Here is a 57,671-nt window from a genome sequence, read left to right as displayed (position 1 = left end):
GTTTATGTTTAACTGAAAGGTTATTCCAGACCGTAAGTGTCGACATATTAAGGATCCATCCAACTGGTTTTATATAAAAACAGTAGAATAAAAATGCCGATATGGAAACTTTGAAACTGTAAATTTAATGGAAGTGTGGGAGGGGTATAAGTTCTTGTGATTCCACAGCTTATTTTGAAATAGCTTCTCTTGCTAGCAATTTATAGCGTTTGGCGGTCGGTTTGATTTTGATGCTTATTGATGAGTATCTTAAAAAGCGAGTTAATTAGGGTGATTTTTATCGAGACTTAGTTCAAATAGAAGTTGCTCTAACACCGTTTTTGCAGAAGGTTCTAGCGCCCAAACACCGAGCATTCTGTTCAGTGCAGCGCGGTACACTCTGTTTTTGAGTAGGAAAGCGAGCGTACGCGTATCGTTGCTCAGAGCATTTGATTGTACGACGGTTAACTCAGCTTTGTTCTCGATATCGATTTTCTGAAGATTGAAAGCGGGTAGAAAGGCACACTCATACCAAACTTCTATGATCTCTCGAAGTTCGATTTCCTCTTCAGGCACATCGCAGCCCTGAAGTTGATGGTTTTCAGGAATTGCGGATAAGTAAGCGACATCAAGCTTGTCTGCAACGAATGTGTACATTTGCTTCCTTTGTATCGGTGATTTTAGAGCGAATCATCTCTCTCACTTATGTTTTTGTCAATTACATCCATTTATCTAACGAGTAATTTGTGAATAAGCATCGTCGTGTTTAACTCAAGCTGTTTAAGTATTTGTCTGTTAAGCCAAAATATTTCAAGTTGCCATCAGGTTCTAGAACCAAACTCATATTGGAAGTAGCGATCAAACCGGGATCATTGGTCGAAAAAATGACGGTTTTATTCAGCAACTTATCGCTGAACAGGCGGTTAAAATACTGGGCGTTTTCATTTTCAGCCCCGTTGAACGGTTCATCAATGATTATCAGAGATTGCTCACAGTTGCCTAAACCAAGTGCCAAACGCAGCTTTTGTTGAATGCCATTCGGAAGACCTTTGCACTTATCTACACTCAATTGAGTCGCCAAGCCTTCTGGCAGCCATTCGTCTAGCTCGAAGAAGCTGACCATCTCCTGCATTTTCTCTGTCGGAATCAATCCATTGTGTAAAATGAAATTGGTCTCCAAAGAACCTTCGAAAATGTGCAAATTGAAAGGGATGTAGTTAATCGACGTGCGATAGCGATAACTGTTGAATTGCTTAATGTTATAGCCATCGACAGACACCGCGCCCTGATAACGATCTTCTAAACCAGCCATGATTGAAATGAGCGTGGTTTTTCCGCAGCCCGTAGGGCCACAAATGACGACTTTTGCACTGGGAGGTATCTTGAAACCAAGGTTGGTTAACCCTGTTGCTGCCCCTGTGTAACGGTGGCTGACACCACTGCCCACAATATTTCCTTGGAACAGCCGAATAGGCGGGCTTTTTTCTAGCGTTAACTTGTCGTCATTCATCGACATCAAGTTGTTGATCTGTGCCGACGAAGCCTTGATGGATTGAAACTTAGAAATTGAGTTATAGATGCCCATTATCGGGCCTAGTGCTTTCCAAACGAGAATAACGGTTGCGAGCATCGCGCCCGCATCAGAAGTGCCTTCCATGACTCCGATTACTGCGGTCACGATACTTGCAGTACCAATCACCTGAATCAAACTACCGCCAGCAGCCTGAATTTTACTGTTGGTTACAGCTACACTCTCCGCATCACTAGTGCTTTGCATATGGGAGGCACTAAAACGAGATTGAACCACGCGCAGTAAAGGCAAACCTTGAATGGTCTTGATACCACGAAGGATTTCATTCCATTGATAAGAGACCATGGCGTTAGCGCGAGAGCTTTTAGATGTAGCTTGTGAGTAGATGTAACGAGAGTAAACACAGAACACCAACATTAATATTAAGCCACCCATCACCACAAGTGCAGCCGTGCCAGACATCAGAGCAATCGCAATGATGAATACAATAACAAACGGCATATCAAAATAGCTAAGCGTTGATTCTGCAGTCACTAAGCGTCGGAACGTGTCGATATCTTTCAAGCGAGCTAACTGAGAAGAGACCCCAGCAGTGGATGTCATCGCATAAGGTAGCCACAGCAGCTTAGATATAACGGCTTGCGAGATGTGCACGGCGAGGTCTTTACCGGACGTGGCAATGATATTTACCCGCATCTTTTTAAAGAAATACTCCGAGAAGCCAACAATAATGGCGAATAAGGTTAACCAATACAGTGTCGCCTCAGAACTCGAAGTCAGTGCGAAGTTATAGACACTCATGATGAAGAATGGCTGCAATGCACCGAGAATACTGATGACGAAGCTCAGAATGATCAGGCTTTTAAGTTCATTGTTGTAACGATAGAAAGCGTATTTTATCCAATTGCTTCTGTCTTGCGATTCCGGAGGTGGTTCGCGGAACAGACGAGAGTACTCGCTAATAGAAATCAGCAAGCAGGGCTTTTTACACATTGGGTATTCAATGGTGTTGTTGTTCGTGTAATCAAACAGCAGCAACTTCCCATCTTTTGTCCCTAAGAAGATGGCACTGAGGTTTTCTATCTCAATAAAGCACGGGTGAGGATATTTATCGATATTCTCGAGTGTCTTTAGTTTGGTCACATCACAGCGGTATCCAAGGCGCTCTATGGTTGCTGTAAAGCTATCGCCGTCTTTGGGTTTTGGAATAAAAGCATCGCTGAGTATAGCGGGCGTGCCTTCCCATTCGAGCGCTATCAAGGTGTAGGCCAAACCACGAATAAGTGGCGATTGACTGTAACGTTCGTCGTATCCACTAGATTCAAAATCCAAAACACGTTGCGGCACATTATTGAAGTCTACTAGGATACTCATTGGTCACCTCCGGTAAGTTTTACGCGTTTGAGGCGGTGGTTAAGTTTATCCATCTTATTGCTGGCGATGATTAAGATTTTGTCATTGGCACGATAGGCGGTACTGGTCAGCACGACGCGCGCAAATTCCTCATCAAAGACACAATCTATATCGTCGAATATTAATACACGTTTACTGGCGAGCAGGGCTCTGACTAATAACAGAGCATATCCCACTTGGCGAGAGAATGGATTGCGCATATGCCCTTTGAGTTCCGTATAAAAACCAGCAGGAAGTCCGTCAATTTGCGCCTTGATGTTCATGGTTTCACATAAGGCGAAAGCCGTATTGTTCAGGCTTGGACGGAAACAGGTTAGGTTATCAATAATGGTCCCTTCCACGAATGAACTTGTTTTATCGACCATCAGCACGCTGTTACGCCAAACGTTGTAGTTTACGTCACTCAGAGGCGTGTCATTAATCATGATGTCCAGTTTGTTATCATTGTTCTGACGTGTAATACAGTTAGCAAGGTGGGTCTTACCGGAGCCGCTTTTCCCGGTAAGCAAATAGGTTTGTCCGAGTTCGAATTCGATACGCTGCTTTTCAGAATATTTAACAGAAATACGTTCTACTTCGGTTGTCTCATGTTGGTGTTCAACAGAGGCGGCCAATTCAAGGAGGTCAGCGATACGTTGGATATGGAGTTTGTTTAACTCCCAGCGGCTTGCGGTTCTCATTACCTGTTGATATGGCGCAAAGTAACGGTTGGTCAGCATGATGATCGCGGCCATGATGCCTTGGCTTGACTCCATATTGATCACGGCTGTTGCCAATACCACAACAACACAAGCAATCGAGAGTTGTTGGATGAGCGCTAAGATCAAGCCAAAATTCGATTCAATCTGTTCGTATTTGATGTTTTCAACTTCGCGCTCTTCAACCATTTGGGTCATTAGGCTTTCAACGCGGTATTCCATGTTTCGAGCCTTGATATCCAGTGGGCTCGAGATGATCTCAATTATCTTGGATGTGGTTAAGCCCTCTATATCGGACTTGTTCTGTAAGCTGCCAATCTTTTGCTTAGAAAGGCTCCAAGCGAAAATAGCTAAAATGAGCGAGGCAATCAGAAGTGTCACGCCAGCCCATATGTTGATAAGGCCGATGATGAGGATGGTAATCACACTGACAGCTAGGTTGATCAGCGCTCGAACTGATTCGCCACCAAAGAAGGTTTTAAGCTCTGGAATGGTTGAGATTCGTTCTAGGTACTCGCCCGGTTCTAAACGACGGAATTTGGAGATCTCAGCCAAACAGATGGACTGGAACACCTTGTTGGTTAAGTTGGTCTCAAACTGCCTCATGATGACGGAAGATATCTTCTCTTCCTGACTTTTCAGATGGTAGTCGAGGAAGATAGAAATCAGGATAATCGCGAACAATAAGAACAGAGTATCTTGTGCTTGGTTGGGTAATACTCGGTCGAAAATGATCAGAATGGAGAAGGGCAGTACCAAGCCAAATAGAGTGGAAATTATCGTAGAGAAAGTCAGATAACACTTATCTGCCATATTGATCTTTTGAGAAAACTGCTCAGTTTGCATTACGACCTCCTGTTTTCAACGATTCAGTTGAGAGAAGGTGTTTAGGCACTAATTCTTGATTGTTTCGCCCTTCGATATCGCTCATCAATTGCATGATGCTTTCGATAGATTGAATTGAAAGCACGCCCTTAACTTGCTCAAGCTTGATGGTTTCGATGATGTAGTCGTATCGTGCACTTTCATAGTCTCTTAAGGCGCTGAACAGTTTACTTTCAGCGGCCAATAAATCGGTGATGGTACGTGTGCCTAATTGGTAGGCCCTTTGGATTCCTTTGTAAGAGGCGTAGTTGGCGCGAATGATGTTCTCGTAACTGCTTATAGATTGCGAGAAATCATTTATGTTGAGCACAGAGGTGTTTACGCTGTTCCGTATTGTGTAAAGCGAATCTTGATAAAGCAGTTCGGTACGTTCAATCGCTGTCGATGATTTTTGATATCCGTAATAATCAGAACCACCAGACAAGATAGGCAAGGCTAGATTCAAGCCAACACTGGTAGAGTTGCTTTCGCCTGTCGCAGTGATGTCGGTTTTATCGTAGTTATTGGCGTCATCGTGACGATAGCTGGCTGAAAGCGACACGGTAGGTAAGAAGTTCGTACCGCTCTCTTTTAAGCTTCTCCGGCTTCTCTCGACGTTTTTCTTCGCCACTAACAAGTCGTTATTAAGCTTTAACGCCTGATCCATGATTGAGCGTTGTTCGCTTTTGTTTATCTCTTTTAAAGGCACGCTTTCGTATATGTCTTGCGACGGAGTGATAGGGTATTGAATCTGAATTGAGAGCCCGTTGAGAATGACGCGACGATCTTTTTGTAAGGTTCTCAACCGATTCGACACACCTTCTTTTTGAGCGATAACTTCGTACAGTTCACTGGCGGCTGTGTTGCCTAACTCTACGTTTCGTCGCATTTGATGTTCACGCGTCTCAGATGATTTAAGCTCAACCTTGGTCGCTTTTATCTGCGCGTTGTTTTTCAAATACTCAAAGTATTGAGAACCGATTTCCGAAATGGTGCTCTGGATTTTGTTCTCGTGTTTAATTTCTTCAATATTGAAGTCGAGTTTTGCCGTGCCATATTTGAAAATATCACCAAGATTGAATATCGACTGAGAAAGGGAAAGGCTATAGCTGTTTGAGTTATAGCTGGAGGTTTCATCGGGCACGCTCGATAACAAGGTTTCATTCTCATTCCATGTAGTATCAGCTGCACCATTGAGTGAAGGAAGAAACTTAGATCGGCTGATCCCAATGTTGTATTCGTTCTCTTCCACGCCTTTATCACTGGCGCGAAGGGATAGGCTGTTTTGCAGGCCGAGTTCGACCGCCTCAAGCAGGGTCGTCGCCGATGCTGAAGGTATCGTGCTGAATGCAAGCGCAGCCATAATGCTGCTAGTTAAGTTTCTGTACCGCCACATACTTGTTGATCACCTTAATGATTTGGTCGCTTTTGTAAGGTTTGCTGATCACGTAATCCATTCCGGCTTCAATACAAGCCTGGTGTTCGTTACTGCTGGTCAATGCGGTTGCCCCTATGATGGTGCAAGGGTTTTTCTCGTTTTCTTGTTCAAACTGGCGAATGCGTTTGGTCGCTTCAATGCCGCCCATACCTGGCATGATGCAGTCCATGAAAATGATGTCAGAACGTTTATTCATGAAGTGCTCAACTGCGTCGGCACCATCGCCAACCGTATCTGGTTCATACTCTTGTTTGGTGAGTATTCGTTTAAGTAAGATTTGTTGAACTCGGTCATCCTCTACGATAAGGAATGAGCAGTTCTCCATCTGCTCTTCTGATGCTTCTGCTTCCATAATGGTGAGTAAGTTCGGAATAAACTCATAAGGAATCGCAGGGGAGTTGATGATCTTATCGACGAAGCTGTGACACTCTTGTGCATGCTGAGTATTGGTTACTGAAAGCAACAGCTTGGTATTTGGGTGACTCTTAAGTTGAGATTTCACCGTTTTACTGAGTGATGGTAACTTGTTGGGTTCAAAAGTATCGGTCAACATGATGGCATCGTACTCACCAAAGGTCTTCGCCGCTGAAAACAACTCATTTGCAGTGCGGATTTCAGTGATATCAAGCCCCAAGTTATTGAGCATTTTCTTCATTACATCGATACGAACTTGTGTATTGGCGCATAGCAGTAAACGCTTGCCGTCGAAGCGAGTTTTCTCTGTATGGAAATTCTTCGCCTTGAGATCAAGCTCGATCTGAAAACGCTCCTGTGTACCCGATTGGAACCAGTGACTTTCGTAATACCCGTAATCTTTTAATACGCTTTTCGCTAAGTCGTCTGTGTTAGCAGTATGGTGTTTATGATCGCTCCAATGGAGCTTATTGAGTTTGGCAACAGAGACATCTAACGTTGAAAGGAAGTTAAGGTTGATGGTGACACGTGTATTTTCCATATCCGAAGCGGCGCCAGATTCTATTGTCACGAACAACTTCTTGTTTGATTTAAGTTGGATGGCGTTAGAAAGCTGCAGAAACAAGATCCAGAACAAGCTGGTGGATTGGCCTTCAACACGATTCGGCAAATTATCAGAGATAAAGCAGTCGAGTTGACCTTCGTTCCTCTGAACTTTGGCGCTAATATGAATCATCAATTCAGACAACACGCTCAGTAGCGAGAATTCCTTCGACTTACTTTCCGTACCCTGTGAAATCAATCGGTTATAGTTTTCTGCTAACTCAGATAAGGTACTACACGCAGAGGTAATATCCTTCGCCATCAATACGCCGTTTTCATCGGTTTCTTGAACCAGATATTGGACACCGCCGTTGATGGTGTTGGTGATACCGCGAATCTCATACCCGATCAGTGCATACAGCTGTTTGTAGAGATCGTTATTGCGTTTTTGGTCTTCCAATTTACTGAAAATCAGTTTGAGGTGAGAGTAGATCTGGCGTTGTTTCGGATTGATCCTCACTTCATTCAGAAGCTCTTCGAGTCTTTGTAAGTCGAGTTGTTTCAGCTCTTGATAGAGAGCATCGAACTCATAGTCGATTTCTCGTTCATTAGAGCTGGATTTCTTCAGCTTCAACATAGCAACTGAGTTTGATAGGACCGTGATTACTGCCAGTATCACGACCACCATAAACAACCAGATAAAGAACTCATTTTTCTCTGACATCAAGTCGCTCGCATGGTTGTTGAACATGGTGCGGTAGTTGTCGTCCATCTGTAGGTAGTTGTTGGTCAGTGACAGGTATAAGTCGAGTACGTCGTTGCGTGTTTTAGTGCTGTCGGAAAAGCGATTGATAGCTAATTCAAGTTGGGTGTATTCAGTCGCGCCAACCAAGCTGAACTCAGTTTTGTTCAAAGAGGCTAGCGATCTAAATTCATCTATTTCACGCTTCAAGTTAACTAGATTGAATTCGTTAGTACCACAAGTGTCGGTACTTAAGCACTGCTGTAGAGTTTGAATATCTTGTTCGATGGTCTGATTAAGCTTCTGAGCTTGTATGAGCAGTGGGGCACTTTGCACTTGAGCAACCGAATCTACTTTTGACCAAGAAAAGTATAAATAGAAAGCGAGCGCCGCTAGTACTACGCTGAACAATATGCTCAGACGTAGAGCTGGTACGGAAATGTTATAAGAAGGTTTTCCGCTCATTGATTACCTCTCATCGAATGCATCTTCGATGGCTGACATCACAGGTTTTGCAGCGTATTCGATCACGCGACGCGAGCCTGTTTTTACGTCGGCGGTAAATTCCATATAAGGTGATAATTTGTATTGAGTGCCTCCTCGTTCAAGAAAGTTTCGATCAATCTCAATCTCTGCCAAATAGAATTCGGCATCTTCTTCTTCGTATGATGAACGGCTAATTGAGGCGATGGTTCCCTCAACAAATCCATATTTTGCGAAGTTATAAGTATCCATTTTTACTTTTACCGCCTGGCCAATTTCAACAAACCCCATGTCTTTACGCGGAATTTTCGCTTCACCGTGTAGGGAGTTATTGATTGGAGCAATATCAGCGATACTCTCGCCGGGTGGTATTACCGCAGAACGGAAGTTGAAGTGTAATTTGTCGACCACACCATCCACTGGTGAGTAGACTATGAGTCGGTCTACCTTATCGGAGTGCTGTGGTTGTAAGATCCGTTTTAGTTTGAGGTCTTTATTGGCCTGGATGATTTGTGCTTGGTACTCAGAGTTTCGGTTCTCAACCAAGTCTCGATGTTGTTTCTCGAGTTTGTCGAGCTGGAAACGTTCATTCATGACGGACTCATCAAGGTTTTCAATCTCACGAACCATATTGGATTCTTGTACTTTCATATTTAGAACGTCGACATATGATGCCATCTCTTCTTTATAAAGCGTGTTTTTGATGTTGAGTTGTTTGCGAATGAGTGAGAGTTGGTTCTCTGAGCTTTTGCGACGCTTTAGCATTGATCCAATTAGAGAGTTTTTGTGTTTAATATCGTGAGTGATCAGCTCTTCGTTAGAGCGGTTCTTCGAGAACTCTTGCTGCCACGTATTCATGTTGACTTGAACTTGTTCTGGGTACTTTTCGATGTAAGAAGCAAAGTTTGGTTCGACCATGTCACGCAAGCTTTCATAACGGATTTTATCGAGTTCCAGCTGAATGATTTCGGTGTTCACTGTATCGAGTTGGGTGTTACGGTCGAGTGAGCGGATTCGAGCAATAGGTTGGCCTTCATACACAACTTCCCCTTTTCTCACTAACAGCTCTTCTAAAATACCGCCTTCTAGATGTTGAACTTTCTCAACATCAGACTCTAGTAACAGCTCGCCACGCACAGAAACGACAATGTCGATGCGTGCTTGTGACGCTACGGCGATAGCCACCAAAGCAAGTAGAAAAATGATGAGTAACGTCTTGTGAACGCTAGTCATCGCACTTGCAAGCACGATGGTGTCATCTGCTGTGACCTTGGAAGCCTCGTTGTTAGAAACAAGCGCTTTTCTTAGGTGATGCTCTATTTGGTTATTGCTCATGACCTACCTCGATGACTCGTCATCTACAACTTCCTTAATATCCAACAAGTGATGGATTTGTCTATTGACGTTTTGTAGTTCAGTTTTTACATCCTCTAAAAGCGCTTCCGGCGCAGGGAATTCGTGTTTACTCAAATGTTCCAACTTGGCCATTTTGGGCGGCAGGTCTTGGTCGCATAACAAAGTTAAGATGGTTTTCAATTTTTTAGAGTAGTTGTTGAGTTCATCAAAACGATTACCTTTATGAAGCATCTCTATGTTCATCGGTGCGTCCGAAAAGTCCTTATAAAAGTCGCCTAGCAGCAATTGCAGCCCTTTGTGGTTGTTGTCGATTGAACGCAATAAATTCGTCATGTCTATCATCATTCCACTGCCTTAATTGCTTTAATCACAATAACTAAGGATCTTTAAAGGCAGTTTTCAAATTTTTTTTACTTCTTTATGCATAAAAAGAAAAATATGAAAAAAGTTGTATAAAAACTTGGTTTTTCAAAATGGTGTCCTTTAATGCCTCTAAATACGATCAGTTAGCTAGTAGCAACGGAGGCTGTAATGGCAGGCGAAAATAACCAAAACAACCAAAATGAAGATCTCAATGACGCGGTAGAACAGACGGACACGAACGACGCGGGTACGCCCTCCCAACAGCAGAATCAACAAAATCAACAGAACACGATTGCGTCGACGGTAGCGACGGGTGCTGAAAATACCGACGCGGCAGACGAAGTGAACCAAGCGTTGGAAGACAATCCAAGTGGTGCTGGTAATACAGAAGAAGCAGCAGCTTCTGGTGCGGCTGTTCAAGAAGAGACGCCAGAAAGCGATGGAGATTCAGATGCAGCTCAATCTAATGTAGTCGGTGGTGCGGCTTCGGAAGCAGGCTCGGATAATGCTGCTGGCAGTGGTGGCGGAGAAGGTGCTGGCGCTCAAGCCGTAGGTGGCGATAACGCAGAGGCTGCGACAGGTGGAGCCGACGCTGAGGGTAATGAAGAACAAGGCCAAGCAGCACGTACATCTGCAGCGCCGAGTGCTACATCTTCTGAATCGGATGGCCAACAAGTCGATGATGACCTCGATTCACAGACAGTCGAAGAGACATTTGCCGTTGATGTTCAAGCTTCAGATGAAGAGACAATCAGTGAAGTAGAGGATGACTTTGATTCTGAGACAGTAAGCGAAACGTTCAAAATCCAAGTCGAAAGTGAAAATGATGCGCCAGAAGCAGAACAAGATCTGGCTTACATCATGGATGAAGATGGATCCATAACATTTACTCAAGAACAATTACTCGAATACGCAAGTGATGTTGATGGTGATGAGCTTGTTGCTTCAAACGTTCAAGTCGGCGCAGATGCAACGGTTCAAGATAATGGTGACGGTACATTCACAGTTGTACCTTCCGCTGACTTTAATGGCGAGCTAGACCTTACTTTTGATATCAGTGACGGCCAAGAAACCATAAGTAGCGCAATTGATTTAACGGTTCGTCCTATTAATGACGCACCTGTACCAGAAGATAAAACGTTTGAAATAGAAGAAGACGGCACGCTTATCTTCACTGATGCCGACTTGTTAACAGGTGCGACAGACATTGAAGGTGACAACCTGTCTGTTGAAGGCGTTACCTACGATGGCAGCGATGGCATTCTTACTGATAACGGTAATGGCACTTACACCTTTGCGCCAAACGAGAACTTCAATGGTGACGTAAACTTCAGCTTCGATGTGTCTGACGGTACCGATACTGTATCAGCAAATATCGATGTGAGCGTTACCGCGGTTGATGATGCGCCAGTGTCGGGCGACCTTACTTATTCAGTAGATGAAGATGGTTCGATTCGTTTGAGCCAAGAGCAACTGCTGTCTCAAGCATCTGACGTGGAAGGCGATGATCTAACTGCTAGTGGCCTAACGGTTGGTGGTGATGCAACCGTTACTCAGAACGACGATGGAAGTTTTACCATCACGCCAGACGAGAACTTCAATGGCGACATTGATATCAGCTTTGATATCTCAGATGGCACTAACACGGTTCAAGCTTCTGCCGATTTAACCGTTAACCCAATCAATGATCTGCCAGTTCCTCAAGATCAACAGTTCAGCATTGAAGAAGACGGTACGCTGCAGTTTACTGATGCAGACCTGCTTACAGGCGCAACCGATATTGAGGGTGATGATCTCACGGTTGAAGGCATCAGTTATGAAGGGACTGATGGGGTACTGACAGACCATGGTGATGGCTCATACAGCTTTGCGCCAAATGAAAACTTCAATGGCGACGTAAACTTTAGCTTCGATGTTTCAGACGGCACCGATACGGTGTCTGCAAACATTGATGTTAGCGTGACTCCAGAGAACGATCCGCCAGTTGCTGGCTCTACGTCTTACACAGTTAATGAAGACAATTCGATTACCATTTCTGATGCACAACTATTGGCAACATCTTCAGACATCGAAGGTGATGTATCGATAGACAGCGTGACTTACTCGGGTAGTGATGGTGTCCTTGAAATCAACGGTAACGGTACTTACACCTTCTCGCCAAACGAGAACTTCAATGGTGAAATTGCTCTAGATGTAGTGGTTGCCGATGAAGAAGGTGCAACCGATGCGACAACTGCGGGTATCAGCGTACTTGAAGTGAATGATCCGCCAGTCGCAGGCCCAACGTCTTACACCATTGATGAAGACTCAGTACTGACCTTCAGTGAGTCACAAGTGCTACTGAATGCTTCTGATGTAGAAGGGGATGTTGAGCTTGTTGGTATTAACTACAACGGCCCTGAGGGTATCTTCTCAGTAAATGGTGATGGCACTTGTAGCTTCGCTCCGAATGAGAACTTTAATGGCCAAGTTCAGCTTGATGTCACCATTCGTGATGAAGACGGTGCAGAAGTTGAAACCGTCATCAATGTTGACGTGTTACCAATCAATGATGTGCCAGTGTCTGGTGATTTGGCTTACAGCGTTAACGAAGATGGTTCAATCACACTGAGCCAAGATCAGCTGTTGTCTCAAGCGTCCGATGTAGAAGGCGAAGATCTAACCGCGAGCGACCTAACGGTTGATGGAAACGCAACGGTAACCGCTAATGATGATGGCAGTTTCACCATTGTTCCAGATGCGAACTTCAATGGTGACGTTGATATTCAATTCAACATCACGGATGGTACTGACACGGTTCAAGCAACCGCCGATCTTACGGTTAATCCAGTTAATGACTTGCCGGTTCCTCAAGATCAACAATTCAGTATTGCAGAAGACGGTACGCTGCAATTTACAGATGCTGATTTACTTACCGGTGCCACCGATATTGATGGCGATGACCTCACCGTAGAAGGCATCAGCTACACAGGCGGTGACGGTGTATTAACGGACCATGGTGATGGTACTTATACCTTTGCACCAAACGAAAACTTCAATGGTGATGTCAACTTCAATTTCGATGTGTCTGATGGTACAGAAACGGTTAGTGCAAACATTGATGTGAGCGTGACACCTGAAAACGATCCACCCGTTGCGGGCTCTACCTCGTACATGGTCAATGAAGACAACGCCATCACAATTTCTGATGAGCAATTGTTAGCAAACTCTTCTGACGTTGAAGGCGCGGTATCGGTTGATAGCGTGACCTACAGTGGCACCGATGGTGTGTTCCAAGACAATGGTGACGGCAGTTATACCTTCTTTCCTAATGAAAACTTCAGTGGCGATATCAGCCTTGACGTTATTGTTGCTGATGAAGACGGTTCGATTGATGAGACCACCGCGGGCATTACCGTTCTAGAAGTGAATGATCCACCGGTCGCAGGTCCAACGTCATACACCATTGATGAAGATTCGGTACTGACGTTCAGCGAATCTCAGATTCTAGTGAATGCCTCTGATGTTGAAGGTGATGTAGAACTAGTCGGCATCAATTACGATGGGGAAGACGGTATCTTCACTGTAAATGGTGATGGTACATGTAGCTTTGCACCAAACGAAAACTTCAATGGTCAGGTTCAATTGGGTGTGACCATTCAAGATGAAGATGGTGCGACGGTAGAGACACTGATTAATGTTGATGTACTGCCAATTAACGATCCACCAGTATCGGGCGATTTGGCTTACACCATCAACGAAGACAGCTCAATCACACTAAGCCAAGAGCAGCTACTGGCGCGAGCTGGTGATATTGATAGCGAAAACCTAGAAGCTATTAACCTTTCGACCGATGAAAACGCAACCATCCAACAAAACGACGATGGTAGCTACACCATTACACCAGACGCTGATTACAACGGCGAATTAGACCTGAGTTTCGATATCATCGATAACGATGGTGGTGAGGTTCAAGTCGGTCTTGATATCACAGTGAACCCGTTGAATGACTTGCCACAAGCGCAAGATCAACAGTTCACGATTGAAGAAGACGGTACGTTACTATTTACCGATGCTGACCTACTTGCAGGTGCGTCAGATATTGATGGTGATGAGCTGTCGATTGAAAACGTGCTCTACACGGGCGCTGATGGTGTTCTTAGTGATAATGGTGACGGCACTTACAGCTTTGCACCAAACGAGAACTTCAATGGTGATGTTCAATTCTCATTTGATGTTTCTGATGGCACGGGTTCAACAGCCGCCCATATTGATGTAAGTGTAACGCCGGAGAACGATCCTCCTGTAGCGGGCTCGACAGCTTATACAGTTCAGGAAGATGGCCAAATCACGATCAGTGATGAGCAATTATTAGCGAACTCTTCAGATGTAGAGGGTGATGTTGCTCTATCGAGCGTTACTTACGCTGGTGACGATGGTTCGTTCGTTGATAACGGTAATGGCACCTACACCTTCACGCCAAATGAAAACTTCGACGGAGACATCTCACTAGATGTTGTCGTCGTTGACGAAGACGGTGCAACGGCGACAACGACAGCGGGCATTGATGTCATTGCTGTCAATGACGGCCCTGAAACGTCCGGTATTGAAGCAGAAGTCGACGAAGATAATTCAATCACTATTACTCAAGAGCAGCTGCTTGCAAATGCTACTGACGTTGAGGGTGATGAGTTAACGGCGTCTAACCTGCAAACCAACGACCCTGACGCGACAATTGTTGCTAATGACGATGGTTCATTCACCATCACGCACACAGAAAACTTCAATGGCGAGTTGGACTTCACATACAGCATCAATGATGGTGACAATGAAGTTCTGACCACTCTCGATCTAACGGTTAATCCAGTTAATGATGCGCCAGAAGCGGGCGAAGAGATCTTCATCCAAGCGCAAGAAGATCAAACGGTTGGTGTGACGCTTCGTGAAGAACCTGCACTACGTTTAGACCAAGCGCCAGAAAACGGCATCATTGAAGCGAATGTTAATGATGAGTGGGTGGTGCTGGAAGTAGGGCAAGAAGTACCGGCTGATACAGAAGTACGCTTTGTTCCAAGTGAGGGGGCTCTTGCTGAAGGCACACATACTACGCAAATTGGTACCTTCGACGATAACGCTAGCGTAGACGATTGGGGTACAGAAGTTGACCCTTACACTCGTGAGTTCTCGGATGGTGATTTAACGGTTACGGTTCAAAGTAACGATGAGCCGCTTGGTGCTTGGAATGGTAACACCCACATAGGTCACGGCCTTGGTGATACCGATCGCCAAGGGTTGAGTGGTGATGAAAAACTGACTATTTCAGTTGAAGGTCAAGACATCAATGAAATCAGTTTCCACCTAGATGGTTTAGGTGGTTGGTTCATGGAAGAATCGCGTCACTTTACGGAAGTAGAAATCAAAGCGTTCAATGAGGACGGTGACCTAATTGACTCGATGACTTACCACAAAGAAGACCGTGGTACTTTCGAGACAGACTACACGTTAACGGTTGACCAACCAGTGTCTTACTTTGAACTCGGTACAGTTCAAGGGAATGGTACTTATGTTGTTCAAAATATGACCGTGTCACAAACTTGTCATGATGAAGCCGTGTTCACATCGATTGGTGTAGACGGTTCAGAAATTACCGAAACGGTTGAGTTGAACATCCACGCGGGTGACAACGAAATTGAGCTAACGGCTGATCTTCCTAATATCACTATCGATACTGAAGGTTCTGCCCAGTTTGCTTCGGTTGTGATTACCGAAGAACAACTACTGGCACAAGCATCAGATATCGATGGCGATGATCTTGATATTCAAAATCTTGAGCTGGTGGGTGAAAACTCAGAGCATGCAACACTGACTGACAACGGTGATGGTACTTGGACGGTGACACCAGATGAAAACTTCTACGGTGAAATTGAGCTAGGTTACCAAGTTTCTGATGGTGAACTGACTGATGACAACATCATTAACATCAACTTTGAGTCGGTGAATGATGCGCCAATCGTTTCTGGTCCAATGGTTTTATCGACAGACGAAGACCAAGGTATTACGTTCAGTGCTGATGATTTACTGGCGAACACCACAGATGTAGAGGGTGATGCGCTGTCTATTTCTGACATCACTTACGGTGGTGATGACGGTGATTTAGTCGACAATGGTGATGGTACATTTACCTTCATGCCGAATGAAAACTTCAATGGTGAAATCGACATCGACTACAAGGTGTTTGATGGTACTGATGAAGTTGCAACGCACCTAGACCTAACGGTTGTACCGGTCAATGATGTGCCAGTTCCTGGTGAGCCATTGCACACCCAAATGCTTGAAAACGGCTCCATGATCATCGAAGCGAAAGACCTATTGTCTGGTGCGACCGATGTTGATGGCGACATTCTTCATGTTGAAAACCTATTACTCGCAGACCAAACGCAAGGTACATTAACGGATAATGGCGATAACACGTTCACCTTCGAGCCTGCAGAGAACTTCTCTGGTGAAGTGAATCTGACCTTCGATATCAGTGATGGTCAAGCAAGCGCGCCGAGCACTGCAAGAGTAGACGTTGAAATTGTCAACGAAGGCCCTGAAGTGAGCGGCCCAATTGAAGCCGCTGTTGATGAAGATGGTTCAATCACTATCACTCAAGAGGATCTGTTAGCGAATGCAACCGATGTAGATGGCGATAACCTTGAAGCGGTTAACTTTGCCACCAACGATCCAAATGCGGTTATCGTAGAAAACTCAGACGGTAGTTTCACTATCACACCAAGCGCAGACTTCTTTGGTGAGATTGAGTTTACTTACGATGTCACAGATGCGATTGAGACAGTTGCAGCCGACCTTAACCTAACCGTAAATCCTATCAACGATGCTCCAGATGTGCCGGACATGTCTTTCACTACGGAAGACGGTCAAGCGATCACCATTACAGAAGCTGAACTATTAGCACAAGCGACAGATATTGAAGGTGATGAGCTTTCCGTACTGAACGTGACAAGTGCGAGTGATACGGTAGATGTGACAGACAATGGTGATGGCACATACACATTAACGCCAGATCAGGGCTTCTTCGGCAATGTTGACTTAACGTTTGATGTAAGTGACGGCACCGATGTGGTGGCTGCAAACATCGACCTAAAAGTTGAGTTCGTTAATGATGCACCAGAAGCAACACCAATGGTTGCGGATGTCGACGAAGACGGTTCAATTCTCGTTACACAAGCGATGTTGTTGGAGAACGCGAGTGACCAAGATGGTGATGAACTGTTTGCGAGCGCGCTAGAAACCAACGATCCGAATGCAAGTATCGTAGATAATGGCGATGGTACTTACACAGTAACACCTTCGGAAAACTTCAATGGTGATATCGCATTCACCTATGAAGTGAGTGATGGTGAACTCAGTACCGCCAATGACATGACATTGACCGTGAATCCGGTGAATGACATTCCAATTGTTGCCCCAGGCATGTACCACATCGAAGAGGATGGCAGCATCCTCTTCACTCAAGAAGATCTATTGAGCGGTGCGATTGATATTGATGGCGATGACCTTAGCGTTACCAGCATCAATTACTCTGGTGATGAAGGAACAGTAACCGATAATGGTGACGGCACGTTTAGCTTCGTTCCTGAAGAGCATTTCAGTGGTGATCTGCAGTTCAGCTTTACTGTGACAGACGGTACGGATGAGGTTGAACAAGACCTTAACGTTCATATTGAAGCAGTCGCGGATGCACCGGATCTTGTGATAACCGATGGCGACGGAGTTAACGTTGATGACCAAGCTATTTTGGTTGAGCCTGGCGGCATTGTTGAACTGAACATTGCAGCGGCGCTTGTCGACCAAGACTTGTCTGAAACACTTACCGTAACGGTAGATGGTGTGCCAGAAGGTTCGGTTATTCAATACGATAACGAAGGCGTTCTGAATGACCAAGAGAACGGCATCACCAGTTACAACGACACTGAAATTACAGTAACGTTTGAAGGTGAAACTGCGGGATACCAAAACGCAGCGGGTTACTACAAAGTTGACGAAGACGGCAACATCACAGGTGTTGAAGTTGTTTACGAAAACGCGTCACAAGTTGGCGGTGGCGGTGACCTTGTTCCAGGACAAGACCAGTTCAGCTTCCAAGTTGAAGAAGGTGAAAGTTTCAATCTGTTCTTGATTCCAAACGGACATCAACACAATGACTTTGACGCGATGCAGGAAGGTCAGTACGAGTTCCGTGCAGCGGATGGTTCACCAGCGAATATGGATACGGTTGATCCTCAACTTGTATTTGTTGCTGCCGATGGCACTGAAACTGTCGTTCAAGGGCAGAATGGTGATGCGATCTTCCATGGTGGTTCAAGCTCTCAGCTAAACCAAGATGGTATCGAGCATACTCGCACCACGGTTAATGAAGACGGCGAGCTAGTTTACGGCTTTGAAGATCTGTATGGAGGCGGTGACGCTGACTACACAGATTTCAACTTCACAATCGATGTGGGTGAAGTGAACAGCCAAATCTACAGCGGTGAAGTGACGGTTGGCCCTGATGGTACAGTGAACTTACCAACAACGGCTATCGAAAATTCACTACAAATCCAGTTACCAGAAGACTTCAACGAACAGCTTGAAGTTCATGTAACTGCAACCGCAACAGAGCTATCGAATGATGATTCTGAAACGGTCTCTCAAACTATCTACATTAACGCGACAGGGGCGCACATTGAGCACGCGCCTGAAGCTCTGCCTGTTGCAGCAACAGTAGAAGAAGATGGTTCTATCACCATTACGCAAGAAGACTTGTTAGCTAATGCTCGTGATTTAGATGGCGACCAACTAACAGCGCTTAACTTAGCGACTGATGACGACAGCGTAACAATCACAGATAACGGGGATGGTACTTACACATTAACGCCAGATGCTGACTTCAATGGCGATGTTAGCTTTACGTTTGATGTGTCTGATGGCGATGATGTTGTCTCTACCAATCTAGAGCTAACGGTTTCACCAGTGAACGATGGTCCAGAAGCACAAGACCAAGCATTCACAGTCGGTGAAGATGGCGTGTTAACGTTCAATGACCAAGACCTATTAACAGGTGCGACGGACATTGAAGGTGACGACCTAAGCGTTGAAGGTGTGACTTACACTGGCGTAGATGGTGTTCTAACCGATAATGGCGATGGTACATACAGCTTCGCGCCAAACGAAAACTTCAATGGCGATGTAAACTTCTCGTTCAATGTATCAGATGGTACCGATACGGTAACCGCAAACATTGATGTCAGCGTGACGCCAGAGAATGATCCTCCAGTGGCGGGTAGCACGTCTTACACGGTTCATGAAGACAACTCCATTACGATCAGTAACGAACAATTGTTAGCGAACTCTTCAGATATTGAAGGGGAAGTAGCGATTGATAGCGTGACTTACAGTGGTAGTGATGGTGTGCTTGAAATCAACGGCAACGGCACATACACCTTCTCTCCAAACGAGAACTTTAATGGCGAAGTTAGCCTAGATGTGGTTGTTGTAGATGAAGACGATGCAGCCGTATCGACGACTGCGGGCATTACGGTTCTAGAAGTCAACGATCCGCCAGTTGCTGGCCCAACGTCTTATACTATCGATGAAGACTCGGTATTGACCTTTAATGAGTCTCAAGTTCTGCTGAACGCCTCTGATATTGAAGGTGACGTACAACTTTTTGAGATCAACTACGACGGCCCAGACGGAATCTTCTCAATCAATGGTGACGGCACATGTAGCTTTGCACCGAATGAAAACTTCAACGGTCAAGTCCAGTTGGATGTGACCATTCAAGATGAAGACGGCGCTCAAGTTGATACTCATATTACGGTTGATGTCCTACCAATCAATGATGTTCCAGTATCAGGAGACTTGGCATACAGCGTAGAGGAAGACGGTTCGATTACCTTGAGCCAAGAGCAACTTCTTTCTCAAGCTAGCGATGTAGACGGAGACGACCTTACTGCTTCTAACTTAGTGGTTGATGGAGACGCGACAGTTGTTGTTAACGATGATGGTAGCTTTACCATTACGCCAGATGCGAACTTCAATGGCGACATTGATCTCACGTTCGACATTAGCGACGGTACCGATACGCTGGTTGCGACGGCTGACCTCACCGTTAATCCAGTTAATGACCTTCCACAACCGCAAGACCAAACGTTCAGCATTGGCGAAGACGGCGTCTTGAACTTCACTGACGAAGACTTGCTGACAGGGGCGACCGACATTGATGGGGATGACCTATCGGTTGAAGGCGTTACTTACACAGGTGCGGACGGTGTTCTTACTGATAATGGCGACGGAAGCTACAGCTTTGCGCCAAACGAGAACTTCAATGGTGATGTGAACTTCAGTTTTGATGTGTCAGATGGCACGGACACGGTTCAAGCCAATATCGATGTGAGTGTGACACCAGAGAACGATTCACCTGTTGCGGGTAGCACGTCTTACACCGTTCATGAAGACAACTCAATTACCATCAGCGACGAACAGTTACTTGCTAACTCTTCGGACATTGAAGGTGATGTGGCAGTCGATAGCGTGACTTACACTGGCGCTAATGGTGTCTTTGAAGACAATGGTGACGGTACTTACACCTTCTCGCCAAACGAAAACTTCAACGGCGAAGTTAGCCTTGATGTTGTCGTTACCGATGAAGAGGGCGCAACTGAAGCGACCACCGCGGGTATTACTGTACTTGAGGTGAACGATCCACCAATCGCAGGCTCAACGAGCTACTCAGTCAACGAGGACGAAGTTATCACCATCAGTTCAGAGCAACTGTTGGCGAACGCTTCTGATATCGAAGGTGAAGTGGCGATTGATAGCGTTAACTACACAGGCTCAGACGGTATATTTACTGACAATGGTGACGGAACATTCAGCTTCGCACCAAACGCTAACTTCGATGGCGATGTAAGCCTTGATATTGTCGTTACTGATGAAGAAGGCGCAACCGTAGCAACCAACGCAAGCATTGATGTTCTGCCTGTTAACGATGCTCCGGTATCGGGTGACTTGGCGTACAGCGTGGACGAAGATGGTTCTATTACCTTGAGCCAAGAGCAATTACTTGCTCAAGCGAGTGATGTTGACGGCGATGACTTAACAGCGGCTAACCTAACCGTTGGTGGTGATGCGATAGTTACAGCAAACGATGATGGTAGTTTCACTATCACGCCAGATGCTAACTTCAATGGCGACATTGATTTGAACTTCGACATTACCGATGGCGATGCGACGCTTCAAGCAACGGCTGATCTAACGGTCAACCCAGTTAATGACTTGCCAACAGTCGGTGAGCCACAATTTGTGACTCAAGAAGACACCAGCTTTACCTTCACAGAAGAGCAACTGCTGCAAAATGCGGGCGACATTGATGGCGATAACCTATCGGTTGAAAATGTGGCTTCAGATAGCGGTACTTTGGCTGATAACGGCGACGGTACTTACACATTCGCACCGAATGAAAACTTCGACGGCAATGTAAATGTGACGTTCGACGTGAATGACGGTACAGCGACAGTACCAGCAGAAGCGACGATTGATGTTCAATCTGTTGTTGATATGCCAGAGCTGTCGATTGCGTCTGACCTAGTGATTGCGTCAGACAACTTCGAGTCTGGCTCAAACGGTTGGAATACCGGTACTGAAAGCTCACAAGGCTTCGAATCAGGTGACATGCTAGGTCGTATTGGTGGCACTGGTGGCGATGAAGCTGTCAGCAAAACTTACGACATTCCAAGTGATGTGAGCGAAGTTAATATCTCGTTCAGTTTCTACGAAATTGATTCTTGGGATGGTGAGTCATTCCAAATCTTTGTCGGCGGCGAAGAGCTTACCTCGTTAGATAACTCAGCCTTCCGTACCGAAGATGGCACGACAACGTTGTACGACTCAGCGGGTAATGAAGTCGGTGAAGTCGTTCATGGCGTATCGCAAGGTGAAGGTTTCAGTGGTTGGAACGACCAAGCGCACCAAATCAACCTAACGGTACCCGTTGAAGACGGCCAACTTGAGTTAGGCTTCGGTTCAACCTTGAACCAAGGTGTGAGTGATGAGTCGTTTGGCATCGATAACATTGAAATCACAGTGTCTGACGCGGATTACCAAATCATTGGTACCGAAGACACACCTGTACCACTTGATATTGATGCGGCGCTTACTGATACCGATGGTTCAGAAAACCTTGCTATCTTGATTGAAGACGTGCCAGAAGGCAGCTCGCTTTCTGCAGGTGCTGATAACGGTGATGGCACTTGGTCATTGCAACCTAGCGAGCTAGAAGGGCTAGAGTTTATCCCTTCAGGTGACTTCAATGGGGATGTGGTTCTAACCGTGAATGCGACGTCGACTGATGTTGATACGGGCACCACCGCAACGGCAACACAAGATGTGACGATTCATATCTCGCCAGCGAACGATGCTCCAGAAGTTGATGGTGACATCAGTGCTGTGACAGCCGAAGATAACAGCATCACGCTAACTCAAGAGCAGTTGCTAGAGCACGCTGTCGACATTGATGGTGATGACCTATCAGCAATCAACCTAACCACCAATGATGAAAATGCGACCGTTCAAATGAACGACGATGGCAGCTTCACCATTACACCGAGTGAAAACTTCAACGGTAATATCGAATTTAGTTACGATGTCACCGATGGGGAAGACATGGTCGCTGCTGGCCTAGACTTGACGGTAACACCTGTCAATGATGCGCCAGAGCCACAAGACCAAGCATTCACTATTGGTGAAGATGGGGTTCTTAACTTCACTGACGCTGACCTGTTAACGGGTGCGACGGATGTTGAAGGTGATGACCTAACAGTCGAAGGTGTGACATACACGGGTGCTGATGGTGTGCTTACCGACAATGGTGACGGAAGCTACAGCTTTGCGCCAAACGAGAACTTCAATGGTGATGTGAACTTCAGCTTTGATGTGTCAGATGGCACGGATACGGTTCAAGCCAACATTGATGTGAGTGTGACGCCTGAGAACGATCCACCAGTGGCGGGTAGTACGTCTTACACAGTGCATGAAGACAACTCAATCACGGTCAGTAACGAACAGCTATTAGCTAACTCTTCAGATGTTGAAGGTGAGGTTGCGATTGATAACGTGACTTACACTGGCAGTGACGGTGTGTTCGAAGACAACGGTGACGGCACTTACACCTTCTCGCCAAACGAGAACTTCAATGGTGACGTGAGCTTAGCGGTTGTTGTTACCGATGAAGAAGGGGCAACAGAAGCGACCACCGCGGGAATCACTGTACTTGAGGTGAACGATCCGCCAATCGCAGGCTCAACCAGCTACTCAGTCAACGAAGATGACGTTATCACCGTCAGTGCAGAGCAACTGTTGGCGAACTCTTCTGATATTGAAGGCGAAGTGGCGATTGATAGTGTTACTTACACAGGCGCTGACGGCATCTTTACTGACAACGGTAACGGCACATTCAGCTTTGCACCGAACGCAAACTTCGATGGCGATGTTAGTCTCGATGTAGTGGTGACAGATGAAGACGGTGCGACAGTAGCCACCAGCGCAAGTATTGATGTTCTTCCAATTAACGATCCACCAGTATCGGGTGACTTGGCATACAGCATTGATGAAGATGGTTCGATTACTCTGACTCAAGAGCAGTTGCTATCTCAAGCCTCTGATGTGGATGGCGATGACCTGACCGCAAGCAACCTAAGCGCAGGCGATAATGCAACTGTTGTTGATAATGGCGATGGCACCTTTACGGTAACGCCAGATGCGAACTTCAATGGCGATATCGACCTAAGCTTTGATATTTCGGACGGTACTGAGTCAATTGTGGCGAACGCCGATCTGACGGTAAACCCAGTCAATGACTTGCCAACGACATCTGATGTTTACGCGAACGTTGATGAAGATAATGTCATCACTATCACGCAGGAACAGCTACTTGCGAATGCCGCTGATATTGAGGGAGATGACCTTGTCGCTTCCGACTTAACCTTAGTGGGTGACGATGCAACGATTGTCGATAATGGCGATGGTACGTTCTCTATCACTCCAAGCGAAAACTTCAATGGCTACATCGATGTTGCCTACAGCATCAGCGATGGCGACACACCAATTGCCGCTAACTTAGGCTTGACCGTTGACCCAGTTAACGACGCACCAATTGTTTCTGCTGATGTGGCGATAACCATTGAAGAAGATGGTTCATACACCATTACTCAAGAAGAGCTCCTACAATTCGCGACTGACATCGAAGACGATGACATGACCGCAATTATTGGAGAGCAAGGCGATGAAACGACCGTTACCGGTACTGTGTTGGATGCTGAAACTGGCAATCCAATCGCAGGTGCGGATGTCACGCTAACCGACAACGCAGGTCATTCTTACACGGCGGAGACGGATCAATCCGGTAACTACTCTGTGAGCGGTCCTGTTGTTGACCAAGGTACCGTCACTATTGAACAAGAAGGCTCAATTACTAGCAGCTTCCTAGTTCCAGCAGGCGAAGATACCAATGGTGGCGTGACTGCAATATCTGAAGTCCTTGAAGAAACAGATATGCGTATCGTGGTCACATGGGGTGACAGTCCACGTGATATGGACAACCACCTATGGCTCTACGATACAGAGAATGGCAGTGAGCTAGACCATATTTACTATCGCGACATGAGCCATGATTTGGGTGAAGGTAATGTCGTTCAGCAAGATGTAGATGACACGAATGGCGGTGGTCCTGAAACCATCACTATTCCAAATTATCAAGATGCTGACATGCACTATTCAGTACACAACTACACCAGCAGAAGTTGGGATGTGGATGGTGTTGAAGATGTACAGGTTCAGGTATTTGTTGGCGATACATTGGTTGAAACCTTTAGCCCTGATTTATCTGAAAGCCCATCGGGTGACCACTGGCATGTATTCGATATCGTGAACGGCGTTATTGTTCCAAGCCAAGATGTAGGCACTCAAAATGCATTTGACTTGCCAACGGCAGAAGAAGCGCTCGCGAATGAAAACGGCATTGATATCTCTGAATTGCTAACCGGCGAGGAAGGTGATGATTCTGGTGAAACGGGTGGTAATGAACCAAGTGTTGGAGATGTTTCAATTGAGAACGCTCTTATCACTGATAATGGTGACGGTACTTACACCATTACTCCGGAAGAGAACTTCAACGGTGAATTCTCCATTAGCTACAACGTGGACGATGGCAACGGAGGGGTTACACCTGCGGAACTTGACGTTACCGTAACAGCAGTTAATGACCTTTCGGTTATTTACGACCATGACTACACCATCAATGAAGATGGCTCATTAACCTTCACTGATGAGCAGTTACTCGCTGGTGCAACGGATATCGATGGCGACGACCTTTCTGTTGAATCTGTTAACTACGAAGGCACCGAAGGTGTGTTTACGGATAACGGCGATGGCACTTATACCTTCGCTCCAAATGAGAACTTCAATGGCAGCGTCGACCTAACTTACGATGTTAGTGACGGTACGGATGTTGTATCGGCGAATATTGATGTTCAAGTTGTGCCAATCAATGACGTACCGGTAGCAGGTTCTACAACTTACAGCGTTGAAGAAGACGGCAGTATCACCCTAAGCGATGCACAGCTTCTAGCGAATAGCTCGGATGTTGAAGGGGAAGTGTTTGTCAGCGATGTAAGCTACAGCGGCACTGATGGTGTATTCACTGATAATGGTGATGGTACTTACACCTTTGCTCCAAACGAAAACTTTAACGGTGACATCAGTCTTGATGTCTCTGTTATGGATGAAGATGGCGCAACCGCTGAAACAACCGCTGGCATCGACGTGATTGCCGTCAATGACCTACCGGTTGCAGGTTCAACGACCTACAGTGTTGACGAAGATAGCGTGATTACTATTTCTGATGCGCAGCTTCTTGCAAACAGCTCAGATATTGAGGGTGATGTATCCGTTAGCGATGTTTCCTACTCAGGCGCTGACGGTATCTTCACCGACAATGGCGATGGTACTTACAGCTTCGCACCAAATGAAAACTTCAATGGTAATGTCAACCTAGATGTGACCGTTGCTGATGAAGAGGGTGCAACGGCTGAAACCACTGCGGGTATTGAAGTTATCGCGGTTAATGATGCTCCAGTATCTGGCGATTTGGCTTACTCAGTGGATGAAGATGGTTCAATCACGCTAAGCCAAGCACAACTGCTTGCTCAAGCATCGGATGTGGACGGCGATGATCTTACCGCTGCGAACCTAACCGCGGGTGATAACGCTACCGTTACGGCAAACGATGATGGTTCATTTACTATCACACCGGATGCCGATTTCAATGGCGATATTGACCTAAGCTTCGACCTTTCTGATGGTACTGAAACGGTTGTGGCAACGGCCGACCTTACTGTGAATCCAGTGAATGACATCGCGGTTGTAGAAGATGTCGCTTACACCATTGAAGAAGATGGTTCACTTACCTTTACAGACGAGCAACTGCTAGCGGGTGCCTCTGATATTGATGGTGACGAACTTTCAGTTGCTGATGTGTCTTACACTGGCGCAGAAGGTGTGTTCACTGACAATGGCGATGGCACTTACACCTTTGCACCGAACGAGAACTTCAATGGTGACGTAAGTCTGGACTTCTCAGTATCTGATGGTACAGAGACGGTTGACGCAAACATCGACGTAACGGTAACAGACGTTAACGATGCACCAGTGGCAGGCGCAACGTCTTACCAAATGAACGAAGATGGCACCATCACATTGAGCCCTGAGCAGTTGATTGCTAATAGCTCCGATGTGGACGGTGAAGTGTCGCTTGATAGTGTGAGCTACTCAGGTGCAGACGGTATCTTGGTTCAAAATGAAGATGGTTCGGTAACGTTCGCACCAAACGAAAACTTTAACGGCGACATCAACCTTGATGTGACGGTTATTGATGACGACGGTGCAACGGCTCAAACCACCGCTGGTATTGAAGTTATTGCTGTTAATGACGCACCAGTGGCCGGAAACGTGGCTTACTCGGTTGATGAAGATGGTTCAATTACGCTATCTCAAGAGCAGTTGCTGGCTAACGCATCCGATGTTGATGGTGATGCACTAACCGCAAGCAACCTATCTGCAAGTGACAATGCGACTGTAACAGCGAACGATGATGGTTCATTTACTATCACTCCGGATGCTGACTTCAACGGCGACATAGACCTAAGCTTCGATGTTTCAGACGGTATCGAGACAGTCCAAGCTGGCGTAGACCTAACCGTTAACCCAGTGAACGACTTACCAACGGCTGCTGACCAGAGCTTTACCGTTGAGGAAGATGGTACGTTAACCTTCACTGACGCTGACCTACTAGCAGGCGCTGCGGATATTGATGGTGATGACCTGTCTATCACTGATGTGTCTTACACGGGCGCAGAGGGTGTGTTCACTGACAACGGTGACGGCACTTACAGCTTTGCTCCGAACGAGAACTTCAATGGCGATGTAAACCTTGGCTTCACCGTGACTGATGGCACTGAGACAGTCGATGCCAATATTGATGTGACGGTAACGGATGTTAACGATGCACCAGTGGCGGGCTCTACGTCTTACCAAATGAATGAAGATGGCACGATTACAATCAGCCCTGAGCAGTTAATTGCTAATAGCTCTGACGTTGATGGCGAAGTGTCGCTTGAAAGCGTGACTTACTCAGGCTCTGACGGCACCTTGATTCAAAACGATAATGGGTCTGTGACCTTCACACCAAACGAGAACTTTAATGGTGATATCAGCCTAGATGTGGTTGTGACCGATGATGACGGTGCAACTGCAACAACAACGGCAGGAATCGAAGTTCTGGCTGTGAACGATGGACCTGAATCTGAGGATGTGAAACTAACTACAGCCGAAGACAGCACCATTCTTATCACACAAGATATGTTGTTGGCTCAAGCTACCGACATCGATAATACTGCAGACGAGCTGTCGGCTTCGGGTCTACAAATCGACCCTAGCTTGGGTGAGTTGCTAGACAACGAAGATGGTACTTGGTCATTCACTCCAAACGAGAACTTCAATGGCGATGTGCCAATGACGTTTAACGTTAGCGATGGCCAAGAGACAATTTCAGTCGACGGCAACATCGATGTCACGCCAGTGAATGATGCACCTGAAGCACCAATGATTGAGATGCAAGGCGAAGAAGATGTGGTCATGGTGATTGACCCAGCTTACATCGCGGATCAAGTGACAGACCTTGATGGCGACGATATCAGCATTGAAAGCATCACAGTTCGAGCTCCAGCGAATGCGACCTTAACTCAGCAACCAGACGGCATGTATCACTTAGTGACTACGCAAGACTTCAATGGCTTGGTAGAACTGGGTTATCAAGCGACTGACGGCGAAGAAGTGGTTGATGGCTCGCTGAATGTGGATGTCATTCCGGTTAACGACGCACCATTCAATGTCGGCAACGCAATGATGACCACAGACGAAGATGGCGCGTTCACCTTCGATGCTGGCGACTTGATGAACTTGTTCGGTGACATTGATACCGCTGACCTTGTTGTTTCTCGCATTATCACCGCAGACGGTGAAGATGGCGGAGAAGTAACAGACAACGGTGATGGTACTTGGACATTCACACCAACAGGCGACTTTGCGGGTGTTTCTGACCTACAAGTTGTCGTGAGTGACGGTGAGTTTGAAACCGTTCTCGATGTTCCTGTGTTCGTACGTCCTGTCGCAGATGGCGCGGTTATTTCAACTGACCATGACGGTCCATTGGTGTTCGGTGAGGATGAAACCGGTCACTTAGGACTGAATGTTGGCCTAGTCGATGATTCAGAAACACTAAGTAATCTAGTGATGACAGGTTTCCCTGTTGGATTCGAGGTAACAGATGGTGTGAATACCGTGATGATCACCGAGCCGGGTCAATACATCGACCTGTTCGATTGGGATATCTCAAACATTCAAATGACGCCTCCTGAAGACTTCCATGGTGAGTTCTTCGTAACCGTAAGTGCAACAACCGTTGATTACGGAGATGAGCCGGAAGCGTTTGATGATGGAATCGATTCAGGTGATTTCGAAACTGTAGCGGGTGATTCCATAATCCTAACGGAGGACGACCTAATCGGATTGGCTGAGAATGTGGATGCAGACAGTGATGATGAAGTGAAACTGGTTCATCTTGCTGACCGCAGCCAAGGTGAGATTGTCGATAATGGCGATGGCACTTGGACGTTCACACCAGCACCAGGCTTCACGGGCGAAGCAGACATTGCGTACGTAGTTGATAAAGATGGCGTGCTTCATGATGAGCAAACTGGCGTAGTCGTGAAAGAAGGCGACTCACAAGAGAATGCAGCACCAGAAGTTAACAGCATCACAACGACGGAAATCGCAGCGGATGCAATCTTGTCGTTCACTGATGAAGACATGTTAGCGAACCTGAGCGATGCAGAAGGCGATAGCATGAGCATTGAGTCAGTAAGCTTGATGGAAGGTCAGGGCGTAATTGAGAGCGATAACCAAGGTAACTATCAATTCACACCTGCTGAAGACTACACCGGTGATGTTCAAGTTGGATTTATAGCGACCGATGGCGAAAATCGCATCGAAAGCTTCTTCAATGTGGATATCCAAGGCGGAGATGAAGCAGCGGCGAGTGAAGGTTATGCCTTAGCTGATGATGGTTCACTAACTATCACGGATGCACAGCTGGTGGATGAGTTGGGCGTGAGTGATTCTGCACAAGTTGTTGATGTTGCAGACGCGAACGATGCTGGCTTCTTTGCCGAATCAGGTGAAGGTGAGTGGACTTACTGGCCGAACGAAGACTTCGATGGCAACTTAGCGATGAATGTTGAAGTTAACGACGGCGGTGAAGTATCAAGTCATAGCTTAAGCATTCAAGTTGAAGATGATTCAGTACAAAGTGATGAACCACAAGTCCAAGCTGCTCAAGCAACAGAAGAGCAACAAGTGGAAGTGGCTCAACAAGCTGATGACCAAGCTCAAGATGCTGAAACTGAAGACAGTACAGCAGATGTAACCGCGGCACCGGGTGATACCATCTCTATCTCGATTCCAGATGAGGTAAGTGGTAACGAATCGGTTGATTACGCTGATATGTCTGGCTTACCTGAGGGCGCTACTGTGAGCAACGCACTGGATAACGGTGATGGTAGCTTCACAATCAGTGGCAACCTAGAGCAGCCTGTATCTGTCGAACTACCAGAAGGTTACGAAGGTACTAGCGAGATCCAATTCCAAGGTTACGACGAATTGGGTAGTTCAATAGACGGTGCTAGCGGTTCTGTTGAGGTTGAGGTCGATGATCAATACACCATGCAAGGTTCTACTCAAGAGCAGCAACCAGACATGGCAGGTATGGAATCTGGTGGCAGCGACTGGACAAGTTCAGGTGGTCAAGATCAAGGTGTTGACTTCACGGACGACTCTGGAAGCTTCGATTCAGATTCTCAAACTGGAACCGATCAAGGCAACGACTTCGACCAAAGCTCGATTTAATCGAGAGTGCTTAGTTTTAATCTAAACCGACATTTAGTCTAAACCAACAAGCAGATAGGGCAGCGTAATGTTGCCCTCGTTAAAGCCATGCAGACTCGCCTTTGCGTGGCTTTTTTATTTGCTTTTGTCTCGCTAAATAAACTTGAGAACAGATAAAAATGTCCTTAATTATTAGAAGAGTTAATTAAAAGGAGGGACGACATGTATCGTTATGTCAGTTCACCGCAAGCGTCGAGATACATCGTGCCACCACCTCAACATCGTGAATTGTCGAGTGTCGATGTTCCTGAGTCTGAATTGGAGATGCGAGAAATTCTAAATAATTGGTTTGCCGATGGTTTGGCTCCCATTATTCAAAGTGATGACGATTACATTGCGGCAAGCGACCAAGTTCGATTTGAGAAACTTAGCCGCACGGTCGGCATGTTACTTAGGAACAAAGACTATTACTTTGCAACTAAGCGTATCCTATCTTTGTGGGAGCAAAATTGCCTTGAAACCACCTATGTTAATTACCTCATTCTACGCAGCGAAAGAGGTACTTCGTTAAGGTGATTAAACGCAGCCTGGATTCGCTGACCATGATTGCTTGTTTTGAGCGTTTATGATGACTCAAGTTTGCTAAGAAAGTAGGCAAACAAATAAGGGCAAGCTTTGAGGCTCCCCCTTAAGGTTCTTTCTTTACTTAACGTTACAGTTTTTACTGACCGTTATTTTTACCTAATTCTATACAGGTGCGACTTACACCCAACCATCAAATTTCAGTCGTTTTTGAATCCTCTCGACCGCTTCTTTCTGCATCTGTCTAACTCGCTCATTAGAGACATTCACATCCAACATTTGTCCAACCTCAGACAGTGTTTTCACCTTGTTGTCGAAGAAACCAAAACGGTGAATAAGAACCTTCTGCAATTTAGGTGGCAGTGTGTTTATGATCTGCTCTAGCGCATGTGTAAATGATTGGTCTTCACAGTCTTGTTGAGGATCGGGGATGTATTCACTTTCGCACTGTTCAAGTACAAGTGGTGCGTGGCTGATACCAACCGTCGTTGTTACGTCAATAAACCCGCTTAACGCAACCAGTTGATCGACACGTTCAGCTTTTACGCCTGAGCTATTCGATAATTCTGAGATCGAGATTTCTTTGCGCATTTTTTTGCTTACATCGAGCTTCTTTGATGCAAGGCTATTAATTTCTTTGCACACATGAGCAGGTAAGCGAACGGTACGACCTTTATTCATTAAGGCCGCTTCAATATTTTCGCGAATCCACCACACAGCATAAGTGGAAAAACGATAGCCGGGTTCTGGATCGTACTTATCGATGGCCTTGATTAAGCCAATATTCCCTTCTTCGATAAGGTCGAGCAGTGTGAAGTTGTTGCCTTTGCGTTTTAGATAACTTTTTGCGATTTTTACAACGAGGCGTAGATTCGATTCGATCATGATGTCACGTGCATGTTTGTCACCCGCACGATTCAACTTTGCGTAATACAATTCATCTTCACGCGATAACAGATCAATGCCCACGATATCCTTTAGATAGTGAGCGTAAGGTTCTGTAGCAGTAGTAAATGATTCTTTAATGGGAGTTTCATTCGTGAGCCCCTGAAACGCAGCAAAACTGTCATTGTTCATTTCCTTGTCCTTATCTAGCCGACTGAACGTTTTATTTATTTTATTATTATGTTACCAGGTGAATAACGCTTGGTTTCATTAAGTGTAGGTAACAGTTTCTTCTTTACCAATAAATAAAATGCAATTTCGTATGTTTATGTCACAAAAAATTCTACAAATATTTAACTGTTTTGCATCCCATCGAGTGTGACGGTTTTTTGTTCAAGACATGTATGTAGGAGGTCTATAAAGTGTTGCTATGTTTGAGCTTATCTAGATAAATACCATGAATTTATAGGCGTGGATTAGCTATATAATTGAGAGAGAAAATGATAAGGAAAATGACAAGAGTCGAGGTTCAATGTTTCCAAATACCTCAACTCCTTTGGCTACTAAGTTTCACCACGTAACTCTTAGTTCTATCGACTAATAAGTGCTGAGCACATCATCGATTTGTTGATTGATGATTTTTACTTCGCTGTAGATAACCGAAAGGTCGTCCGTTTGAGGTGCTAGTTTATTGGATGTGTTTTGCTCGACTCTTTCTAAGGCCGCTGTAGCTGTTTCTTCGCCGAAGCTGGCTAATATGCCTTTTAATGTATGTACGATAAAATGAAGCTTGCCCCAATCTTGTTGCTGTACCAGTTCTTGTATCTCTTCTAATGAATTGCCATGGTCTTCTTGATACACAGACAATACAGCGAAGATTATTTCTCTGTCATTATCTAAGTAGGCATTTAAGGCATCGATATCTAGCATATAGACTCCTGTTGGCTGTATGTTGAAAATGGGCTAGGCGGCTTACTCGAAAAACCAGATCTTAATGAATCACTAATCCATTGATTCCATTTTGGAGGAAGTTCTAACTGTAAAATTTCTCTTAAATAGTCGTCGCTAAGTTTTTCATCTATATGAGCTTTATGAACGGCATATATATAGTCAAGTTTGGCGGCAACTGAATATGGGTAACTGTGAATATAGTCTTTTAATTCCTGTATTGACCCAAAGCTTTCAATGTTTATACAAGTTGAAGGGTCGACATTTTGGGACTCAAGTTTGTGGTTTACTGCTTCTCCACGAGATTTTAGACATTCCACTGCTAAGTGATAAAGAGAGTACTCCCCAAAATGGACGAGCAGTGGTAATAGTTGAGCGAGCAAGTAAGTTGGTTGGCTGTGGAAATTATTCGCTAACAGCGTTGAAGCTCTAATCACTTTTTTGTGGGCAACCTGAGGGCTATTTTCGATGAGCAAGATACTGCTCTGAAACAGGGCAAGGCTGGCTAAAACCTGCTGCTGTTGTTTTACCGGAAGTTTCAGGTTTACTAATTCGGTGAATTGGTTGGCGTGCTCAAGCAAAATACGTTTGTACTTTAGTTGCGTCTCGCGCTGATAAGTCGCTTTTAATGAATTAAAGTGCGCACAAATGGAGTGAATGACATCAATGTCAGCAGCTGAAATATGGGTCGCATACATCTCACCTAACTTTATGATCATACGTGTGTTGTCTGCGTTCTCAGCCAAGTCAATCGCCCTGATTGCACGATGGCTGATACTTGGTGTCATCTCAAATGCACGAATCGCTAATTTCAGAGCAGGAAGCAGCATCTTATGTTTTTCGTAGATACAGCTTAAGCAATCAATGACGCTCAATGAGAGTGGCTGCGCGATCAGAAAGTTGTGGAGCTTATCTATGGCTAGATCCTGTTTGCCTAAACTGTCGAGAATCAGAGCTTCAGCAACCAGTTTTGTCGGGTGCATGTTGGTTTTCGAGTTGTTAATGATGCTAGAGAGCAATTGCCAATTCTTACCTGAAATTAAATGTTCAATCAGTGTCGCTTCGAATTGAACGCTAGTGCCATTAGGCGAGACCGCTAATGCTTGAGCCAATTTATCCTGACTGGTGATTGGATATAACTCGTTCAGTTGTGTCAGCTTCTTCGAGATGGACACAGCACTTTGGATCTTTTTACCTAACCTCTGAGTATGAATCGGTTTAGAAACGAAATGGTGTGCCTCGCCTGACAGGGCAGTTAATACCGTTTCTTGACGCATATCCCCAGAGAGTAAAATTGTCGCAACCGTATGGTCGATGAGCCTATTTCGATACAGAATTCCTAATAGTTCGAAACCAGTGAAGGATTGTTCTAAGTGGTAATCGATGAGGAGTACATGAAAAGAGTGAGTTTCGACCGCTTTAATTGCTTGTCGATAGTCGGTCGCAATAAAGATGCAATCATGTGCAATGCCCAAGCTCGAGAGTTGCTGCTTTATAAGAATAGTTGCACTCTTGGAGTCGTCGACAATTAAAACTCGTAGGTCAGGTGGTAAGGTCAAATCCATTTTCCTCAATACCAAATGTTATTTTTAATTTAGGCGTCAAGTTGCACATTGTCAAGGTGCCAATATCACAGACAAAAACTCAATAAACTATTGGTAATTAAGGAGTATTCGATAACATCTATGAAAGACTTCAAACGCAGGTTACTTTTACCTGATTTTCGTTGGGTTATACGTGTTTTAGAAATAAAAAAGAGGCAAGCCGATAAGCTTACCTCTCAGTTTAATTGTTCGATTTTTTATTCGAAATGTTGTTCTTTTCTTGAAGCTTTATTAAACAAAACTCTAGCGCTAATCACGCATATTTAGAATCAATACTGCAGCTAGAGCCAAGAACGCCGTCATCATTAAGAACACATCGTTGTAAGCCATAATAGCAGCGTCACGTTGCATTGTGCCAAGTAGGCTAGCTTGCGCTTGTTGCATCGCTGTCGCGGCATCACTGCCAGATTGGATAAAGAACGCTTGTTGATCTTTGAGCGTTTGCCAACCTAACTGACTCACTGAAGGTAGCGACTCTTTGATATGCGCCAAATGCTCGCGCGTCTTGTTATCTAGCAACGTAGCAATAATCGCGATACTAAATGCGCCCCCTAGGTTGCGCATTACGTTGGTTAAGGTCGAAGCGTCAGGTGTGTCCATTTTGCTGATGTTTTTCATCGCAACCAAAGACAGCGGAACCATAATAAATGGGCTACCGATAGCACGCAGAACCATAGACAAAATCAGCTGTTGGCCACCAAAATCGATTGTCATGTGCGTATTCACGTAACAACTGAAACCGAACATTGCGAAGCCAAAGGTCACCAAGTACTTAGGCTTAATGATTTGTGTTAGCTTGGGCACAATTGGGAATATCAGAAGTTGTGGGAAACCCATCCACATTAGCACTTCACCAATTTCCATCGCGTTATATTGCTGAATTTGAGTGAGATACATCGGCAGCACATAGATAGAGCCAAGCAACGCCATCCCCAAAATCAAATAGGCGATACAAGACATAGCAAATTGCCCATCCCGCAATAGCCGCAAGTTCACCAGTGGCTTTTTGTGTTGGAGTTCGTTTATCACGAAGTAAACCAAACTCACTGCAGACACAATACTTAGGCCAATGATAAAGCTCGAACTGAACCACTCTTCACGGTTACCTTCTTCTAGCACCACTTCCAAACAACCGAGCCCTAATGCCATGGTCGCGATACCAAACCAGTCCGCTTTTTTCAGCGTGCCAAGGTCGAGCTTTTCATCATCCAAGCCATATCGGATCATGGTGATCACGAGTAGAGCGGGTGGGATATTGATGTAGAAAATATAGTGCCACGAGAAGTTCTCGGTTAACCAACCACCAAACGTTGGGCCGATAGATGGAGCAAATGTCGCGGTTACCCCAAACAGTGCCATACCCACAGCACGTTTGTTAACAGGCAATAACTGAATCACTAACGAGAAAGCAAGCGGGATTAAAGCGCCACCACTGAAGCCTTGCATCGCCCGGAACACGATCATCGAGGTCATGTTCCAAGAGAACGAACATAACAAAGATGAAATGGTGAAAATGGCTGTCGTCCACGTGATATAACGGCGTTTACCGAGTGCTTTAGAAAGCCAACCACTGAGTGGAATAGCAATCATCTCTGCGACTAGATAAGACGTAGAGATCCACGAACTTTCATCTAAGGTGGCAGACAGCGCGCCTTGAATATCTTTGAGAGACGAGTTGGTGATTTGAATATCCAAAATCGCCATGAACGCACCAATCAAACCGCCAAATAGGGCGATCCAATGGCGTCTTGAAACTTTGTCGTTATCATTAGTGTGGGTGACAACACCAGCATTACTCATGATCTAGCCTCGTTTATCGATGGTCGCTACCACAGACAAACCAGGAAGCAATCTACCTTTCAATTCTTGCTGATCTGGAATAGTAATTTTCACCGGTACACGTTGAACGATTTTAGTAAAGTTACCTGTCGCGTTTTCTGGTGGCAGTAGCGCAAACTTGGCGCCAGTCGCAGGGGAGAAGCTGTCTACCACGCCTTCAAGTGGCTGACCCGGAAAGGCATCCAGTTCGACTTCTACCGTTTGGCCTTTGTGAATGCCGCTTAGCTGTGTTTCTTTGAAGTTAGCTTCAATCCATACTTGGTTGTTTGGAACCAAACTCATCAATGGCGCGCCTGCTTGAATCAGCAAGCCTTCACGGACGCTACGTTTACCAATCACGCCATCCGCTGGCGCGTAAACTTTGGTGTAATCAAGGTTAAGTTGTGCTTGATCTCTTTGTGCTTGAGCTTCAGTCACGGATGCGTTTGCTTGTTCGATTTCACTCGCAATCACGATTAGTTGATCATTACTTGCGACAAGGTTTGCTTTCGCTTCTTCAAGTTCTGCTTGGGTGACTTTTTGTTGTGCGACCATGCTGTCGACTTCATCTTGCGAAGCATAGTTACGCTTTAATAAGCTACGAGAACGTACCACTTGCTGAATAGCACGTTCGTATTCAGCTTGTGCGGAATCAACACGGCTCTCGGCTTGATTTATTTGGCTACGTTGTAACGTTTGTTGAGCGATAAGGTTGTGTACGCTTGATTGAACGACGCTTAAATGCGCATTCGCCTGAGCAAGTGCAGATTGGTAATCACGATCATCAATTTGAACCAACAAGTCACCTTGTTTAACCGATTGGTTATCACTCACGTAAGACTTAACAATATAACCTGACACCTTCGGGCTTATATTAGTGATGTCGCCTTGTAGGTAGGCATTGTCGGTAGATTCAAAGTATTGGCCATAGCCATACCAATATCCGGCACCAGCAAGACCTAATGACAGCATGATCGCAGTAGCAATAAGCGGAGCTTTTTTACGTTTTTTTGTGCTTACTGATTGCGAAGCGTTATTGTTCTCTGTCATTTTTTATTTCTCATTTTGTTTTTATTTAGATGTAACGAATTGTAAATGAATTCGATTGATTGATAAGATAGGAAAAAAGGGAAACACTGTTGCAAAAATCTTACTAATATAGCTTTGGGAGAAATACGATGGACTTAAATGCTGTGACTGTTTTTACACAAGTTGTTGATTGTGGGAGTTTCACGCACGCAGCTGAAGCATTGAACATGACCAAGTCGACCGTCAGCCGAAAGCTTGACGAGCTAGAGCAGCACCTAGGTGTGAGGTTGATCACTCGTTCGACACGAAGTTTAGTCTTAACTCCAGAGGGTGAGCGCTTTTATCAGTCGAGCATGCAGATGCAAGAGATCATGAACCAAGCTGAGTTAGAGGTTTCTGCCAATCAGGATTTGATCCGAGGGCAGTTGAATGTTGTGTTGCCTGTCGAATTGGGACATCAAGTATTAGCCACATACATCCACAGTTTCCTAAAAGAGCACCCAAACGTGACTTTGAACTTAGAACTGTCGAATCGAGAAGTTGACATCATTGCAGAGGGGATCGATCTTTACGCGCAAATTGGTGAGTTGGTGGATTCGAGCTTGGTTTCTCGCTACCTCACAACATCAAAGCGTGTATTGGTAGCTAGCCCTGAGTATTTAGAACAGTTTGGTGAAATTTCTTCACCCGATGATCTTAAACCGCCATTCAGAATGATTGAGGTCGTCAACAAGGCGGCGCGTCTACCTAAGTGGCATTTGCAATTAGAAGGCGGTGAGTCGATTTTGATCGATCTGCCGTGTCAGTTACGGGTGAATACCATCACGGCATGCCTAACAGCGTGTGTGGATGGGCTCGGCTTGGCGGTGCTTCCTGAATTCATTTGTCGGGAACACTTCAAGACAGGTAAGCTGATTCGTTTGTTACCTGAATATGAGATGCCAGAAGTTTCAGTAAGCCTAGTGTATGCAGACAGGCAGTTGATGCCGAAACGTAAAAAGGTCTTTATCGACTATCTACTGACTGCCTTTCAAAATAGGAAGCAAAAGTAACGGGGAAAACCTTAGCGGTTAAGTGCTTAAGCTTCCTATTATTCGTTTTGTCTAAACCGTATCGAAGCTAACTATGATTGGGCTGCCAGTCGACGACTTGTCCATTCGCTAATATAGCTTTGACCGATAGGGCAGCAATATCGATACCGTTGTGACGAAATGACTTGTCGGAGAAGTTCGCTATGATTTTACTCCCGTCACTGAACTCAGTTTGTTGAACGTCTCCGCTTTTGTCTAACCAGTCGAAATCGACCAACTGTTTATCCCATAACTGCTCGTGCATCGGTTCAAAGCCATCTTGATAGTGTTTCAATGCTTTGATTCTCGTGCTTGAACTTGATAAAGCTTCATCTCTGGTCAAGTGAACCATCGGTGGTGTGTTGTACAACATGGCGGTTAAGTCTCTTTCTGCTTGTACATTAGTGAACTTAAGGCTGTCTGAGTGCCAATGGTGCGTATTGATTACTTCATCATGGAAAACGGCTTGGTAAAGCGGAATTCGATATTGAGGCGAAAACAGCAATGACTTGTAGGGGTCTTTGACCTTAGCTGACTTGAAGAAAAAGTCAGGTTTATGGTCTGGATACCAACGACCCAAGTAATAAGGTGATTGTAGGTCTTCTTTCATCTCTTTGTCTGACCAACCAAAGCCGACTGTTTCTAAGCCGTGTGCAAAAGCGATGCCTTTTGTCGTCAGGCTATTACCATCTTCAGAACCAAGCACCAAATCGGGTTGATCGCTTAACCACTGCATTCGGTTATTGAAGGCAGAAAGCATATCCGTCTCACTGCTATTATCGCTGTAGTCCTCACGCGCCATCGCAGTCGCATCAACATCTAGGAACAGGCTATTGAAGTGACCAAAACGCATGATGTCTACGGCGCGCTGTTTTACATAATCCAAATGGCAATTCGGGTTCAAGTAAAAACCGTTTCCTCGAAACCCTTTTTTTAGGCTGCCATCCGCCATTTCAATCGCACAACTTTCACGCATCGGTTTTGGTAATTGGGCGGTTAGCCAGTTGTCATTGAGCTTTGCAGGAATGGCTGTGTTGTAGGAGTCATAGGTTCCAACCAGATAACCAGATTGCTTAGCCAGTTCTACTGCATTCGGTTGGTAGAATGCTGGCATCCAGTTATCGAAGCCTAACCAAAGCTTGTTTAATCCTGCTTTGTTCAGATTGTTGACCATGCCTGATGACAAGGCTTGCCCCCAAGTATCCGGATCATTGAGATAAGAGGACGCATGCTTAATCAACCAGCTTTTCTTGCGCTGAGCTGCGGTGTGTTGAGCTTTAATGGTGGTATAAGTAAGTGTTGGCGTTGCAACAGGATACAAGCTTTGTAATGAATGGTTAATAGAGTCCAACAACAGTTGTTTATGATACTGGCTAAACCAATCTTTGCCTTTAGACAGAGGGGATAACTCTCGCTTCGCTTCACTTGAAATGTTTAATTGAGAGTCCTCTAGATACCAAGCGTTTAATCCCCACCAGTCGCTCACATCTTGGATACTTAAAGGGTCTTTACCAAACAAGTAGACGTGGCTTGCGCCAATCAGCTTATTCACATCTGGGTTACGCTTTTGCTTTTCAACAAGCGATTCAGAGAGACCATTCTCAATACGCCAATCGCGATAGTGTTTGGCGCCATCTAACCAAGAGTCTCCAAGTGTTATCCGAACCGTAAAAGGCTGTGATTGATTCAGCGTTGTAAATTGGTGTGAAGCGCTCATATCAATCTTGGTCTTCTCATCAGAGGACGTATCCGACGATGCATCAGAAAAGAACAATTGGTTGTTTGTCGGGTTAATCAACTGATAACTGATGAATTGATCATTCTGTTGTACCGTCCAAAATGGCATTTTTAAGTCTTGAGTGGTGTTACTTCCGGAATGGTTGTCGACTAAGTAATCGGCCCATTGCTTGTTGTTGGTCGGTACGCGCATCCCCTCACTAAAGGGCAGAAATAGAGTCTGAGTTTGTTGTTCTGCTAGGTCAAACCAAACGAGTTCAATGGGTTGGTTTCGTTTTACTTGTGTGTTTTCAGGTAAGGTGAATTGGACAAGAAGATTATGTTCCTTCAACTCAGCTTCAACATTGATTCCACTCGGCATGAGTGTCCAAGATGCCTTGGTTTTTGAGTCTATGACTAGGTGAGTAACTTTTTGAGGTTGACGATCAACGGTCAAAGCAGTGCTATTAACACTTAAGCCATTCCAATCTATCGCTAATGTTTTTGTTGAAATCGACACTATGTGACTAGCGTTACTGTTACTGACGTGGCTTTTGCTGGTAAGAGTGACTTGATTATCTTGTGCGTTTGCCGAGAGCGCACAAGTCGTGAATAGAGCTGCAATAGCAAAAGACGTAAAATTAAGTTGATGACGAACGTTGACCATATCTAGATTCCGTAAAGGGTAAGTACGGTCATTACACCCAAATCGCGTTGGTATTTTGTCACCTATATGTCTCTATTTTTTCCCTTAGGTGTTTAATGCCATTGTATAGCGAGCTTAACTTAGAAAGGCATCGCGACACGCTGTACATATTGGATTTCAATCGCACCTTGGTATTCAAACATTTCAACCGATGCACTCAAGTGTTTAGCTTCAGATCCGGTTGGGCTTTCTGTAGGAAGAGATGCTTGCGTTGTTTTGATTGGCACCTTGAAGCCTAGCATATCGTAGTTTTCGTCAAACCACTGCCAACTGACATTGACGTCTGGGCAGCTGTCGATTATCTCAGGCGGTGTTACCACAATGTGAGGGTCGTTGAGTTTGCTTTCGAGTGTTAGCCACCGCTTGTTGTCGTCTAAAGCAACAATAATAGGGTAGTTGTTCGAACCTATCGTTAACTGATAAACCCCCGATTCCGGTTTGATGAACATCTCACTGGTTTCAATCTCTTGATATTGGACATCAGTGTAGAGTTGTCCGTCGATAACCACTTTTCCTTCTGGTGAAATCAAAGAGATGCTTCGTATTTGATCTTCTACTGCTTCATTCAACTGCTCTGCAGACACTTTAATCTGATAGCCTTGTGATGAAAGACCGTGGCGCTTGATGAAGCTGACTTGAATGTGGTTGTTGGGTGTAGCACTTTGTTCAAGAGTACTTCCACATTGAGTCCGACTCAGGATTTCTTGTTTAACGGGTAGCCAAAGCTGACTATTAAGCTCTGCCTGATCAAGCGCGATTTGCAGTTCTTGCCATGCCACTTGCGGTTGATCATCAAGCAGTGATTGATAGGTGTGTTGCAATGGCGTGTCTGTAAACCAAGCCGCATTGCACGCAAAGGGCAATGTGCAGAACAGTGCTGTTAGAGAGCTTACTTTCATTGTGATTCCCCAGCCAAACGATAACCAACTCCACGATGCGTTTCTAGTTTCAGCGTTGGTAGCTTTTGACGTAAACGCAGTATGTGGTTATCAACGGTTCTTGTGCTTGGGAAGGCTTGATAACCCCAAATTTTATTGAGCAACTCATCTCGATGAAACACACGACTTTGGTTCTGAACAAACAGTACCAATAGCTGAAACTCTTTAGGTTTCAACGTGATTGGACTTTCAGCCAGATAAGCTATCCGTTCCGACAATTTGATTTGGATATTTGCGTAATCTAAGTGGCTAACACCTAACGGGCGAAGCTGCGTAATGACTCTAGCAAGCAATTCATCGTTCGAAAATGGCTTAGTCACGTAATCTTTGGCACCTGCCATTAAACCTTCAACACGTTGTTGAACTTCAACTTTGGCGGTCAACACAATTACAGGAAGGGCTTTGATCAGTAACCAATTAGGTAAGTGTCGCAAGCTGTCGCCGTCTTCAAGTTGTCGATCAAGCACCACGAGATCGGCTCGTAACCACAGCTTACTGGCACTCTGAGCATCTTGCACCCAAAGGCATTGATAACCATTGGACTCAAAGAAGCTGACGAGGCCTTGCCCAAGCAGTTGGTCGTCTTCAATCAGCAGTAGGGTGTTCATAAGCGATTTCCAAAATACATCGGGTTGGATTACGGAGAATGATGAGACGGCCATTCGCTTGTTTCATCAAGTGTTCGACAATAGTCAGGCCAATGCCCATGTTGTCTTGTCTGTGATTGATATTCGGTGTTGCTCGAGATACAAACCGTTGCAGAAAAGAAGGGAAGTGACCTTCGTCTTGCACCTCAATCCTGAGCTTATCAGCGAGTTCTACCTTGACCAAAACCTCACCTATACCATGCTGTTTAGCGTTCTTAATCAAGTTATCTAAGCAGATGGTTAGCCAGTAATACGGTAGGTTAAGTTCAGCATCACTTGAATCACATTGATACTCGATATTGTGCTTTTCACATACATGATCGAGCCACTCTTCTAAGGATGCGTTCTGCTTTAATAAAGGCTCCGACTGATCCGCACTTAGATACACTTTACTGTTTTCAGTGAGCTGAGAGAGCCGTTGATAGTCGGATATTAAACGCCAAACCGCATTTTGAGTTTCATCAGAAAAGTCATCGTAGCGGTTTCTGAACATTTCGACGGTTAAGCCAAGGCTAGTAATTGGCGTGCGCAGTTCATGAGTAAGAAGCTGTAAAACGAACTGCCTCTCTTTTCGTTGTTTTGTTCTTAGGTACAAGACTCTGCCGAGCCCGGATAACAATGTAAACAGCAATGTAAAGATCAACGTTTTCATGATCAGGTTGTCGTTGCTCGACTCGCTCAGGCACAGGTTACTGTAATGAAAAGAACAGCTTTCGCCTGACAAGGTCACTTCTTGTTGCTCGGCGATAGGCTTCCAAACTTCCGGTGGAATCGCTTTCCAACCTTGTTCGCCACTCAACCAAAGCACATCACCTTGTTGCCAAGCGCGGTATCCATTGAGCAGTGCTTCTCTGCCTTGCGTGGTTAAGTTTTTTAGCTTGGAAAATAACGGATGCAAAGGATTGCTGATACTCAAAAAAGGATGAATCTGTTCACTGTTTTTTGGGTAACGAGCAACATAACGATCAGCGAAGCTACCACCTGCAGGGTGCCGTTTTGAGTGTGCCGCGAACCAGATTGAATCCAAGGGTTGTTGTTGACACACAGCGAGTTCGAATTCGATGGCATCGTTCAAAGAAGGGTTGGAGCGTTCAATCGCTTGACAGTGATCTTGTATCGAGGCGAGTGCGGCGATGTCTTCCCAACTGAATTTGTTGAAATCCGGGTAGCGGCTGCTTTCCTGAAGAAGTGCTTTCGGATACTGGGTTAACTCTTTCTGAGAAACTGAGATAGGAGACGATTGCCAGCTCAATTGATACAGAGTTTGCCACTTGTCTTGCAAACTTTGGGCATTGGCTAGTGTAGGGAGCCAAAAGGTTAAGCAAAGAGCCAATGTAAACCTGTGCATCCAATCATTCTCGTTAAAAGTCGTGGGGAGAGTCTAAAGAGTTTTGGATGCGATTTGTAACCTGAATGTCAACAAGTGTTCTTTTAACAACAAATTGTCGAGTGGGTCATGCTTTTAAATAATAAAGTAAAAATACAGTAAGTATCATTTGTTTGGGTTAAATTAGATAATTGTGTACTTATTGTCATCACTGGGCGTGTGGAGGGAACTATACTGGACTCATACCTAATAAGAGGAACTATCATGAAACTCATCATCAAATCAGTATTAGCAATTAGTATTTTGGCGGCAGGCTCTGCTCAAGCGTTCGAATTAATCAGCAACGATATTCAAGAAGGTCACCCAATGGCGAAGACCTTTGAATACTTAAGTTGGGGTTGTGACGGCGGTAACCTATCACCACAATTGATGTGGAAAGATGTTCCAGCAGGAACCAAAAGCTTTGCAATCACGGCTTATGATCCAGATGCTCCGACTGAAAGTGGTTTCTGGCACTGGGTCGCGTTTGATATTCCAGCAACAGTGAGCGAGCTACCTCGTGGTGTCGATGTCTCTAAAGTGGGTGGCAAAGAAGGCCGCATAGATTATGGAACGGTAGGTTTCGGTGGCGCTTGTCCTCCAGAAAAAGATGGTATGCACCGTTATCAATTCACGGTTTGGGCATTACCAACGGACAAACTTAACCTAGACGAAAACACGCCGTCGGCAGTGGTTGGATTCACGTTGAACAGCATGGCTTTAGACAAAGCGAAACTGACGGCAACTTATACACGTTAATAGCTTATGTACGTTAAAAGCTTATACACGTACATAATAAGCAAATAAGCAAATAAGCAAATAAGCAAATAAGGGGATGAGATGAATCAATATCAAGTGACGATCTTTCGTGCAGAGCAGTTACAAAAACTGCGTAATGTGAGGATTCTATCCCCTAGTATTATTCAGATCATTACAGGCAGTAAGCGCCTGTTTTGGAAAGACTCAGCGGCAGAACTCTCACATTCTGAGCTGCTGTTGTGTGAGGCATCAGCGTCATTGAGTTTTGAGAACATGCCCCACAAAGGACGTTTCCTTTCGCGTGTATTCAGTTTTCATTTCCAACCGACGCAAGCAATGCTCGATCTGAGTGAGGATCGAGCAATTGAACTGGATTTACCCACCGTGGAGGCAGATCGAGGTTTGCAAGATTCTCTCAATGCGTTGTTTTCGTTTGATCGTCAGAGCATGAGTGAACAAACCCAACAATTTTGGTTGCAGGGTTTGTATCAGCAATTAGCCGAGAAGGGCGTGTTGCATCGATTGTTTATTAGCTCAAACGTTTCGTTTAGCCAGAAACTTAGCCACTACCTTTCGCATTCACCGGACGAGAAACATCCGTTAGAGTCGGTAGCAGAGCGCTTTGCGATGAGTCGCGCCACGCTTATCCGAAAGCTCAAACTGGAAGGTATGCAATATCGTGAGGTGTTGGCTGAAGTTCGGTTGAGTCACGCACTTTATCTGATGCAAAACGGACAGCAGAATGTGGCGATGTTGGCTCAGTCTTGCGGTTACCAATCGGAAGGACGTTTTAGTCAGCGCTTTAAAGGAAAATTTGGTTTATCGCCTAGTGAATACATCAAGACAGTGGTGAGCAATTAAGTCGCAAGGCGTATCGAGCAAAGCAAGCCTAGTTAATTACAGGTCATTGAATAATGGTATAAATACCGTTTTAATAGGTTCAAAACCAAATGTTTGTACGAGCGCAGATTGCTGAGTACCAGAGATGATGGCGCTATACCAGAGAAGGTCACCCATGACTGATTTGAACCCAAAAAGTGAATTAAATATAGAGAAGATCACCAACGATTTCCCGTTGTTAAGACAACTTATAGCGCTAGAAGAAGTGAGTTGGTTTAACCCAAACATCACGACGTTAGAGCAAGGTTTGCCCTATGTGGGATTAAGTGAAGAGGACATTCAAGATGCAAGCGTCCGATTACAAAGGTTTGCCCCTTATCTGGCGAAGGCATTCCCTGAAACACAAGCGACCAATGGCATCATCGAGTCTGAGCTTGTTGACATTCCATCTATGAAATCAGTATTGCAAGCGCATTATCAGCAGCCTATCAAAGGGCGTTTGATGATGAAAAAAGACAGTCACTTGCCGATTTCAGGTTCAATCAAAGCCCGTGGTGGCATTTATGAAGTACTAACGCATGCCGAGAAGCTTTCCATTAAAGCTGGGTTACTGTGTGAGAGCGATGACTACAGTAAGTTGCTCGAACCTGAATTTCGTAACTTCTTCCAACAATACAGCATTGCGGTAGGATCTACGGGTAACTTAGGCATGTCGATTGGCATCATGAGTGCCAAGTTAGGCTTTACAGTGTCGGTTCACATGCCTGCTGATGCGAGAGCGTGGAAGAAAAACAAACTGCGTGAGCATGGTGTCAACGTCGTTGAGTATGAACAAGATTATGGTGTTGCGGTAGAGCAAGGGCGCAAAGAAGCAGAACAAGATTCACGATGCTTTTTCATTGATGATGAAAACTCTCAAACTCTATTTCTTGGTTACTCGGTGGCAGGACAAAGGCTCAAACAGCAATTTGATCAGCAACAGATTGTCGTCGACAAAGAACACCCACTGTTCGTTTACTTGCCATGTGGAGTCGGTGGCGGCACCGGTGGTGTGGCATTTGGCTTGAAGATGGCTTTTGGTGACCATGTACACTGTATTTTTGCTGAGCCGACCCATTCGCCTTGTATGTTGTTGGGTGTCCATACCGGCTTGCATGACGAAATCGCAGTCCAAGATCTCGGTATTGATAATCTAACCGCAGCAGACGGCTTGGCGGTGGGTCGGGCTTCAGGTTTTGTGGGGCGCGCGATGGAGCGTTTACTTGATGGTTATTACACATTAACCGATGAACGCATGTACCAATTGTTAGGCGAACTGAACCAAGCAGAGAGCATTCAACTTGAGCCTTCTGCACTAGCAGGTATGCCGGGTGCGATTCATGTTGAACAAAATAGTGAATACCTTACTCGTCTAGAAATTGATGAGTCGACGCTAGCGAATGCAACACACCTTGTGTGGGCGACAGGCGGAGGCATGGTGCCACCACAAGAAATGGCAGCCTACTTAGCGAAGTCATCGGCTTAACCCTGAATCTTTTATCGTTTAATTGTTTGTAAATATCAGTTGTTGCAAATATAAGCTGCTAAAAAGATAAGTCATGATAGAAGAGTGTTGTTTATAGCTTGAACACACTCTTTCTCACCTCTAAATCCCACCGTAATTCAAACAATAATTTGCGCAGATCGTTATCCAAAACACACATTTTATAAATTAAGCTTCTTAGATGTTCTAACTATCAGTTAGGTTGAGTGGCATTCAACTTGATAGGGATTGAGCAATGCAGACGGACAAAGTGATACAGACAAGACATATAAACACACCAGAAAAATTACTACAGCGTTTAGATGCGATTGGGGAGTCTTTGGAAGCATCGGGTAAGGCTCATGCTTTACTGGGATTGGGCTCGGTAGGTATTGAAACAGAACGACTTGATCAGTATTCAGATGTCGATTTTTTCGCGATAGTACAAACGGGGCATAAGCAGTATTTCTTAGACAGCTTGCATTGGCTCTCAGACATTCACCCAATCGACTACGCGGTGAGAAATACCGTCGATGGCTATAAAGTCCTGTACGCTGACGGAATCTTTTGCGAATTTGCGGTGTTTGAATCCCACGAGTTAGCGCATATTCCATTTGCTGAAGGGCGCATTGTTTGGCAGCAACCTGAATTTGATACTCAGTGCTGTATCCCACCAGTAAAAGGGGAGGCAGATACTAACTCCGAAGAGTGGATCATTGGTGAGGCTCTAACCAATCTTTATGTCGGCATGTCTCGTTATAATCGAGGCGAAAAGCTGTCGGGCAGTCGGTTCGTTCAATCTTACGCACTTGATCGTTTGATCGATCTTGTGGATCAAACTGAGCATTCTGAGCCTGAATTTGTTGATGAATTTATGTCGGATAGAAGGCTAGAAGCACGCTTTCCTAAGTTTGCTCAATTGCTACCAACCTTTACCCAAGGTTACGAGCGCACGGCTGAATCGGCACTTGCCCAACTAGCGTTCCTCAACACCCACTTCACAGTTAACCAAGCCATGTGTGACCGAATCACTGAACTGTGTTCCAGTAAAGATTAAGCCTATAACCTGTTAATCTTAAGACCTATTTTCTTGGTGCGCGTAAATAACAGTTGTCGCTCGTCTGTATTGTTGATAGGTTTTAACCATGAAATTTAATTCTGCTTCAACTTCAATTTTCTTTTGGTGGTGCTCTCAATAGAGCAGCACGGAATACTTACATTCTTTAGCTGCTGGACGGTAGCTAAGAATGTCATCAAAAATGTCGCCTCTTTTTATCTCCAGTAGCCTTTTTAACTTGGAGATACACCATGAATACCAACTCAAACAGCCATACCGACAGCAATAATATTGGCAGTAAGAACAATACCAACAAGCCTGAAATCATTCTGACTGGCGATAGAGCTACTGGGCCTTTGCATTTGGGTCATTACGTCGGTTCACTTAAACAAAGAGTATCTTTGCAGCATATTCACGACCAAACGATATTGGTCGCTGACATGCAAGGGCTTACCGACAACGCCCATAATCCTTCGAAGGTTTCTTCCAACATTCTTAATGTGGTCGCTGATTATCTTGCGGTGGGTATTGACCCGACCAAGACCACGATTTGTCTGCAATCACAGTTGCCGGTGTTAGCTGAGCTCACCATGTTCTACAGCAATCTTGTTTCTATCGCTCGCTTAGAACGGAATCCAACGGTCAAAAGCGAAATTCAGAACAAAGAGTTTGGACGTTCAATTCCAGCAGGCTTCCTCACTTATCCCATCTCTCAGGCGGCAGACATCACCGCTTTCAACGCGACTTTAGTGCCTGTCGGTGATGATCAACTGCCGATGTTAGAACAAACCAATGAGATTGTAAGAAAGGTTAACTCGCTCGCTGGCAAACCAATCTTGAATGAATGCAGACCGCTTCTCAGTAATGCATCTCGTCTGCCTAGTACTGATGGTAAAAGTAAGATGTCTAAATCGATGGGCAACGCCATTAATTTGGGTGCAACAGAGAAAGAGATCAGAGCTGCAGTCAAATCCATGTATACCGATCCAAATCATCTACGAATTGAAGAGCCAGGCAAGGTAGAAGGCAATATCGTGTTCACTTATCTTGATGCTTTTCACACAGACGCTAACTATGTCAGTCAACTAAAAGAGCATTACCAAAGAGGTGGGCTAGGCGATGGACAAACTAAGAAAGTGTTGGAAGAGTGCCTGCAAGAGATGCTTCGTCCCATTCGTGAAAGAAGAGCTGAGTTACTGGATGATAAAGCGCAGCTCATCGATATTTTGCGAAATGGTAGCGAAGTCTCTAGGGAAAGGACGCAAAAGGTACTGTTCGATGTAAAAGGCGTCTTTGGTCTGAATATTATCTAGCACTGGCTGTATGTAAATAAAGTCAATTAATTTGAATGATGATTACGGTTGATTTATAAAATGGATTTCGGTGAATGGAAATGAGGTTGTATGGCAACGCGTAATCTCAAACTCCAGCTTTCAGTTATGGTAATTAAATGAAAATTAACGTTTTATTCTCTGTCTTATTTTCGGCTTTGGTTTTAATGTCTGGCTGTTCAGATGTGGTTAGCGATGAGTACTCGACTTATGCGCAAGCCAAACAAGAGCGATTGTTCGACAGAGGTTGGTTACCCGACATTCTGCCTAAATCTACCGTGAAGATTGAAGTGAATAATGATCTGGATGCGAATACTTCAGAAGGAAGCTTTATCATTAACGAGCCAGCATTGTCTGAATTTATTGGGAAGTTAAAGCCGACTGAATCAGCCAATCAATTTCAGTTTGTGGATGGCGAGAATGTTTGGGTGTTCAAGATTGGTGATGATAGTGTAGTTTCCTACACGCTCAGTAAGCGCGAAGGCTAAGTTAAGTAATTCCAACCTACATTTCTGTTATGAGTTATGTGGGTTGTCGAATGACATTGTTCACCTAACTGTGCCTAGTCACCGCCAATAAGCCCTTATCACTCTCAATTACAGGCAAGTAATGATGGAAATCAGTCATTTAGATCATTTGGTATTAACCGTGAAAGATTTACAAGTTACGGTCGATTTTTACCAACGGGTACTTGGAATGAAGCCTATCGAATTTGGCGAGGGCAGGTTGGCGTTGTCATTTGGGACGCAGAAGATCAATTTACACCTCAGTGGTAGCGAGTTCGAGCCAAAGGCAAGGCGTGTGCAGGTCGGTAGTGCGGACCTCTGCTTTATTACCAATACGCCAATTGCTGAAGTCGCCGAACATATCCAAGCGCAAGGCGTCGTGATAGAAGAGGGACCAGTACAGCGAACCGGTGCGACGGGAAAAATTGTCTCTGTTTATATTCGAGATCCTGATGGCAACCTGATTGAAGTCTCGAATTATTAGTTTTAGACCTACAATCGTACGCTTTTCTTTACTCTTCAAGTACATGACATTTCACTTTTACGCCGCTTGGTGCTGGATGTAGTTAACCAAATAAATTACAATCGAACGATGTTTTATTAATTCGTGCTTTATCACTATGATGAGAAACTTACTCATATTCATCGTTAGCCTATTTTTCTTAACAGCTTGTTCTTCAACGAGTAATAATCAGCTAGGCGACAATACATTGAGCAACGAAGACGCAATGTCGAAAAGCTTGGAAGAAGAGAGCAATATCGATGTTGCAATTGATACAAGTGCTGAGACCAACGTTGAATCTTCCCATGAATCGTTCGTTAATCATCAACCAATAACTGATCATGAATCAAACTCAAACCTTGATTCAAATAATGACACGATAACTCACGCCAATGCAGAGCCAGAATCAGTGGAACCTTCTCAAGTAGCAGCGACAGATACAACTCAAAGCGATGCTAAGAGTGGCGGTGAAAAAGGCATCGGAAGCTATTTTATTCGTCATAACCAACCGACTAAGACCGTGATTAAATCACTAGAGGGCGTGACAGATGCATTAAATGTCATGACGTTTGGGATATTTGCCACCGGTAATGGTTAAACCGTTAACCAAGAACGCCAACCTAATAGATAGAATGAAACGATGAAGGCGAGCCCAGTGGTTCGCCTTTTTGATCTTACAAACGTTGTCATCGTTGCATTTTATATGCATTGATCGCTTATCAAGCCGCTAAGTCAGGGGACAGTTAACAAAGTAGGAAATTACTCGTTCTGTAAGGGAGTAGCCGTATTTACTGTGTTTGACTTGTTCTATACATCAGGGGTTCTAATACTCATCCGAAAGTAAGCAATGAAATCTAATCTTACAAAGACAACTCTTATATTCATATGTGAGCATAGTAAGATGTTTGCTGTTAGGTCAGGTTAGGTTTAGTTATCAATATTCTAGGGAAGAAATATGAAAAACAAGAGTGTGTTTTTAAGCGTCGCGATGGTGATGTTATCTGCTCAAGCAAATGCATCTAACGCGAACCATGAGTCTGTATCAGATGGTGTTATCGCAGAACAAAGAGCGAAGCTTTCTGAAAACACCCAAGGGCAAGGTTTTGGCCCGCAAGCCCCACGAGATTTGGGTTCATTGAAAGGAACAAATACCAGACTGTTTTCGGATGCCCCTGATTCAACAGCAATGAACTTATGTAATATTCACTTCCATAAGAACGCTGAGCACAAAGGCGGCGAGTTTACTCAATACGCTGGCAATGGTGATGGGAAGGGCTTCCAGAGTGGTTTTAAATACACAGGTAAGTTGAGTTCAGCTGAGCTGAAACCATTTAAGGGCAAGGTTTGTCCGAGCGATTATGGTTCTTTGCATTCGGGGGACACCATTGAAGTTCACTATGTTTATTCAACGGCGCAAGTCGAACCGGGCGAAACACTGGGCGCTTGTTTTAACGACGCGATTAACAATCCACAATTGCGTGTTGAAACTCAAGTCTATGTATTAGTTAATGACGACAAAGCTCTCGACTTTGAAGCATTAGCGAAACACTCTAAAGTCAACGGTTTAAACCAAGCACCAAATATTCCACAAAATACGGGGTCAGCGATTCAATACGCAGGCTCTACAACAGGCCCTGGTTACAATGAACAAGGTTCGCCTTTCCAAGTCACATGGAGCGTTAGACCACAAGTCGCGAAAGTAAATATCGCAACAGTGGGTAGCTGGTGTGAAGGTAATGACTTTAACGAAGACCACGCCCACGGTGTAAGAAATATAGTCGTAAACCCAGAGTTACTGTCTCCAATCGCTAACTAATCTTGCCACGTTGATTTTCGATCATTGTTTTCGAAGGCGAGCCTCTAGGTTCGCCTTTTTTGTGCCTTAACGAAAAACACTTTGGTGACTGGTGACTGGTTGAAGTTGAAGTTGAAGTTGAAGTTGAAGTTTGGGGTTGGGGCTGGGCCTAGGTCTAAGCGTAGTGGGGAAATTACGTGTGACACTTATTCAAAACATGAGTTGTGTTAAACGCGCTTAGTCAAAAACGTTCTTTACCCGAATCGAAGCTTCATGATACGTTCATGATCAATTATGTTGGGTTATAGATAAGGACAGTCTAATGTCACTAGAAGGTGCGATTACATTCTTTATTGCCATGTTTATATTTGGTATTACTCCGGGGCCTGGCGTATTTGCCATTTTAGCTCGAGGCATGGTTAATGGTTGGCGAAAGTGCATCACTCTCTCGTTAGGGATGATATGCAGTGATCTTATCTATCTTGCACTTGCCTGTTTCGGTCTAGCAACGATCGCCGAGAATTGGTCGATTGCGTTTGAGGTGATTCGCTACGTCGGTGCAGCTTATTTGATTTACTTGGGCTACAAGATGTTTAAGAGCCTGCCTGAAGTGCAAGGCTCAGCGGAACTTGCGGCCAAACAGAGTCAGAAATCCGAACTCGCGAGTTTCGCGCAAGGCTTTTTGATTTCAGCTTCAAACCCTAAAGTGATTCTGTTTTATATTTCGTTCTTGCCGACTTTCATTGATCTGACTATTTTACGCTCACAAGATATCGTATTGGTTTCCGCGTTAGCATCTGTCGCTCTAATGTCTGGTTTAATGCTTATCGCTGTAGGAGCGGGCAGAATGGCAGGTTTGTTGAAAACGCCACGCGCACATAAAAGGTTAAACCAAAGTGCTGGTGGAATAATGATTGCGGCTGGCTCATATTTGGCGATAAACAGATAAACAGATAAACACAGTTCAATTTAAATAGAAAAAGCGCATTATTGCCTTGTGGCAGTAACGCGCTTTTTTGTATTTACTTTCAGGTGCGGTATTCGCTTACTAGAGCAGTGTTATCGAATTGCTGCGTTAATTGAAGGCAGTAAATCACGCTTCTTAATTACGTATCGCAAGCGAATTAACATCAGCGTAGCAGAGATACTTAAGCCCGTAAGAATACCAATCCAAAATCCTTCTTCACCCATTGCTGGAACAATGTGGTCTGTTAGCCCGAGCACCATGCCGAGTGGCAGTGCCAAGCCCCAGTATGAAGCGATGGCTAACATCATCGGGATCTTAGTATCTTTATAGCCACGCAGTGCGCCGTTAGCAGAGGTTTGCAGAGCATCACTGAATTGATACATAGCAGTAAAGGTCAACAATACCGCTGCTGTCGCACTTATTGCAGGGTCGTTAGTGTAGAGCCTAATGATCCACTCAGGGAATAACAGGAACACCGCAACCGAAAGCAACGATATGAACGCTGCAACTAAGATACCGACTTTACTGCGCTCAATTGCGCCTAGTTCGTCTTTCTCACCCAAAGCGTGACCAACACGAATCGTAATACCAAACGAGATACTCATCGGAATCACGTAAGTCAGGCTCGAAATGTTAAGTGCAATTTGCGCGGCTGCCACGTTCTCTGCACCAATACGACCAATCATCAACGCGATAACCGCAAAGATACTGCCGCACACCGCGATGTTCATGCCGATAGGTAAACCTAATCTTAGAAGGTGAAGCATCTCTTTTGCTTTTGGCTTCGCATCTGAAAAGTTGATGATGGTCTTGTAGTGGTGATGACCTTTAATGTAGGAATACAGCATTCCCGACATTAGCCAATACACTAAGCTAGTCGCCCAGCCACAGCCTACAGCGCCCATTTCAGGGAAGCCAAACTTGCCGTAGATAAGCACGTAGTTGACCGGAATATTCACCAACAAACCAACCACCGAAATGATCATCGGTACTTTGGTGTTGTTCATACCCTCACAAAAGCCATTCAAGGTGTAAAACAGGGCAATACCCGGCACACCGAAGGCTAGGGCAAACGCATAGTCGCTACCAATTGGAATGATCTCAGAGGCAACCCCAATCCACTCTAAGATCGGTTTCGCACTCACTAAGTAAGCGATGAGCAAGACGCTAGCAATTAATGCCAACCAAACCATTTGGAAGAACTCAACAGAGATACTTTGAAAGTCACGTGCGCCGCGGTGGTAAGCGACTACAGGCGTTAGCGCCATAATCACGCCACGAAGTAGCAGCAACACAGGAATCCAAAGGCTAGTACCCAGTGCAATAGCGGCGAGATCGGCAGGGCTTACTTGGCCAGCCATTGTCGTATCGACAAATCCCATCGCTTGGGTCGCTATTTGAGTCAAAATGATAGGAACCGAAAGATGCATAAGCGCACCCGATTCACGAGTAAAAGGACGAAGTTTCGTTAGCATGGAAGTTCACAACATCAATATAAATACACGAATGATGGCAGGATGGCCGGTGTGCATTTTAGGATGTGCCCCGTTGGGCGGGCGACAATATAAACACCTTACCGTATAGGGTCAAGCATTGGATTTATAGGGGCTAATTTGCTCTGGAAGAACGCTAGATTTGCATGGTGTTAGATACTGTTTCTATGTACATAACCTGATGATTTTAATGTGAATCATGCTAGATAGAAAGTTTCTATATTTGCTTGTTGAATTTCAATGTACACATCATAAGTCACTGTTATGGATGAACTAAATTTAGTACAATTGATGGCATAAGAAACTAGATAGAAAAATTCTATATTTAAATGCAGAATTTTTCTGTCTAAGAACTGTTAAATTTAATCAGGAAAACTCAGTGTCAGATGTAATTTATCACTATACAGATATTGGTGCATGCCAAAGCTTGATTGAAAACAAGCAGTTTTGGTTAAGTGCCCATTCGTTTATGAACGATGAGCAAGAGTATTACCAGGGGCTTGATATTCTAGAAAGCAAGCTAGAGTCTTACATTGGAGCCGCGGGTCAATACTCTCAAGACATTACCCAACAGCTCATTTCTCATGTTAAAGAAGTCATGATCTACTCTACATCATTCTCAAAAGAGAGTGACTTGTTATCCCAGTGGCGTAGTTATTGTCCTAAAGAGGGTGGTGTTAGTATTGGTTTTGACAAAGCCACTTTGGAAGCGACGTTGTGTGGCAGAAAAGGTCATGCAAACTTTAGATACCTGCAAGATTGTTGCTACGATGCGAAGCATACGGACTATGTGGCAGATGTTATTGCTAAGGCTACTTTACAAAATTTGGATAAAATGGGTGGAACGTTGCATGAAACCATTTTGCATGAAAATACGTTCCTAGAAATTCTAACGTTTTTAGCCAGAACAAAGAATCCATCATTTTCAGAGGAAGCTGAGGTTAGGCTGTTTTCTTATGGTCACCGTAAGTTGGATGGGATACGAACTCAACAAATAAATAAGTCGCCTTCATTACAGCTAGTTAATACAGAAAGTGTATCTTTTCGCCCCAAGCAAAGCTTTCTCATTCCGTTTCTGAAAATTGACTTTCCAATTGAAGCAATCAAAGAAATAAAAATTGGACCTTCTAATTTTCAAGGTGAATGCATGGAGGGATTGACCATGTACCTTAAGTCCAAAGGATTAGATGTTAAGGTAACGTATTCAGATATCCCATATCGTGTGATTTAAATTTAACAAACAATTTAAGAGTGATTCGGCACGCGTGGCATTTTTGCTATGCGTTGGTTTTAGTGATTTAGGTGGTATGCGGTAGCATTGGTATTGCGTGCCTCACACCTTAATTGGGCGTTATATAAATCAGCTAAGTTTATCGTATTGAAAGAAATAATTTGTTTTCACTAATTAAAAAAAGATAGTAAAAGTCCGCTTTCGATTACGCATCTAGATGAGCAAGCTCATCTTTTAGGTAAAGTATTTATAGCGGTATAAAGTGATGTTTGGATTATTCAGAAAAAAATCTCCTTTGGAGAAGCTCATTAAGCAAGACGGAATCGAGCATGCATCAGACAGGATCTCTGAAATTATCTGTGAAAAATTGGGGGCAAAGCATGTTGCGTACCAGTTCATTTTGGAAGAAGTAGAAGCTGCTAGCCAAGGTGATAGGGAAGCAATTGCTTTTGCAAGAGCTAGTGGAATCTCACCAGCACAATATAATGGAGCAATGAACCGCTCTTTTGCTGAAGTAGATGGACCGGACGGACCTCAGCAATTTCTACTTCATACATGTATGCAATTAATGTCAAATAAGACATTGATGGTTCAATTTAGAACTAAAGTTGCAGACAAAGTAATGAAGCGCTTTGGTATTGGAAAATATGAACTAGCGCATAAAGATTTTTCCCTTGATGATCTTATTGCTGAAAGTGCTAATTTGATAGTTGATACTGTCAACAAAAATGGCTTTGAAATGCTTAATAAGTCTGGTGCTATTGAGATGGTCAAAGAGACGATCTTAGGAATAAATGGTGATGTCAGTACATGTAGACATAATGTACTTGCTCTTTTAACACTAATTTCAGCCGCAAAATCAGCATTCGACGACAACGATAAAGGCTTAGCTAACTATCTCTCTCAGTGCTGCAAAGAACTAGTAGAAGCCATTTGGCAACTGCCAAATGAAGAATATAATGATCTAGAGTTTTCTCTAGTTGATTATTCGATTGAAACTATGAAGTCAATCGACCTAAGCTGACTATAGATACAAATAATTTATATAACAAAGCATTTAAGAGTGATTCCCAACGCTTGGCATTTTGGTGTCATCGTTGGGTTTTGTGTTTACGGTGGTATGGTTTAGTTTCGTGGTAGCGTTGCTCACACCTTAATGCGGCGTTAGTTTGCAAAAGTAGAAAAGCATTTTTGGTCTAAAGCTAGGTTCTGGTTTCTAGCTATTCACCTGTCAGTTTTCTAATCTCAGTATCTTTCCGGTGGCACTATATTGGAAGTGTTTGGTGTGGGGTAGTCTTCTACGGTTTCTAACTTTTCGGCTATTTCTTTTTCGCGTTTTCTTTGGCTCTGAACATTCAGCAAAAACTCAAACCAAGCACACTTGGCTGTCAGGCTTCATCGTCCGAATCCTTTGTCATACTTGGTTTCTAAACCGTGTAACTTTTGTGTTTACTTCTTCTCTATCAAGCTCGAATTGTTACTTGGATTTGAGTTTTAAACCATTCATTGTACTTATGTGTTTAAAGCCAGTAGTTTAGTCGTCAAATCAGCATCTTGGCGCTAAACTTCGGCTTCATCATGCTGGCAAACTAACAAAGTGTTAAAGACGGACTCCCAACGCTTGCGAGTTCTGGCTTCAAGTTTTAGTTTTGTGATTATGGTATGTTGTCTTGAGTTCGGTGGGCGTTGGTCACCACTTAACACGGCGTTAGATTTTATTTGAGTTCATCTATTTATTGGTGAAAAAGTGACTGAAAGTAATAAAAATTCAAAAACGATTGAGGCACTATGTTTTGATGATATGGCAAGGCAGATGCCCTCACAGGAATTGTCAGCGTTGACTAAAGCGAGTGAAGTAGCAAGGCAAATGTCGCTTTATGAGTCTTCGGCTCTAAAGCAAGCGAGTGAAGTGGCAAAGCAAATGTCGTTTTATGAGTCTTCGGCTCTAAAGCAAGCGAGCGAAGTGGCAAAGCAAATGTCGCTTTATGAGTCTTCGGCTCTAAAGCAAGCGAGCG

General features: G+C 44.6%; 34 protein-coding genes (1 of these 34 cut by a window edge). 16 read left to right on the top strand and 18 right to left on the bottom strand.

Features of this window, described 5'->3' with window-relative positions; all coding sequences use genetic code 11:
• From ACED25_RS01575 to ACED25_RS01540, 8 genes are all read right to left on the bottom strand, one after another.
• On the bottom strand, positions 1 to 46 hold the 5' end (the start) of the coding sequence (locus tag ACED25_RS01575) for a response regulator (protein WP_371694484.1). It extends 3,158 nt beyond the left edge of the window; 46 of the gene's 3,204 nt are visible here — the first part of the coding sequence; it begins with the start codon at positions 44 to 46; its stop codon lies beyond the left edge, outside the window.
• A gap of 215 nt (positions 47 to 261) precedes the next feature.
• The gene (locus ACED25_RS01570; protein ID WP_371694483.1) at positions 262 to 636 is read right to left on the bottom strand and encodes a hypothetical protein; all 375 of its coding nucleotides are present in this window, start codon (positions 634 to 636) and stop codon (positions 262 to 264) included.
• A 109-nt stretch (positions 637 to 745) separates the two neighbouring features.
• Positions 746 to 2,884 carry an ATP-binding cassette domain-containing protein gene (locus tag ACED25_RS01565; RefSeq protein WP_371694482.1) on the bottom strand — a complete coding sequence of 713 codons (2,139 nt, stop codon included), beginning with the start codon at positions 2,882 to 2,884 and terminating at the stop codon, positions 746 to 748.
• Positions 2,881 to 4,467 (bottom strand): ABC transporter transmembrane domain-containing protein, encoded by a 1,587-nt coding sequence (locus ACED25_RS01560; protein ID WP_371694481.1) that lies wholly within the window; start codon positions 4,465 to 4,467, stop codon positions 2,881 to 2,883. Before ACED25_RS01560 ends, ACED25_RS01565 begins: the two co-directional genes overlap by 4 nt.
• Complete coding sequence (locus tag ACED25_RS01555) at positions 4,457 to 5,881, bottom strand: TolC family protein (protein WP_371694480.1); 1,425 nt, start codon at positions 5,879 to 5,881, stop codon at positions 4,457 to 4,459. Before ACED25_RS01555 ends, ACED25_RS01560 begins: the two co-directional genes overlap by 11 nt.
• Positions 5,856 to 8,087, bottom strand: coding sequence for a response regulator (locus ACED25_RS01550; RefSeq protein WP_371694479.1), 2,232 nt, complete (start codon positions 8,085 to 8,087; stop codon positions 5,856 to 5,858). The genes ACED25_RS01555 and ACED25_RS01550 overlap by 26 nt, the downstream gene beginning before the upstream one ends.
• Before the next feature lie 3 nt (positions 8,088 to 8,090).
• The gene (locus ACED25_RS01545; RefSeq protein WP_009844977.1) at positions 8,091 to 9,440 is read right to left on the bottom strand and encodes an HlyD family type I secretion periplasmic adaptor subunit; all 1,350 of its coding nucleotides are present in this window, start codon (positions 9,438 to 9,440) and stop codon (positions 8,091 to 8,093) included.
• A 3-nt stretch (positions 9,441 to 9,443) separates the two neighbouring features.
• Positions 9,444 to 9,806, bottom strand: coding sequence for a hypothetical protein (locus tag ACED25_RS01540; RefSeq protein ID WP_017102613.1), 363 nt, complete (start codon positions 9,804 to 9,806; stop codon positions 9,444 to 9,446).
• 186 nt (positions 9,807 to 9,992) lie between these two features.
• Between ACED25_RS01540 and ACED25_RS01535 the strand changes: the two genes are divergently transcribed.
• A complete protein-coding gene (locus ACED25_RS01535; RefSeq protein WP_371694478.1) occupies positions 9,993 to 30,365 on the top strand; it encodes a tandem-95 repeat protein in 20,373 nt (6,790 codons plus the stop codon).
• Between the two features lie 201 nt (positions 30,366 to 30,566).
• On the top strand, positions 30,567 to 30,920 hold the full coding sequence (locus ACED25_RS01530; RefSeq protein ID WP_371694477.1) for a hypothetical protein: 354 nt from the start codon (positions 30,567 to 30,569) through the stop codon (positions 30,918 to 30,920).
• 186 nt (positions 30,921 to 31,106) lie between these two features.
• On the opposite strand, the gene ACED25_RS01525 is transcribed toward ACED25_RS01530, so the two are convergent.
• From ACED25_RS01525 to ACED25_RS01505, 5 genes are all read right to left on the bottom strand, one after another.
• A complete protein-coding gene (locus ACED25_RS01525) occupies positions 31,107 to 32,003 on the bottom strand; it encodes an RNA polymerase sigma factor RpoD/SigA (protein WP_371694476.1) in 897 nt (298 codons plus the stop codon).
• Positions 32,004 to 32,408: 405 nt separating this feature from the next.
• Complete coding sequence (locus tag ACED25_RS01520) at positions 32,409 to 32,741, bottom strand: Hpt domain-containing protein (RefSeq protein ID WP_009844988.1); 333 nt, start codon at positions 32,739 to 32,741, stop codon at positions 32,409 to 32,411.
• The gene (locus tag ACED25_RS01515) at positions 32,735 to 34,324 is read right to left on the bottom strand and encodes a response regulator (protein WP_371694475.1); all 1,590 of its coding nucleotides are present in this window, start codon (positions 34,322 to 34,324) and stop codon (positions 32,735 to 32,737) included. The genes ACED25_RS01520 and ACED25_RS01515 overlap by 7 nt, the downstream gene beginning before the upstream one ends.
• Positions 34,325 to 34,612: 288 nt before the next feature.
• Positions 34,613 to 36,163 carry a DHA2 family efflux MFS transporter permease subunit gene (locus ACED25_RS01510; protein WP_371694474.1) on the bottom strand — a complete coding sequence of 517 codons (1,551 nt, stop codon included), beginning with the start codon at positions 36,161 to 36,163 and terminating at the stop codon, positions 34,613 to 34,615.
• Positions 36,164 to 36,166: 3 nt separating this feature from the next.
• Positions 36,167 to 37,231: an HlyD family secretion protein gene (locus tag ACED25_RS01505; RefSeq protein ID WP_009844998.1), complete on the bottom strand. Its 1,065-nt coding sequence runs from the start codon at positions 37,229 to 37,231 to the stop codon at positions 36,167 to 36,169.
• Between the two features lie 128 nt (positions 37,232 to 37,359).
• On the opposite strand from ACED25_RS01505, the gene ACED25_RS01500 reads away from it, so the two are divergent.
• Positions 37,360 to 38,262: a LysR family transcriptional regulator gene (locus ACED25_RS01500; RefSeq protein WP_017092646.1), complete on the top strand. Its 903-nt coding sequence runs from the start codon at positions 37,360 to 37,362 to the stop codon at positions 38,260 to 38,262.
• Positions 38,263 to 38,329: 67 nt separating this feature from the next.
• On the opposite strand, the gene ACED25_RS01495 is transcribed toward ACED25_RS01500, so the two are convergent.
• The 4 genes from ACED25_RS01495 to ACED25_RS01480 form a co-directional block, all read right to left on the bottom strand.
• On the bottom strand, positions 38,330 to 40,663 hold the full coding sequence (locus tag ACED25_RS01495) for a glycoside hydrolase (protein ID WP_371694473.1): 2,334 nt from the start codon (positions 40,661 to 40,663) through the stop codon (positions 38,330 to 38,332).
• 119 nt (positions 40,664 to 40,782) lie between these two features.
• Entirely contained in the window at positions 40,783 to 41,601 is an 819-nt protein-coding gene (locus ACED25_RS01490) for a DUF2861 family protein (protein ID WP_371694472.1), read from the bottom strand.
• Positions 41,598 to 42,248, bottom strand: coding sequence for a response regulator transcription factor (locus ACED25_RS01485; RefSeq protein ID WP_135384297.1), 651 nt, complete (start codon positions 42,246 to 42,248; stop codon positions 41,598 to 41,600). Before ACED25_RS01485 ends, ACED25_RS01490 begins: the two co-directional genes overlap by 4 nt.
• Complete coding sequence (locus tag ACED25_RS01480) at positions 42,226 to 43,635, bottom strand: DUF3404 domain-containing protein (RefSeq protein ID WP_371694471.1); 1,410 nt, start codon at positions 43,633 to 43,635, stop codon at positions 42,226 to 42,228. Before ACED25_RS01480 ends, ACED25_RS01485 begins: the two co-directional genes overlap by 23 nt.
• Before the next feature lie 243 nt (positions 43,636 to 43,878).
• Between ACED25_RS01480 and ACED25_RS01475 the strand changes: the two genes are divergently transcribed.
• The 10 genes from ACED25_RS01475 to ACED25_RS01430 all read left to right on the top strand — a co-directional run bounded on the left by ACED25_RS01475 (position 43,879) and on the right by ACED25_RS01430 (position 52,914).
• On the top strand, positions 43,879 to 44,412 hold the full coding sequence (locus ACED25_RS01475) for a YbhB/YbcL family Raf kinase inhibitor-like protein (protein WP_371694470.1): 534 nt from the start codon (positions 43,879 to 43,881) through the stop codon (positions 44,410 to 44,412).
• Positions 44,413 to 44,493: 81 nt separating this feature from the next.
• On the top strand, positions 44,494 to 45,273 hold the full coding sequence (locus tag ACED25_RS01470; RefSeq protein WP_009845017.1) for a helix-turn-helix transcriptional regulator: 780 nt from the start codon (positions 44,494 to 44,496) through the stop codon (positions 45,271 to 45,273).
• Positions 45,274 to 45,427: 154 nt separating this feature from the next.
• Positions 45,428 to 46,777: a D-serine ammonia-lyase gene (locus ACED25_RS01465; RefSeq protein WP_029223940.1), complete on the top strand. Its 1,350-nt coding sequence runs from the start codon at positions 45,428 to 45,430 to the stop codon at positions 46,775 to 46,777.
• 253 nt (positions 46,778 to 47,030) lie between these two features.
• Positions 47,031 to 47,831 carry a hypothetical protein gene (locus ACED25_RS01460; RefSeq protein ID WP_017097904.1) on the top strand — a complete coding sequence of 267 codons (801 nt, stop codon included), beginning with the start codon at positions 47,031 to 47,033 and terminating at the stop codon, positions 47,829 to 47,831.
• Positions 47,832 to 48,082: 251 nt separating this feature from the next.
• Entirely contained in the window at positions 48,083 to 49,144 is a 1,062-nt protein-coding gene (trpS, locus tag ACED25_RS01455; protein ID WP_050395109.1) for a tryptophan--tRNA ligase, read from the top strand.
• Positions 49,145 to 49,281: 137 nt separating this feature from the next.
• Complete coding sequence (locus tag ACED25_RS01450; protein WP_371694469.1) at positions 49,282 to 49,650, top strand: hypothetical protein; 369 nt, start codon at positions 49,282 to 49,284, stop codon at positions 49,648 to 49,650.
• A gap of 124 nt (positions 49,651 to 49,774) precedes the next feature.
• Positions 49,775 to 50,152, top strand: a complete 378-nt coding sequence (locus ACED25_RS01445) for a VOC family protein (RefSeq protein WP_019350994.1) — start codon at positions 49,775 to 49,777, stop codon at positions 50,150 to 50,152.
• 136 nt (positions 50,153 to 50,288) lie between these two features.
• Positions 50,289 to 50,768 (top strand): hypothetical protein, encoded by a 480-nt coding sequence (locus ACED25_RS01440; RefSeq protein ID WP_371694468.1) that lies wholly within the window; start codon positions 50,289 to 50,291, stop codon positions 50,766 to 50,768.
• 357 nt (positions 50,769 to 51,125) lie between these two features.
• Positions 51,126 to 51,986 carry a delta-class carbonic anhydrase gene (locus tag ACED25_RS01435; protein ID WP_371694467.1) on the top strand — a complete coding sequence of 287 codons (861 nt, stop codon included), beginning with the start codon at positions 51,126 to 51,128 and terminating at the stop codon, positions 51,984 to 51,986.
• Positions 51,987 to 52,287: 301 nt separating this feature from the next.
• Positions 52,288 to 52,914 (top strand): LysE family translocator, encoded by a 627-nt coding sequence (locus ACED25_RS01430; protein ID WP_108149641.1) that lies wholly within the window; start codon positions 52,288 to 52,290, stop codon positions 52,912 to 52,914.
• A gap of 110 nt (positions 52,915 to 53,024) precedes the next feature.
• On the opposite strand, the gene ACED25_RS01425 is transcribed toward ACED25_RS01430, so the two are convergent.
• Positions 53,025 to 54,407 (bottom strand): MATE family efflux transporter, encoded by a 1,383-nt coding sequence (locus tag ACED25_RS01425; protein WP_371694466.1) that lies wholly within the window; start codon positions 54,405 to 54,407, stop codon positions 53,025 to 53,027.
• A 397-nt stretch (positions 54,408 to 54,804) separates the two neighbouring features.
• On the opposite strand from ACED25_RS01425, the gene ACED25_RS01420 reads away from it, so the two are divergent.
• From ACED25_RS01420 to ACED25_RS01410, 3 genes are all read left to right on the top strand, one after another.
• On the top strand, positions 54,805 to 55,656 hold the full coding sequence (locus tag ACED25_RS01420) for a DUF2971 domain-containing protein (protein WP_102250302.1): 852 nt from the start codon (positions 54,805 to 54,807) through the stop codon (positions 55,654 to 55,656).
• 265 nt (positions 55,657 to 55,921) lie between these two features.
• The gene (locus ACED25_RS01415; protein ID WP_371694465.1) at positions 55,922 to 56,680 is read left to right on the top strand and encodes a hypothetical protein; all 759 of its coding nucleotides are present in this window, start codon (positions 55,922 to 55,924) and stop codon (positions 56,678 to 56,680) included.
• A 723-nt stretch (positions 56,681 to 57,403) separates the two neighbouring features.
• Positions 57,404 to 57,671 (top strand): hypothetical protein (locus ACED25_RS01410; protein ID WP_371694464.1); only part of this gene is annotated, 268 nt, incomplete at its 3' end.

The sequence above is a fragment of the Vibrio sp. 1F263 genome (assembly GCF_041439035.1).
GTDB lineage: Bacteria > Pseudomonadota > Gammaproteobacteria > Enterobacterales > Vibrionaceae > Vibrio > Vibrio tasmaniensis_A.
The sequence above is the reverse complement of the archived record's forward strand: the minus strand, read 5'-3'. Positions and strand labels throughout refer to the sequence as shown.

What these genes read in the sequence shown, in the direction of transcription:
- ACED25_RS01535 (WP_371694478.1), top strand. Translation starts at nt 9,993, where the DNA reads ATGGCAGGCGAAAATAACCAAAACAACCAAAATGAAGATCTCAATGAC.
- ACED25_RS01495 (WP_371694473.1), bottom strand. Translation starts at nt 40,663, where the DNA reads ATGGTCAACGTTCGTCATCAACTTAATTTTACGTCTTTTGCTATTGCA.
- ACED25_RS01545 (WP_009844977.1), bottom strand. Translation starts at nt 9,440, where the DNA reads ATGAGCAATAACCAAATAGAGCATCACCTAAGAAAAGCGCTTGTTTCT.
- ACED25_RS01565 (WP_371694482.1), bottom strand. Translation starts at nt 2,884, where the DNA reads ATGAGTATCCTAGTAGACTTCAATAATGTGCCGCAACGTGTTTTGGAT.
- ACED25_RS01430 (WP_108149641.1), top strand. Translation starts at nt 52,288, where the DNA reads ATGTCACTAGAAGGTGCGATTACATTCTTTATTGCCATGTTTATATTT.
- ACED25_RS01440 (WP_371694468.1), top strand. Translation starts at nt 50,289, where the DNA reads ATGATGAGAAACTTACTCATATTCATCGTTAGCCTATTTTTCTTAACA.
- ACED25_RS01490 (WP_371694472.1), bottom strand. Translation starts at nt 41,601, where the DNA reads ATGAAAGTAAGCTCTCTAACAGCACTGTTCTGCACATTGCCCTTTGCG.
- ACED25_RS01465 (WP_029223940.1), top strand. Translation starts at nt 45,428, where the DNA reads ATGACTGATTTGAACCCAAAAAGTGAATTAAATATAGAGAAGATCACC.
- ACED25_RS01450 (WP_371694469.1), top strand. Translation starts at nt 49,282, where the DNA reads ATGAAAATTAACGTTTTATTCTCTGTCTTATTTTCGGCTTTGGTTTTA.
- ACED25_RS01530 (WP_371694477.1), top strand. Translation starts at nt 30,567, where the DNA reads ATGTATCGTTATGTCAGTTCACCGCAAGCGTCGAGATACATCGTGCCA.
- ACED25_RS01540 (WP_017102613.1), bottom strand. Translation starts at nt 9,806, where the DNA reads ATGATGATAGACATGACGAATTTATTGCGTTCAATCGACAACAACCAC.
- ACED25_RS01550 (WP_371694479.1), bottom strand. Translation starts at nt 8,087, where the DNA reads ATGAGCGGAAAACCTTCTTATAACATTTCCGTACCAGCTCTACGTCTG.
- ACED25_RS01485 (WP_135384297.1), bottom strand. Translation starts at nt 42,248, where the DNA reads ATGAACACCCTACTGCTGATTGAAGACGACCAACTGCTTGGGCAAGGC.
- trpS (WP_050395109.1), top strand. Translation starts at nt 48,083, where the DNA reads ATGAATACCAACTCAAACAGCCATACCGACAGCAATAATATTGGCAGT.
- ACED25_RS01435 (WP_371694467.1), top strand. Translation starts at nt 51,126, where the DNA reads ATGAAAAACAAGAGTGTGTTTTTAAGCGTCGCGATGGTGATGTTATCT.
- ACED25_RS01560 (WP_371694481.1), bottom strand. Translation starts at nt 4,467, where the DNA reads ATGCAAACTGAGCAGTTTTCTCAAAAGATCAATATGGCAGATAAGTGT.
- ACED25_RS01480 (WP_371694471.1), bottom strand. Translation starts at nt 43,635, where the DNA reads ATGCACAGGTTTACATTGGCTCTTTGCTTAACCTTTTGGCTCCCTACA.
- ACED25_RS01505 (WP_009844998.1), bottom strand. Translation starts at nt 37,231, where the DNA reads ATGACAGAGAACAATAACGCTTCGCAATCAGTAAGCACAAAAAAACGT.
- ACED25_RS01515 (WP_371694475.1), bottom strand. Translation starts at nt 34,324, where the DNA reads ATGGATTTGACCTTACCACCTGACCTACGAGTTTTAATTGTCGACGAC.
- ACED25_RS01475 (WP_371694470.1), top strand. Translation starts at nt 43,879, where the DNA reads ATGAAACTCATCATCAAATCAGTATTAGCAATTAGTATTTTGGCGGCA.
- ACED25_RS01555 (WP_371694480.1), bottom strand. Translation starts at nt 5,881, where the DNA reads ATGTGGCGGTACAGAAACTTAACTAGCAGCATTATGGCTGCGCTTGCA.
- ACED25_RS01425 (WP_371694466.1), bottom strand. Translation starts at nt 54,407, where the DNA reads ATGCTAACGAAACTTCGTCCTTTTACTCGTGAATCGGGTGCGCTTATG.
- ACED25_RS01520 (WP_009844988.1), bottom strand. Translation starts at nt 32,741, where the DNA reads ATGCTAGATATCGATGCCTTAAATGCCTACTTAGATAATGACAGAGAA.
- ACED25_RS01500 (WP_017092646.1), top strand. Translation starts at nt 37,360, where the DNA reads ATGGACTTAAATGCTGTGACTGTTTTTACACAAGTTGTTGATTGTGGG.
- ACED25_RS01415 (WP_371694465.1), top strand. Translation starts at nt 55,922, where the DNA reads ATGTTTGGATTATTCAGAAAAAAATCTCCTTTGGAGAAGCTCATTAAG.
- ACED25_RS01510 (WP_371694474.1), bottom strand. Translation starts at nt 36,163, where the DNA reads ATGAGTAATGCTGGTGTTGTCACCCACACTAATGATAACGACAAAGTT.
- ACED25_RS01460 (WP_017097904.1), top strand. Translation starts at nt 47,031, where the DNA reads ATGCAGACGGACAAAGTGATACAGACAAGACATATAAACACACCAGAA.
- ACED25_RS01525 (WP_371694476.1), bottom strand. Translation starts at nt 32,003, where the DNA reads ATGAACAATGACAGTTTTGCTGCGTTTCAGGGGCTCACGAATGAAACT.
- ACED25_RS01570 (WP_371694483.1), bottom strand. Translation starts at nt 636, where the DNA reads ATGTACACATTCGTTGCAGACAAGCTTGATGTCGCTTACTTATCCGCA.
- ACED25_RS01470 (WP_009845017.1), top strand. Translation starts at nt 44,494, where the DNA reads ATGAATCAATATCAAGTGACGATCTTTCGTGCAGAGCAGTTACAAAAA.
- ACED25_RS01445 (WP_019350994.1), top strand. Translation starts at nt 49,775, where the DNA reads ATGGAAATCAGTCATTTAGATCATTTGGTATTAACCGTGAAAGATTTA.